The 57,070-nt window shown below is 63.0% G+C and carries 53 protein-coding genes and 1 riboswitch (1 of these 54 running past the window's edge); of the genes, 25 read left to right on the top strand and 28 right to left on the bottom strand.

Translation table 11 applies throughout. The annotated features are described in order from the left end of the window. Nucleotides 1–1,287 carry the 3' portion of a gamma-glutamyltransferase family protein gene (locus tag BLW71_RS36420; RefSeq protein ID WP_091808362.1) on the top strand. 300 nt of this gene lie to the left of the window's left edge, so 1,287 of the gene's 1,587 nt are visible here — the last part of the coding sequence; its start codon lies off the left edge, out of view; it ends in the stop codon at nucleotides 1,285–1,287. A gap of 49 nt (nucleotides 1,288–1,336) precedes the next feature. On the opposite strand, the gene BLW71_RS36415 is transcribed toward BLW71_RS36420, so the two are convergent. The 3 genes from BLW71_RS36415 to BLW71_RS36405 are packed head-to-tail and all read right to left on the bottom strand — an operon-like array spanning nucleotide 1,337 to nucleotide 3,633. Further along, a complete protein-coding gene (locus BLW71_RS36415) occupies nucleotides 1,337–1,927 on the bottom strand; it encodes a flavin reductase family protein (protein ID WP_091808358.1) in 591 nt (196 codons plus the stop codon). A gap of 9 nt (nucleotides 1,928–1,936) precedes the next feature. After that, nucleotides 1,937–2,671: a GntR family transcriptional regulator gene (locus BLW71_RS36410; RefSeq protein ID WP_091808356.1), complete on the bottom strand. Its 735-nt coding sequence runs from the start codon at nucleotides 2,669–2,671 to the stop codon at nucleotides 1,937–1,939. After that, nucleotides 2,668–3,633: a polysaccharide deacetylase family protein gene (locus BLW71_RS36405; RefSeq protein WP_091808353.1), complete on the bottom strand. Its 966-nt coding sequence runs from the start codon at nucleotides 3,631–3,633 to the stop codon at nucleotides 2,668–2,670. The genes BLW71_RS36410 and BLW71_RS36405 overlap by 4 nt, the downstream gene beginning before the upstream one ends. A 316-nt stretch (nucleotides 3,634–3,949) precedes the next feature. On the opposite strand from BLW71_RS36405, the gene BLW71_RS36400 reads away from it, so the two are divergent. The 6 genes from BLW71_RS36400 (at nucleotide 3,950) to BLW71_RS36375 (ending at nucleotide 10,367) form a co-directional block, all read left to right on the top strand. Further along, entirely contained in the window at nucleotides 3,950–5,008 is a 1,059-nt protein-coding gene (locus tag BLW71_RS36400; protein WP_091808351.1) for an ABC transporter ATP-binding protein, read from the top strand. Between the two features lie 101 nt (nucleotides 5,009–5,109). Then, nucleotides 5,110–6,405 carry an ABC transporter substrate-binding protein gene (locus tag BLW71_RS36395; protein WP_091808349.1) on the top strand — a complete coding sequence of 432 codons (1,296 nt, stop codon included), beginning with the start codon at nucleotides 5,110–5,112 and terminating at the stop codon, nucleotides 6,403–6,405. Nucleotides 6,406–6,509: 104 nt separating this feature from the next. Next, complete coding sequence (locus tag BLW71_RS36390; protein WP_091808347.1) at nucleotides 6,510–7,424, top strand: ABC transporter permease; 915 nt, start codon at nucleotides 6,510–6,512, stop codon at nucleotides 7,422–7,424. Between the two features lie 2 nt (nucleotides 7,425–7,426). Continuing rightward, nucleotides 7,427–8,332 carry an ABC transporter permease gene (locus BLW71_RS36385; RefSeq protein ID WP_091808345.1) on the top strand — a complete coding sequence of 302 codons (906 nt, stop codon included), beginning with the start codon at nucleotides 7,427–7,429 and terminating at the stop codon, nucleotides 8,330–8,332. A 146-nt stretch (nucleotides 8,333–8,478) separates the two neighbouring features. After that, nucleotides 8,479–9,744 (top strand): acyl-CoA dehydrogenase family protein, encoded by a 1,266-nt coding sequence (locus BLW71_RS36380; RefSeq protein WP_091808342.1) that lies wholly within the window; start codon nucleotides 8,479–8,481, stop codon nucleotides 9,742–9,744. Between the two features lie 104 nt (nucleotides 9,745–9,848). Then, a complete protein-coding gene (locus tag BLW71_RS36375) occupies nucleotides 9,849–10,367 on the top strand; it encodes an SLATT domain-containing protein (RefSeq protein WP_091808339.1) in 519 nt (172 codons plus the stop codon). A 3-nt stretch (nucleotides 10,368–10,370) separates the two neighbouring features. Here BLW71_RS36375 and BLW71_RS36370 read toward each other — a convergent pair whose 3' ends face one another. Further along, nucleotides 10,371–11,075, bottom strand: coding sequence for a YceH family protein (locus BLW71_RS36370; protein ID WP_091808336.1), 705 nt, complete (start codon nucleotides 11,073–11,075; stop codon nucleotides 10,371–10,373). A 205-nt stretch (nucleotides 11,076–11,280) separates the two neighbouring features. Here BLW71_RS36370 and BLW71_RS36365 point away from each other — a divergent pair, with 205 nt between their 5' ends. The 3 genes from BLW71_RS36365 (at nucleotide 11,281) to BLW71_RS36355 (ending at nucleotide 13,064) form a co-directional block, all read left to right on the top strand. Next, a complete protein-coding gene (locus BLW71_RS36365; protein WP_091808333.1) occupies nucleotides 11,281–11,853 on the top strand; it encodes a lipocalin family protein in 573 nt (190 codons plus the stop codon). 104 nt (nucleotides 11,854–11,957) lie between these two features. Then, nucleotides 11,958–12,530, top strand: coding sequence for a helix-turn-helix domain-containing protein (locus tag BLW71_RS36360; RefSeq protein WP_091808331.1), 573 nt, complete (start codon nucleotides 11,958–11,960; stop codon nucleotides 12,528–12,530). Between the two features lie 6 nt (nucleotides 12,531–12,536). Further along, nucleotides 12,537–13,064 carry a GNAT family N-acetyltransferase gene (locus tag BLW71_RS36355; protein WP_091808328.1) on the top strand — a complete coding sequence of 176 codons (528 nt, stop codon included), beginning with the start codon at nucleotides 12,537–12,539 and terminating at the stop codon, nucleotides 13,062–13,064. A 27-nt stretch (nucleotides 13,065–13,091) separates the two neighbouring features. Here the strand turns inward: BLW71_RS36355 and BLW71_RS36350 are convergent, their stop codons facing one another. Then, nucleotides 13,092–13,487 carry a PaaI family thioesterase gene (locus BLW71_RS36350; RefSeq protein WP_091809312.1) on the bottom strand — a complete coding sequence of 132 codons (396 nt, stop codon included), beginning with the start codon at nucleotides 13,485–13,487 and terminating at the stop codon, nucleotides 13,092–13,094. Nucleotides 13,488–13,528: 41 nt separating this feature from the next. Then, on the bottom strand, nucleotides 13,529–14,161 hold the full coding sequence (locus tag BLW71_RS36345; protein WP_091809310.1) for a LysE family translocator: 633 nt from the start codon (nucleotides 14,159–14,161) through the stop codon (nucleotides 13,529–13,531). 209 nt (nucleotides 14,162–14,370) lie between these two features. Then, nucleotides 14,371–14,463, top strand: a riboswitch (glycine riboswitch). A 190-nt stretch (nucleotides 14,464–14,653) separates the two neighbouring features. On the opposite strand from BLW71_RS36345, the gene BLW71_RS36340 reads away from it, so the two are divergent. Next, the gene (locus BLW71_RS36340) at nucleotides 14,654–15,865 is read left to right on the top strand and encodes a D-amino acid dehydrogenase (RefSeq protein WP_091808326.1); all 1,212 of its coding nucleotides are present in this window, start codon (nucleotides 14,654–14,656) and stop codon (nucleotides 15,863–15,865) included. 181 nt (nucleotides 15,866–16,046) lie between these two features. Beyond that, the gene (locus BLW71_RS36335) at nucleotides 16,047–16,307 is read left to right on the top strand and encodes a BON domain-containing protein (RefSeq protein ID WP_091808324.1); all 261 of its coding nucleotides are present in this window, start codon (nucleotides 16,047–16,049) and stop codon (nucleotides 16,305–16,307) included. A gap of 2 nt (nucleotides 16,308–16,309) precedes the next feature. Here the strand turns inward: BLW71_RS36335 and BLW71_RS36330 are convergent, their stop codons facing one another. After that, complete coding sequence (locus tag BLW71_RS36330; protein ID WP_091809307.1) at nucleotides 16,310–17,470, bottom strand: acetate/propionate family kinase; 1,161 nt, start codon at nucleotides 17,468–17,470, stop codon at nucleotides 16,310–16,312. A gap of 13 nt (nucleotides 17,471–17,483) precedes the next feature. Beyond that, nucleotides 17,484–19,877, bottom strand: a complete 2,394-nt coding sequence (locus tag BLW71_RS36325; protein ID WP_091808322.1) for a phosphoketolase family protein — start codon at nucleotides 19,875–19,877, stop codon at nucleotides 17,484–17,486. Nucleotides 19,878–20,292: 415 nt separating this feature from the next. Here BLW71_RS36325 and BLW71_RS42515 point away from each other — a divergent pair, with 415 nt between their 5' ends. Together BLW71_RS42515 and BLW71_RS36320 are read left to right on the top strand one after the other, a co-directional pair. Then, nucleotides 20,293–20,418 (top strand): hypothetical protein, encoded by a 126-nt coding sequence (locus tag BLW71_RS42515; RefSeq protein ID WP_286162203.1) that lies wholly within the window; start codon nucleotides 20,293–20,295, stop codon nucleotides 20,416–20,418. Between the two features lie 140 nt (nucleotides 20,419–20,558). Then, nucleotides 20,559–21,095, top strand: coding sequence for an ankyrin repeat domain-containing protein (locus tag BLW71_RS36320; RefSeq protein ID WP_177205172.1), 537 nt, complete (start codon nucleotides 20,559–20,561; stop codon nucleotides 21,093–21,095). Nucleotides 21,096–21,246: 151 nt separating this feature from the next. Here BLW71_RS36320 and BLW71_RS36315 read toward each other — a convergent pair whose 3' ends face one another. From BLW71_RS36315 to BLW71_RS36300, 4 genes are all read right to left on the bottom strand, one after another. Continuing rightward, a complete protein-coding gene (locus tag BLW71_RS36315; RefSeq protein WP_091808317.1) occupies nucleotides 21,247–21,939 on the bottom strand; it encodes an HAD family hydrolase in 693 nt (230 codons plus the stop codon). 15 nt (nucleotides 21,940–21,954) lie between these two features. Next, nucleotides 21,955–23,052: a phosphogluconate dehydrogenase (NAD(+)-dependent, decarboxylating) gene (gene gnd / locus BLW71_RS36310; RefSeq protein ID WP_286162239.1), complete on the bottom strand. Its 1,098-nt coding sequence runs from the start codon at nucleotides 23,050–23,052 to the stop codon at nucleotides 21,955–21,957. Between the two features lie 298 nt (nucleotides 23,053–23,350). Next, nucleotides 23,351–24,673: a sugar efflux transporter gene (locus BLW71_RS36305; RefSeq protein WP_091808312.1), complete on the bottom strand. Its 1,323-nt coding sequence runs from the start codon at nucleotides 24,671–24,673 to the stop codon at nucleotides 23,351–23,353. A gap of 174 nt (nucleotides 24,674–24,847) precedes the next feature. Beyond that, nucleotides 24,848–25,144, bottom strand: a complete 297-nt coding sequence (locus tag BLW71_RS36300; protein WP_091808309.1) for a DUF2628 domain-containing protein — start codon at nucleotides 25,142–25,144, stop codon at nucleotides 24,848–24,850. Nucleotides 25,145–25,385: 241 nt separating this feature from the next. Here BLW71_RS36300 and BLW71_RS36295 point away from each other — a divergent pair, with 241 nt between their 5' ends. From BLW71_RS36295 to BLW71_RS36285, 3 genes are all read left to right on the top strand, one after another. Then, on the top strand, nucleotides 25,386–25,706 hold the full coding sequence (locus BLW71_RS36295) for a thioredoxin family protein (RefSeq protein WP_091808306.1): 321 nt from the start codon (nucleotides 25,386–25,388) through the stop codon (nucleotides 25,704–25,706). 120 nt (nucleotides 25,707–25,826) lie between these two features. Then, complete coding sequence (locus tag BLW71_RS36290; protein ID WP_091808304.1) at nucleotides 25,827–26,246, top strand: secondary thiamine-phosphate synthase enzyme YjbQ; 420 nt, start codon at nucleotides 25,827–25,829, stop codon at nucleotides 26,244–26,246. Between the two features lie 97 nt (nucleotides 26,247–26,343). Continuing rightward, nucleotides 26,344–27,363 (top strand): class I fructose-bisphosphate aldolase, encoded by a 1,020-nt coding sequence (locus tag BLW71_RS36285; RefSeq protein ID WP_091808302.1) that lies wholly within the window; start codon nucleotides 26,344–26,346, stop codon nucleotides 27,361–27,363. A 64-nt stretch (nucleotides 27,364–27,427) separates the two neighbouring features. Here the strand turns inward: BLW71_RS36285 and BLW71_RS36280 are convergent, their stop codons facing one another. From BLW71_RS36280 to BLW71_RS41845, 6 genes are all read right to left on the bottom strand, one after another. After that, nucleotides 27,428–28,450, bottom strand: a complete 1,023-nt coding sequence (locus tag BLW71_RS36280; protein WP_091808300.1) for an alpha/beta hydrolase — start codon at nucleotides 28,448–28,450, stop codon at nucleotides 27,428–27,430. Between the two features lie 91 nt (nucleotides 28,451–28,541). Then, complete coding sequence (gene tssG, locus BLW71_RS36275; protein WP_091808299.1) at nucleotides 28,542–29,624, bottom strand: type VI secretion system baseplate subunit TssG; 1,083 nt, start codon at nucleotides 29,622–29,624, stop codon at nucleotides 28,542–28,544. Further along, the gene (tssF, locus tag BLW71_RS36270) at nucleotides 29,624–31,513 is read right to left on the bottom strand and encodes a type VI secretion system baseplate subunit TssF (RefSeq protein WP_091809303.1); all 1,890 of its coding nucleotides are present in this window, start codon (nucleotides 31,511–31,513) and stop codon (nucleotides 29,624–29,626) included. The genes tssG and tssF overlap by 1 nt, the downstream gene beginning before the upstream one ends. A 333-nt stretch (nucleotides 31,514–31,846) precedes the next feature. Continuing rightward, a complete protein-coding gene (locus BLW71_RS36265; RefSeq protein ID WP_091808297.1) occupies nucleotides 31,847–32,146 on the bottom strand; it encodes a hypothetical protein in 300 nt (99 codons plus the stop codon). A gap of 143 nt (nucleotides 32,147–32,289) precedes the next feature. After that, nucleotides 32,290–34,443 (bottom strand): hybrid sensor histidine kinase/response regulator family protein, encoded by a 2,154-nt coding sequence (locus BLW71_RS36260; protein WP_091809301.1) that lies wholly within the window; start codon nucleotides 34,441–34,443, stop codon nucleotides 32,290–32,292. 128 nt (nucleotides 34,444–34,571) lie between these two features. Beyond that, on the bottom strand, nucleotides 34,572–34,727 hold the full coding sequence (locus BLW71_RS41845; protein WP_177205171.1) for a hypothetical protein: 156 nt from the start codon (nucleotides 34,725–34,727) through the stop codon (nucleotides 34,572–34,574). A 26-nt stretch (nucleotides 34,728–34,753) separates the two neighbouring features. Here BLW71_RS41845 and BLW71_RS36255 point away from each other — a divergent pair, with 26 nt between their 5' ends. Next, entirely contained in the window at nucleotides 34,754–36,319 is a 1,566-nt protein-coding gene (locus BLW71_RS36255; protein WP_091808295.1) for an FAD-dependent oxidoreductase, read from the top strand. Between the two features lie 120 nt (nucleotides 36,320–36,439). Beyond that, nucleotides 36,440–36,622, top strand: coding sequence for a hypothetical protein (locus BLW71_RS36250; RefSeq protein WP_091808293.1), 183 nt, complete (start codon nucleotides 36,440–36,442; stop codon nucleotides 36,620–36,622). A gap of 146 nt (nucleotides 36,623–36,768) precedes the next feature. On the opposite strand, the gene BLW71_RS36245 is transcribed toward BLW71_RS36250, so the two are convergent. The 3 genes from BLW71_RS36245 to glgX all read right to left on the bottom strand — a co-directional run bounded on the left by BLW71_RS36245 (nucleotide 36,769) and on the right by glgX (nucleotide 41,542). Next, nucleotides 36,769–38,793, bottom strand: coding sequence for an AI-2E family transporter (locus BLW71_RS36245; protein ID WP_091808291.1), 2,025 nt, complete (start codon nucleotides 38,791–38,793; stop codon nucleotides 36,769–36,771). 205 nt (nucleotides 38,794–38,998) lie between these two features. Beyond that, the gene (locus BLW71_RS36240; protein WP_091808289.1) at nucleotides 38,999–39,178 is read right to left on the bottom strand and encodes a DUF2934 domain-containing protein; all 180 of its coding nucleotides are present in this window, start codon (nucleotides 39,176–39,178) and stop codon (nucleotides 38,999–39,001) included. Between the two features lie 147 nt (nucleotides 39,179–39,325). After that, nucleotides 39,326–41,542 (bottom strand): glycogen debranching protein GlgX, encoded by a 2,217-nt coding sequence (gene glgX, locus BLW71_RS36235; RefSeq protein ID WP_091808287.1) that lies wholly within the window; start codon nucleotides 41,540–41,542, stop codon nucleotides 39,326–39,328. A 222-nt stretch (nucleotides 41,543–41,764) separates the two neighbouring features. Between glgX and BLW71_RS36230 the strand changes: the two genes are divergently transcribed. After that, on the top strand, nucleotides 41,765–42,169 hold the full coding sequence (locus BLW71_RS36230; protein WP_091809299.1) for a PRC-barrel domain-containing protein: 405 nt from the start codon (nucleotides 41,765–41,767) through the stop codon (nucleotides 42,167–42,169). Nucleotides 42,170–42,306: 137 nt separating this feature from the next. Here BLW71_RS36230 and BLW71_RS36225 read toward each other — a convergent pair whose 3' ends face one another. From BLW71_RS36225 to BLW71_RS36195, 7 genes are all read right to left on the bottom strand, one after another. Then, entirely contained in the window at nucleotides 42,307–44,559 is a 2,253-nt protein-coding gene (locus BLW71_RS36225) for a xanthine dehydrogenase family protein molybdopterin-binding subunit (protein WP_091808285.1), read from the bottom strand. After that, complete coding sequence (locus tag BLW71_RS36220; RefSeq protein WP_091808283.1) at nucleotides 44,556–45,560, bottom strand: FAD binding domain-containing protein; 1,005 nt, start codon at nucleotides 45,558–45,560, stop codon at nucleotides 44,556–44,558. The genes BLW71_RS36225 and BLW71_RS36220 overlap by 4 nt, the downstream gene beginning before the upstream one ends. Next, entirely contained in the window at nucleotides 45,557–46,105 is a 549-nt protein-coding gene (locus BLW71_RS36215; protein WP_091808280.1) for a (2Fe-2S)-binding protein, read from the bottom strand. Before BLW71_RS36215 ends, BLW71_RS36220 begins: the two co-directional genes overlap by 4 nt. 170 nt (nucleotides 46,106–46,275) lie before the next feature. Next, the gene (locus tag BLW71_RS36210; protein WP_091808278.1) at nucleotides 46,276–47,142 is read right to left on the bottom strand and encodes an SDR family oxidoreductase; all 867 of its coding nucleotides are present in this window, start codon (nucleotides 47,140–47,142) and stop codon (nucleotides 46,276–46,278) included. Nucleotides 47,143–47,355: 213 nt separating this feature from the next. Further along, entirely contained in the window at nucleotides 47,356–47,814 is a 459-nt protein-coding gene (locus BLW71_RS36205) for a response regulator (protein WP_091808275.1), read from the bottom strand. A gap of 339 nt (nucleotides 47,815–48,153) precedes the next feature. Next, nucleotides 48,154–49,830 carry an ATP-dependent DNA ligase gene (locus BLW71_RS36200; RefSeq protein WP_091808272.1) on the bottom strand — a complete coding sequence of 559 codons (1,677 nt, stop codon included), beginning with the start codon at nucleotides 49,828–49,830 and terminating at the stop codon, nucleotides 48,154–48,156. Beyond that, nucleotides 49,827–51,017, bottom strand: coding sequence for a ligase-associated DNA damage response exonuclease (locus BLW71_RS36195; RefSeq protein WP_286162202.1), 1,191 nt, complete (start codon nucleotides 51,015–51,017; stop codon nucleotides 49,827–49,829). The genes BLW71_RS36200 and BLW71_RS36195 overlap by 4 nt, the downstream gene beginning before the upstream one ends. 165 nt (nucleotides 51,018–51,182) lie before the next feature. Between BLW71_RS36195 and BLW71_RS36190 the strand changes: the two genes are divergently transcribed. The 5 genes from BLW71_RS36190 to zapE all read left to right on the top strand — a co-directional run bounded on the left by BLW71_RS36190 (nucleotide 51,183) and on the right by zapE (nucleotide 56,868). Further along, on the top strand, nucleotides 51,183–52,085 hold the full coding sequence (locus BLW71_RS36190) for a YihY/virulence factor BrkB family protein (RefSeq protein ID WP_091808267.1): 903 nt from the start codon (nucleotides 51,183–51,185) through the stop codon (nucleotides 52,083–52,085). Nucleotides 52,086–52,112: 27 nt separating this feature from the next. Further along, complete coding sequence (locus BLW71_RS41840; RefSeq protein WP_177205170.1) at nucleotides 52,113–52,265, top strand: hypothetical protein; 153 nt, start codon at nucleotides 52,113–52,115, stop codon at nucleotides 52,263–52,265. Nucleotides 52,266–52,495: 230 nt separating this feature from the next. Beyond that, entirely contained in the window at nucleotides 52,496–53,299 is an 804-nt protein-coding gene (locus BLW71_RS36185; protein ID WP_091808265.1) for an alpha/beta fold hydrolase, read from the top strand. A gap of 4 nt (nucleotides 53,300–53,303) precedes the next feature. Further along, nucleotides 53,304–55,634, top strand: a complete 2,331-nt coding sequence (locus tag BLW71_RS36180; protein ID WP_091808263.1) for a PAS domain S-box protein — start codon at nucleotides 53,304–53,306, stop codon at nucleotides 55,632–55,634. A gap of 127 nt (nucleotides 55,635–55,761) precedes the next feature. Further along, nucleotides 55,762–56,868: a cell division protein ZapE gene (gene zapE, locus BLW71_RS36175; RefSeq protein WP_091808261.1), complete on the top strand. Its 1,107-nt coding sequence runs from the start codon at nucleotides 55,762–55,764 to the stop codon at nucleotides 56,866–56,868. Nucleotides 56,869–57,070: the final 202 nt, after the last annotated feature.

Here is a 57,070-nt window from a genome sequence, read left to right as displayed (position 1 = left end):
ACCACGGCCGCGACTGTCGATACGTGGCAGCAAGCCTTCGAGATCAGCCAAAGCGCGTGGGGCGGCCAGCAGTCGTGGTCGTCACTGTTCGAGCGCGCGCACGAACTGGCCGCCGACGGCTTTCCGGTCACGCCGTCGCAGCATTTCTGGCAGAGCATGCGCGCCGACGAATTGCATGCGTTGCCCGGCTTCGCCGCGACCTTCGCGCCGCACGGCCATATTCCCGCCATCGACGAGCGCTTCGTGCAACCGGCGCTGGCGAAAAGCATCGACCGGATTGCGCGTTTCGGCGCACGCGAATTTTACGAAGGCGAGTTGGCTGAACGGATTGCCGATGGCCTCCGGCAAGCCGGTTCGCCGCTCAGTTCGAGCGACCTTGCCCGCACGCACGCGCGCAATGAAGCACCGTTGCGTGTCGCCTACCGCGGCGGCGAACTGGTGAGCATGCAGCCGCCCACGCAAGGCGTGACGACCTTGCAGATCATGGGCACGCTGGAGCGCTTCGATCTTGGATCGATTCCGGAAGGCAGCGCTGATTACTATCACCTGCTGGTGGAAGCGGTCAAACGCGCATTCATGGATCGCGATCGGTTCGTCTGCGATCCGGAGTTCAACTTCGTGCCGGTCGACGAGATGCTCTCGCCCGCCACGCTCGACGCTCACGCACACTCCATCAACCTGCGTGAAGCGCGTGCATGGCCACACGTATTTCGCCCGGGCGATACGGTGTTCATCGGCGCAACGGATCGCGAAGGCCGCAGCGTGAGCGTGCTGCAAACGGTGTACTTCGATTGGGGCAGCGGCGTGGTGGCGGGCGATACCGGCATTCTGTGGCACAACCGCGGCGCGTCGTTCAGCACGAACCCCGCGCATCACAACGCCGTGCAGCCGGGCAAGCGGCCCTTCCATACGCTGAATCCCGGCATGTATGTAAAGGACGGCCGCCCTCAACTGCTATTCGGCACGCAAGGCGCGGACGGTCAACCGCAAACGCTGGCCGCCATTCTCACGCGACTGATCGACTACGGCATGGACCCGCTGACCGCCCTCGCCCGCCCGCGCTTTCTGCTCGGCAAAACCTTCTCCGACACTCGCGATGCGTTGAAGCTCGAAGCGGACGCCGGCGCCAACGTGTTCGCGGCGCTCGCCGCGCGGGGTCATGAAGTGAGCGCGATCGCGGCGCAGAGTCCGTTGGCGGGGCATCCGGGCGTGATTCGCATCGAGGCGGACGGGTCGGCTTCGGGTGCGCATGATCCGCGCAGCGACGGGCGAGCGCTGGCGGTGTGATGCCGCAATGATGCAACGTGATGTGGGCTATGCGATGAACGCCGCTGCGTCACCCGAGCGTGAAGCGGTCCCGCGTCGTCACATAGTCGCTCGCACCGAAACGCCCAACCGGAAAGTAGTGTTGCAAACGCACGCGCCACGTTTCCGTGTCGATCAACTCGTCGCGCGCGTGCAACCGGTGCACGCGTCCGATGAAAATCTGCCGGCTGGTTGTCTCCAGCGTCTCCCAGATCGTGCACTCGAACGCGACGGGTGCTTCCGCAATGCGCGGCGGCGCGACGTGCGAACTCGGCAGCGGCGTCAAGCCGATCGCGGTCAGCTCGCTCACGTTCGGCGGCAGCCTTTCTCCGCAGCGATGCATTTTGTCCGCGATGGCTTCGTCCGCGAGATGCACCACGAACTCGCCGGTACGCCCGATATTCACCGCCGTGTCCTTGAGTGTGCCGTCCGCCACGCGGTTGATGCTGATCATCACGATCGGCGGTTCCTCGCCGAGCATGTTGAACATCGAGAACGGCGCGGCGTTGATCGTGCCGTCGGCACCGAGCGTGGTGACGAGCGCGATCGGACGCGGCACGATCAGACTCGCCATCAGCTTGTAACGCTGATATTCGGTGATCGCTTCGAAATCGATTTCCATATCGGCTGCCTAGTTAGGAGTGACGGATGCGGTAATGCCGAGCAACTGGCCGAGGCTCTTTTCGCCGCGCATCCGCGAGGTTTCGATCCGTTCTTCGATGTCACGCAAATGCGCTTCCATATGCGCTATCGCGCCGGCCGCATCGCGCGCCTCGATGCAATCGACAATCGCCGCATGCTCGGCGTGTTCGCACGGCGCATGCCCCGGCGGTTCATACACACCCACGATCAGCGAGCAGCGCGAGACCAGTTCTTTCAGATAGTTTTGCAGAATCGAATTGCCCGCCAGCGCGGCGATGCGCATATGAAAGCCACTGGCGAGCCTCGCCCATGAAGGCTGGTCGAAGCGGTGCATCGCTTCATGTTCGCTCGCGAGCTGCTCGCGCAACGCCTTGATGTCCGTCGCGTTCGCGCGCTGCACGGCCAGTTCGACCAGCATCCGTTCGACGGAACGCCGCGCTTCGAAGATCTCGCGGGTTTCCTCGGGCGTGGGCTCGGCGATCACCGCCCCCTTGTTCGGCCGCAATACGACGATACCGTCATAAGCGAGCTTTTCCAGCACGCGCCGCACGACCGCGCGGCCCACGCCGAACAGTTGGCACAACTCGGGCTCGGGCAGTTTCGTGCCCGGCGTCAGCCGATGATTCAGCACGCCGTCGAAAATCGACTGATAGATGCGCGCGTCGAGATCCGCATCGTCCTTGCGGGATTGTTTCGCGGTGGCCGCGCCGGCTTTTGCGTTCATGCAATCGCCGGGCGCACGACGCCGTCCCGCTCCAGTTGGTCCATATGATCCGCGATCGCACCCGGCGTGGTGATCCACACGTCGCCTCGTGTGCGTGCCGCGGCGATATGCTGAAGCGCGCGCCGCAAATGCCGCAAGCGATACGGCTGCCCCACCAGATACGGATGCAGCGCAATGCCCATCACGAGCGCCTGAGGCTGCGTGCCGCGATTGGCCTGTTCCAGCATCTCGTCGAACTGGTCGATGATCATGTCGGCGAACGCGCGGCCATCCATATGGCGGCCTACTATCATCGGCAAATCGTTCAGTTCCTGCGGATACGGAATCGACCACAGCGGCTCGCCGCGCGTGGCCATCCGTACCGGACGGTCGTCGTGACACCAGTTCAGCGTGTAGCGGTAGCCGGTCTCGGCGAGCAGATCGGGCGTCAGATGCGACTCTGAAATCCACGGCGAAAGCCAGCCGTGCGGTGTCGTGCCCGACACTTCGACGATCCGTTCGCGGCAATGAAGAAGCAGCTCGCGTTCGCCGTTCTCGTCCAGATCGCTCTGCCGGTGCGCGTTCGTGTGGCCGTGGCCGATCAGTTCGTCGCCGCGCGCCACACAGGCTTCGATCAGCTCAGGACAGTGATCGTAAAGCGCGGTGTTGATCAGCGTACCGGCCGGCAGATCGAGCTGATCGAACAGTTCGATGCAGCGCCACGCGCCGACGCGATTGCCGTATTCACGCCAGCTATGGTTGAGCACATCCGGTTGCGGCGAGATCGGGCCGAGCGCCGCGCCGAGCCCCTCGCCAAACGCAAAGTGTTCGATGTTGAAGCCCAGATAGACCGCGAGCCCGGTGTCGCCAGGCCAGCGGAACGCGTCGCTGTCGGTGATCGGCCGGTACGCAAAGCGGCCGTGCGTGGCGAGCAACTGACGCGCGCGGTTCTCTGCTGCAGGCATGTTCCGTGTGTCGTTCATGTGAAGAAGCCGTGGGTGATGAAACGCGACCGGTTGCGTCACGCATGAACCGGATTGGCCGATTCATGCCCCGAGACGGACCGAAGACGCACCGTGATCGCGCAAGAAAATTCACTTGGATCGCTAACGATCGACACTGCGGATCGTTTGCAATATGTGAGCCAACTCGTAGACGTTAAGCGTACAGCTGTGTCGGCAATCAGCGAACCACTCGATGCAACGGATGGCACATGTCTTGCATTTGGCTGGTTTCGTTCAGGCGCCGCTTCAGCTTTCGTGCGCCCCTGCTCTTCGCCGTTCACGAGGACACCTTTTCATGATTCAGCCTGTTTCAACGGTGCTCGAAACCAAAGCCGCCGATATCGAACTGGTGCACGTGTCGAAGCAATACGGCGACTCGCTTGCCGTCGACGCAATCGATCTGCGCATTGCAGGCGGCCAGTACTGCTGCCTGCTCGGACCGTCGGGCTGCGGCAAGACCTCGACCTTGCGCATGATCGCCGGGCATGAATCCGTCACCGAAGGTGACGTTCTGATCGCCGGCCGCAACGTCACGCGCGCGGAGCCGGCTGCTCGCGGCACGGCCATGGTGTTCCAGAACTATGCGCTGTTCCCGCACCTGAGCGCGCTCGATAACGTCGCGTTCAGCCTGAAGATGCGCGGCATCGCCAAAGATGTGCGGCGCAAGCGCGCCGCCGAGCTGCTGGAACTGGTCGCCATGTCGGCGTATGCCGAACGCAAACCGGCCCAACTCTCCGGCGGCCAGCAGCAGCGTGTCGCGCTCGCCCGTGCGTTGCTCAACCAGCCAGGCTGCCTGTTGCTCGACGAACCGCTCTCCGCACTCGACCCGTTCCTGCGTGTGCAGATGCGCGCCGAACTCAAGCGCTGGCAGAAAGAACTCGGCATTACGTTCGTGCACGTCACGCATTCGCAGGAAGAAGCCATGGCGCTCGCCGATCTGGTCGTGGTGATGAGTCACGGCCGTATCGAGCAAAGCGGCACGCCGCATGAAGTCTTCAACCATCCGCGCACCGAATTCGTGGCGCGCTTTCTCGGCGGCCACAACGTCTTCAAAACCAATGGCCGGTTGTTTACCGTGCGTGCCGATCACCTGCGCGTCGTGCCGCATGGCATCACGCCGGTGCAGAACGCGAGCGGCGACAACGGCATGACGCGCATTGGCGGCGTGCCGTGCACGGTGCGCGAAGCCGAGTATCAGGGCACGCATCTGCGCATGACGCTCGACCCGCTCGACGGTTCGCCCGAGTTGATCTCGCTCGTGAGCGACGGTGATTACGATCCGGCGCGGCTCGGTCCCGATGCCCGCGTGGTGGTCTGGTGGAACGAACAGGACGCGCATCCGCTCGCGGCCTGAGTAGTGAAGTTTTCGCATTGAAGCGGCATGACATCGCCGCGCATAAGCGTTCCAGCAAGCTAAAACCGAACGTCAATCGAACGTCAACTGAGGAGAAAGCAATGAGTGAAACGAACGAGAGCCCGGCACCGGCCGCAACGGATGGGAAGGAAAAAGGCCTGTCGCGCCGCACGTTCATCAAGGGCGCGGTGGCGGCAGCCGGTATTGCCGGTTTTCCGTACGTGCACGCGCAGGAAAAAATCACGTTGCGTTACCTCGGCACGGCGGTCAATCAGAGCGCCGACATCGCGAAGAAATTCAAGGAAGACACCGGCATCGAGATTCAATACGTGCCGGTGACCACCGACGACGTCGCCAAGCGCATCATCACGCAGCCCAACTCGTTCGACATTGTCGACACCGAATATTTCGCGCTGAAGAAGCTGATTCCGGCCGGCACGCTGGCCGGCATGGACGCGAAGCGTATCAAGCTTGCCGACAAGATCACGCCAGTGCTCACGCGCGGTGAAGTCAACGGCAAGAAGATCGGCGATCAGGGCACCGCGCCGAAGAAGGTGATGTTCCTCACCGGCCCGCGCTCCACCGAATTCTCCGCCACGCCGACCGAGTGGATGACGCTGATTCCCACCACGTACAACGCCGATACGCTCGGCATTCGCCCCGACCTGATCAAGCGGCCTATCGACAGTTGGGCCGAACTACTCAATCCGCAGTTCAAGGGCAAGGCGGCGCTGCTGAACATTCCCGCGATCGGCATCATGGATTCGGCCATGGCGATCGAGGCGATGGGTCACGTGAAATACGGCGACAAAGGCAACATGACCAAGGCCGAAATCGATCAGACCATCAAGATCCTGATCGAAGCGAAACGCGCCGGCCAGTTCCGCGCGTTCTGGAAGGACTTCAACGAAAGCGTGAACCTGATGGCCTCGGGCGAAGTCGTGATCCAGTCCATGTGGTCGCCGGCCGTGACGAAAGTCCGCACCATGGGTATCGCCTGCAAATTCCAGCCGCTCAAGGAAGGCTATCGTTCGTGGGCCTCGGGCTTCGGCTTCCCGCGTTCGCTGCAAGGCAAGAAGCTCGATGCGGCGTACGAATTCGTCAACTGGTTCCAGGACGGCTGGGCGGGCGCCTATCTGATGCGTCAGGGCTATTACTCGGGCGTGCTCGAAACCGCGAAGACGCACATGCAGCCTTACGAGTGGGACTACTGGATCGAAGGCAAGGCGGCCGCGCAGGACATCAAGGCGCCGGACGGCCAATTGCTCGAAAAAGCCGGCACCGTGCGTGACGGCGGCTCGTACAACCAGCGCATGGGCGCGATTGCGTGCTGGAACGCGGTGATGGACGAGAACATTTATATGGTCCAGAAGTGGAACGAGTTCATCGCGGCTTGACCGACCACCGTGGTCGAAGCCGCGATCGGGCATGAGAGCCGGCGCCCGCCGCGCCGGTTCTCATCCGCTATCCGCACGCACAGTCACTCCTTAGAAATACGCCCATGGCAACGATCGACCTTCCCTCGCACGCGCAGGACGCGCCCGTCAAACATCGCCGCGCGCCGGCATGGTTGCAGGCGACGCCGCTCTCGCTGACCTTCCTGCTGTTTTTTATCGTGCCGCTGGTCATCACGCTGATCGTCAGCTTCTGGGACTTCAACGAATACCAGATCATTCCCGCGTTCACGCTGAAGAACTACGCGGCGATCTTCAACGGTTGTTCGTCGATGACGGACCTGTGCGTCACCTTCAAGACGTACTGGTCGACGCTCAAGTTCTGCGCGATCGTGTGGGCGGTGACCTTGCTGCTGGGTTTTTCCATCGCCTACTTTCTCGCCTTTCATGTGCGCACCACGAGCATGCAGACCGTGCTGTTCCTCGTCTGCACGATTCCGTTCTGGACCTCGAACGTGATCCGCATGATTTCATGGATGCCGCTGCTCGGCCGCAACGGTCTCGTCAATCAGGCGCTGCTCGGCGCGCATCTGATCGATCAGCCGCTGGAATGGCTGCTGTATTCGAACTTTTCGGTAGTGCTCACGTTCGTTCACCTCTACACGTTCTTCATGATCGTGCCGATCTTCAACGCGATGATGCGGATCGACCGGTCGCTGCTCGAAGCCGCGCGCGACGCCGGCGCGAGCGGCTGGCAAGTGGTGCGCGACGTGGTGCTGCCGCTGTCGAAAACCGGCATTGTGATCGGCTCGATCTTCGTGATTACGATCGTGATGGGCGATTTTCTGACCGTCGGCGTGATGGGCGGCCAGCAGATCGCCTCGGTAGGCAAGATCATTCAGGTGCAGACCGGCTACCTGCAATTTCCCGCCGCGGCGGCCAATGCAATCATCTTGCTCGCCGTGGTGCTGATGATCGTGTGGGGTTTGACGCGGGTCGTCGACATCCGCAAGGAGCTGTGAAGATGCAGGTCAATGCCCTCAAACATCGCGAGCGCCGCCCGGCGAGTTTCTATTGGCTGGCGCTCCTGTTCGGCCTGTTCGTGCTGTTCCTGTACGGACCGGTGATCACCATTTTCATCCTGTCGTTTCAGGGTCCGGAAGGCGGCCTCACGTTTCCCATGCGCGGCGTGTCGCTGCACTGGTTCTCCGTGCTGCGCGACGGCGTGGGCGATGTGGATATCTGGTCCGCGTTCGGGCGCTCCGTGCGGTTAGCCGTAGCTGTCACGGTGCTGACGGTGCTGTTCTCCGTCGCGGCGGGCCTCGCCTTTCGTCGAAAATTTCGCGGCGATACGGCAGTGTTCTATGTTTCCGTGGCGAGCCTGATCATGCCGTCCATTATCGTTTCGCTCGGCATCGGTCTAACGTTCCGCCTGCTCGATAACGGCGTGAAGTACCTGGCAACGGCCTGGGGCTATCAGTCTTTCGTCGATACCTACACCACCTCGATGGGCCTCTTCACATCCGCGCTCAGCGCGCATCTCACGTGGACGCTGCCGTTCGGTTTGCTGGTCATGTTCGCGGTGTTCAACCGCTTCAATCCGGCTTACGAAGAAGCATCCCGCGATCTCGGCGCGACGCCGTGGCAGAGTTTCCGGCACGTGGTGCTGCCGATCATCGGCCCCTCGGTGGTGGGCGTGGCCATGTTCGGCTTCACGCTCTCATGGGACGAGATTGCCCGCACCTCGCAGGCGATCGGCGATCAGAACACCTTGCCGCTCGAGCTTCAGGGTCTCACCACGTCGGTGACCACACCAGTGATCTACGCGCTGGGCACCATGACGACGGTGTTGTCGCTAACGGTGATGGGCGTGTGCCTGCTCGCCGTGCGATTGCTGGCGCGCAGGCGCGCGGTGGCGGGATTGCAATAGGCGCGTTCTCCGCCGATTCCAGGCGCTGACCGGCAAGCATTTCACTCCCGCTGCTAAGAATCGGCCAAATACTTCGTTGCTCGCACCCGCCCCGTCCCTTACCGTTCTCTGATTGCGCCTCACGCGCGCCTCGTTTCGGAGAACCCATGTCCGCAGTCGAATCGCCAACCCACGCTGACCACAGCATCGCCGATGCCGCACAACTCTTCGGCGACGATCCGCTGACGCGCCGCTTCGCTCCCGTCTTCGCCCGTATCGCGGAAGGCGCGGTCGAGCGCGAGCAACAGCGCGAACTCGCTTACGCGCCGGTGGAATGGCTGCGTGAAGCGGGCTACACGCGGCTGCGCGTGCCCAAAAAATACGGCGGCGAAGGCATCTCGCTCACGCAATTCTTCGCGCTGGTCACGCGTCTCGGCGAGGCGGACTCGAATCTGCCGCAAATCCTGCGCGTGCATGGCGGCTTTATCGAAGCGCTGCTGGAAAACGGCGACGAATCGCTGCGTGAGCGTTGGCTTACGCGGGTGGCGCAAGGTCAGATTGTCGGCGGCGCGGTGTCCGAGCGCACGGGCGTCACCAACAACAGCGTGCGTCTGACGCAGACCAATGGCGCATGGCATCTCGACGGCGAGAAGTACTACACCACCGGCACGCTGTACGCCGACTGGGTCGACGTCACCGCGCACGACGGTTCGAGCGACCTGCGCGTGCTCGTCGAATCCGACGCGCCGGGCCTCGAACGTATCGACGATTGGGACGGCTTCGGGCAGCGCCTCACCGGCAGCGGCACGGCGCGCTTCACGCAGGTGCCGGTCTCGCCCGATAACCTCTACCGCCGCTATAACGCCGCCGAACCGCGTCGCAACAGCCTGCTCACGGCTTACTATCAGGCGCTGCATGTCGCGAACCTCGCGGGCATCAGCCGCGCGGCGCTGCGCGATGCGGTCGCGTTCACGCAGACCAAAACCCGAACCTTCGGCGTGCCGGGCGCGTCGAGTCCGCGCGACAATCCGCTCGTGCAGCGCGTGGTCGGCCGGCTTGCGAGCCTCGCTTATTCGACGCAAAGCATCAGCACGTCGCTCGCGCGCGCCATCGATGAAGTCTCCGTCGCGCGCGAGGAAGGCCGTGCCGACGAACAGACTTACATTCACCTCGACATCCAGACTTTCCAGGCGCAGCAGATCGTCATCGAGCAGACCTTGCAAGCGGCGACGCTGCTGTTCGAAGTGGGCGGCGCATCGGCCACCAGCGAGACGCGCCGCTTCGATCGCTACTGGCGCAACGCGCGCGTGCTGGCGTCGCACAATCCGGCGATCATTCGCGAGGCCGCGATTGGTGACTTCTACCTGAATGGCAACGCGCATAACGAGCGCTTCGGAGTGGCGCGGCAGACGGAGATAGCGGCAGCGGCATAAACACGGCCAGCCGGCCGCCGGGTGCGGCTCGCCGCCTTCCTGTGGCACAGTGTCGTCAGGCGCATGCGCTAAGCTTGCGCAACCGAACTGCCCTGACGAGCGACATGAAGAACCTGCCTGCCTACGAGCCTCCGGTCGACGAAAACCAGCTTCTGCTGAAGTGGATTCGACGTGCGCGCGAATCCCAGATGAGCCACTACGACATGGCGGATCTGCTATCGGCGCGTGACCGCCAGGTCGGCTGGCTTGCCACCGCGTTGACCGCTTTCGTGGGAACGGCTGTGTTTGCGTCCCTGCACGCGTCCGCCGTCTCGCCGGAACTGAAGATTTTTATCGGCTTCGTGAGCGTGGCGGCCGCGGTCGCCTCCGCGCTGCAAACCTTCCTGCGCTACGCCGAACGCGCCGAGAAGCATCGCGCCGCCGGCGCGCGCTATGGCGCGGTGCGTCGCAGGCTCGAAGCGGTCTTTGCGGGCGACGCCGATGCGCGTGACGGCCACTATCTCACCGCGATCCGCGACGAACTCGACCGGCTCGCCGAAGACTCGCCCAACGTGCCGCCGCGCGTCTTTTATCGCACCCAACGCACGCTCTCCGCGGATACGCCGCGCAGCCGCGACGCGTGAGCCTCATTCGCCGGCCGTAAGATCCCCGGCATCAATACCCAGCTCCGCCGCCATACGGCGCACCACGGCCTGCAACCGGCTCACTTCGTCGGCAAGGCGCTTCTGTTCGGCCTTGACCGCCTCGAACGCGGACAGCGGCACGGCGTCGTCTTCGGCGCCTGGCTGCGCCAGCTCGCTCGCACTCACTTCGCCGCACAGTAAATGTGTCCAGCGGTTCTCGCGCTCGCCCGGCGTGCGCGCGAGTTTCACGACCCGTGGCGGGTCGTTGGCCGCGAGTTCGTCGAGAAACGCCTCGACCGACGAGATATCGGCAAAGCCATGCAGACGCGCGCTATTGAGCCGCAATTCGGCGGCGGTTTGCGGGCCGCGCAGCAGCAAGGTGGTGAGCAGCGCCGCCGACTGGCTCGGCAAACCCAGCACGCGATTCATGTTGTGTTCGAAGCGCGGCACGCGGCTGCTGCTGCCCTCCATCACGAGGCTCAACCGTTTCAAGCCGTCGACGGCGGTCAGCACCTCGGCTTCGGTGGCGTTCATGACCGGCGCGCGGCCGGTCTTCTGATTGCAGCCCAAGGTCAGCGCGTTGAGCGAAAGCGGATAGCTGTCCGGCACCGTGTGCTGCTTTTCGACGAGCACGCCGAGTACGCGTCCTTCAAGCAGGGTCAACGCGCGGATCGAAGGGCGGGAAGAAGTGTCGGGAGTGGAATTCATGGATGATGTCGCGGCATGAGCCGCCGGGTCTCGTGGATGTTGCCTTACCGTTGCACAGCCGGGCGGCGCTTTCTGGTTGGTGGGCACTATGATAAACGGCCACGGCCGCGAAGGTGTACCCATCTCCGCCACGGCCGGGCGCGCACGCGGCCGTCTGGCACGTGGCGTGCTGTCACAGAACATCCTTTGCTAATGGAGTCGATCAATGCCCCTACGCCGTCAACCGGTCCTGCGCCTGAGCGCCATTTCACTCGTGGTCGGCGCAGTCTGCCTGCTTGGCGCGTGCGCGCTCAGCCCGGCCGGCAAGAGCGGCAACGCGCACGTGCCCGAGCCCGCGAAGCCCGTGGACCTGAGCCGCTATCTCGGCCGATGGTATGAACTGGCGCGCTATGAAAACCGCTTTGAGCGCGATTGCGAAGCCGTCACCGCTGAGTACGCCACGCGCGACGACGGCCTGATCGACGTGGTCAACAGTTGCCACCAAGGCGCGGTGAACGGTCCGCTGGACGTCGCGAAGGGGCGCGCGAAGGTGGTCGCCGACTCGGGCAATGCCAAGCTGAAAGTGTCGTTCTTCGGCCCGTTCTTCTTCGGCGACTACTGGGTGCTGGATCACGCGGACGACTATAGCTGGTCGATCGTCGGCGAGCCGAGCGGACGTTATCTGTGGATCCTGACGCGTGAGGCCACGCCGGCTACGAGCGTGAAAGACGCGCTGATCGAGCGGGTTCGCGCGCTGGGTTACGACACGTCGATGCTGCGTATGACGAGGCACGAGTAAGTCGCGCTCCTGGCCGGCTATCGGACGGTTGGTCCGCGTCAGCCGGACAGATCCGATTTTTGTCCTCATTGACCGATTTCCATATTCGAGATATTTTCCCGAATATGGAAACCCCACTCTCCGACGACAACGCCATCGACCGCCGTATCGCCCAGCGGCTGCGGGCGCTGCGCGCCGAGCGCAACTGGTCGCTCGACGATCTTGCGAAACTGAGCGGCGTGAGCCGCGCAACCCTCTCGCGCCTCGAAAACGCCGCCGTCAGCCCCACGGCGAGCGTGCTCGGCAAACTCTGCGTGGCTTACGGCCTGCCCATGTCGCGCCTCATGCACATGGTCGAGGAAGATTTCGCGCCGCTCGTGCCGCGCGACGCCCAGCCGCTCTGGACCGACGCCAGCATCGGCTTCCGGCGGCGTTCCGTGTCGCCACCCGCGCAGGCGTTGAGCGGCGAGGCGCTGGAATGCGAACTCGACGCCGGCGTGCGCATTACCTACGACGCGTCGCCGCGGCCCGGCCTCGAACATCATCTGATCCTGCTGGAAGGGCAGTTGCAGATCACCGTGGACGGCCAGCGCCACGACCTGCAACCCGGCGACTGCCTGCGCTACCAACTGTTCGGCCCCAGCGCTTTCGTGACGCCCGCGCACAGCGCGGCCCGCTATCTTCTGTTCATCGTGTGAGCCAGCATGAGCGCGACCACCCTCACCCCTTTCTCCGCCGACGACCTCGTGCGTCATCTCCCTGAACTCGGCGCGCTGCTGGGCGCCTGCGTGCATGACGGGGCCAGCGTCGGCTTCGTGATGCCGTGTGGCGCCGACGAGTGCGAGGCGTTCTGGCGCATCAAAGTGCTGCCTTCGTTGCGTGCCGGCGGCCTCGTGCTGCTGGTCGCGCGTCAGGGCGAAGCGATTGCGGGCACCGTGCAACTGGATTACGACACGATGCCGAATCAGCGGCATCGCGCCGAGGTGCGCAAACTGCTGGTCCATCCGGCGTTCCGCCGTCAGGGCATTGCGCGGGCGCTGATGACGGAACTCGAACGCCATGCGCATGGATTGCAGCGCAGCCTGCTCACGCTCGACACCCGCACCGGCGACCACGCCGAGCCGCTCTATACCGCACTGGGTTATCGGACAGCAGGTGTGATCCCGGGATACGCGCGTGGCACGCACACCCATGAGTTCGACTCGACCACCATCATGTACAAGGCGCTATGAGCGAAGCGCGGGCCCGGCCTGTGCGCCTCACGCGGTCTTCGAATATTTGAACGTGCCCTGCGCGCTGGCGATCAGCAGCTTGCCGTCCACCCACGCCTCGCTGCGCGAGAAAAAAATCGAGCGGCCCGCACGCTCCAGAAAACCCTTGGCGGTGACCAGTTCACCGAGTCCCTTGTCGAGATAGTTGGTGGTCAGCGACAGCGTGAACGCATGCCGCGCCGGGTCGCCGCTCGGCGCGAAGATTCCCGCATAACCCGCCGACGCATCGAGCAGCGTCGCGATCGCGCCGCCTTGCAGCACGCCCTGGCGATTGAGCTTGCTGGCATCGATCGGCATGACCAGTTCCGCGTAACCGTCGCGCCATTGCGTCAGGCGAACGCCGAGCGATTCGAGAAACGGGTTGTCGATGGGAAAGTCGGACATGAGCATGCCTTTGTGTTCGAGATGAAAAATGCAAGGCGCGCTCAACGGCGCGAATCGAGCGCAATGCGGACCGCAAGTCCGGCGAGCACGGTGCCCATCAACCAGCGCTGCAGCAGCAGCCACACCGGCCGCCCGGCGAGAAACACGGCAATCGAGCCCGCCATGCTCGCGATCAGCGCATTGACCGTTACGCTGATGACGATCTGCACGCAGCCGAGCGCGATCGACTGCGCGAGCACGCTGCCGTGCCCCGGCGAAATGAACTGCGGCAGCAGCGACAGGTACATCACCGCGATCTTCGGATTCGCGAGGTTGGTGACGAGTCCCATGGTGAAGAGCTTGCTGCGGCTGTCGTGCGGCAGGTCGCGCACCTGGAACGGCGAACGGCCGCCCGGTTTGACCGCTTGCCAGGCCAGATACAACAGATAGAGCGCGCCGCCGAAACGCAATGCGTCGTACGCGTAGGGCACCGTCAGCAGCAGCGCGGTAATGCCGAACGCCGCGCAGAACATATAGAACACGTAGCCGAGCGCCACGCCGCCAAGAGAAACGAGGCCCGCGCGACGCCCCTGACAGAGCGATCGCGAGATCAGGTAGATCATGTTCGGCCCAGGCGTGAGCACCATGCCGAGCGAGACCAGACCGAAGGCGAGCAGCGTTGTGAGGGCGGGCACGGCATTCTCCTTGGCGAATGAAAGTCGGACAGTGCCGCCAAATATAGCCGATGCCGCCGATTTCAGCGTCGCGGCCGGCTTGAGAAATTCGCATTGGCGTATGAGCCGCATTCATGTTCAATTGCGGCGCTTCTGGCCACTTCTTGTGCGGTGACTCGCACGAAACACTTGCGGCGAATTATTTTGAACGGTATCGTCGAGCCGTTCTGCAATGCAGCGCGGGAGAGATCGTCAGAAATTCGGACGACGCCGACGGAGCAACCGCCCCGGAAACTCTCAGGCAAAAGGACCGCGCAGCAGGAACATCTGGAGAGCGGCGCACCGGCATACCGCGTGCGCCCACCGAAGGGGATTCTCCGCGCACGGCTCATCACTCATGACGGGCCGGCCGCCGCGGGGAAGAAACTCTCAGGTACATGGACAGATGGGGCATCGACGCCGGTTTCGACATGAAATCGACACCGGTGATGCTCAACTACTCTGGACCATGACATGTCACGAATCGCCATTATCGGCGCCGGCATTACCGGCGTCACGACCGCTCACGCCCTCGCCCAGCGCGGCCACCACGTCACCGTTTTCGAACGCCACCGCTATGCGGCGATGGAGACCTCGTTCGCCAACGGCGGGCAGTTGTCCGCCAGCAATGCCGAAGTCTGGAACAGCGCGGCCACCGTCATGAAAGGCCTGCGCTGGATGCTCACGCGCGACGCCCCGCTGTTGCTCAATCCCACACCCACCTGGCACAAGTACTCGTGGATGGGCGAATTCCTGCGGCAGATTCCGCACTATCGGGCGAACACCGTCGAAACCGTGCGGCTCGCGATCGCCGCGCGCGAGCATCTGTTTTCGATTGCCGAAACCGAAGGCATCGACTTCGATCTCGAACGGCGCGGCATTCTGCATATCTACAAGACGCGCAAGGAATTCGACGCCGCCAGCAAGGTCAACGCATTGCTGCGCGAAGGCGGCCTCGAGCGCAGCCCGGTGACGGCGAGCGAGCTGCATGGCATCGAACCCACGTTGCACGGCGATTTTTACGGTGGATTCTTCACGCCGTCCGATTCGACCGGCGATATTCACAAGTTCACGCGCGGCCTTGCTCAGGCGTGCGTGCGGCACGGCGTCGAATTTCATTACGATGCCGAGATCACCTCGATCGAGCAGCCTGCCGAGGGCCGTTTTACACTGGCGGTCAATCTCGAAGGCGAATCGCAGCGCTTTGCGTTCGAACGGATCGTCGTCTGCGCCGGGGTGAAGAGCCGCGATTTTGCAGCCATGCTCGGCGACCACGTGAATATCTATCCGGTGAAGGGCTATTCGATCACTGTTTGTCTCGATGACGAAATCAGCCAGCAGCGCGCCCCCTGGGTGAGCCTGCTCGACGACAGCGCGAAGATCGTGACGAGCCGCCTGGGCGTGGATCGCTTTCGCGTGGCCGGCACGGCGGAGATCAACGGCTTCAACCGGGATATCCGTTCGGACCGGATTGCACCGCTAGTGGACTGGACGCGGCGGTATTTCCCTGAGGTATCGACCTCGCGCGTGATTCCGTGGGCGGGCTTGCGGCCGATGCTGCCGAGCATGCTGCCCAAGGTGGGCCGTGGAAAACGGCGTGGCGTGTTCTACAACACCGGGCACGGACATTTGGGCTGGACCTTGTCGGCCGCAACCGCGCAGGCACTCGCGGGCGCGATTCAGTAGGCGTGATGCGGCGGTTTCGCTAACGGCGGTGGCTCGCCATCACAGCCGTCGCCAGATTTGAACTCCCCGTGCTGCTGGAGTTTGGGCGGCGGCTGTGGCGCGAGACCGCAGCCGTCAGCCAATGGCAGATGCTCCATTTCTGCTAGTGTTCTTCCATCCGTGTTACTTCGGTGGAGAACCCATGCCGCACGCCCGCACCGCAAAAACCAAGGCACACAACACACGCCTGAGCGACGCACAGATCGCCATGGAAGCGACGCGGCGTCTCGCCTGGGACGCCGCGGTTCCCGACCATGCCGTGAAGGTCCAAGTCTCGCGCGGCCGTATCACGCTGCATGGCGAGTTGCAGCGCGACCAGCAACGCACCGCTGCACTCGAAGACGTGACGCGCCTGTTCGGCGTAACGGGCGTTCTGGATCACACCGTCATCAAGCCCGAATGAAGTCAGCCCTTGATTGCCTGACGTAACAGCGCGCGGCAATGCCGCGCGATCTGCTTTTCCTCCTCGGTGTGAATCGCCTGCACCTTGCCCGCCGGATCGCCTTCGGTTAGTCCCATGAAAGCCAGTCCGTCGCAGACGCGCGTGCGAATCGCCTCGCTGTGCTCGCCAATGCCGCCGGTAAACACCAGCAAATCGATTCCGCCCAGCAACGCCGCATAGCCGCCGATCGTCTTGCGCACCGCAGTGGCAAAGGCATCGATCGCGAGCGACGCATTCGCATCGCCCGCCGCAGCGCGTTTTTCCAACGCCTGCATATCGCTCTCGCCATCCGCGTAGCCGGCAAGACCGCTTTCGCGATTGAGCAGCGTCTCCAATGCGCCGGCATCGAGCTTCTCCACGCGCATCAGATACAGCAGCACACCCGGGTCGAGATCGCCGCTGCGTGTGCCCATCGGCACGCCGCCGGTCGGTGTCAGTCCCATCGACGTATCGATCGACTGGCCGTCGCGCAACGCGCACACGCTCGAACCGTTGCCGAGATGCGCGAACACCGCGCGCGCCGGCAAGTCGGCGCCGAGCCGCGTCACCAGTGACTCATAAGACAGCCCATGAAAACCGTAGCGCATCACGCCGGCCTCCACATAACGGTGCGGCAACGCGAGTTGTGCCGCGCGCGGCGGCAGTGTGGCGTGAAACGCCGTATCGAAACAGGCGAAATGCGGTGCATCGTCGAAAATTTTCTCGGCCTCGTCGATCAACGCAAGTGCCGGGGGAATGTGCAGCGGCGCAAAGTGCACGGCGTCCTGCAATTGACGCCGCACGTCGGCGCTAATCCGCTGATGCATGCGCAAATGCGGTCCGCCATGCACCACCCGATGCCCGACCGCCGAAGGCCGCGCATGATGCTGTTGCGCAAGCACCTGCGCGAGCTTTTGCAGCGCGTCGGTCTGCGATTCCAGTTCGTGCTCCTGCTGCAGCAGTACACGGCCGTCGGGCGCCTTGATCCGCAAACTGCCGTCGCTGCGTCCAATGCCTTCCGCGCTGCCTTCCAGCAGGAGCGATTCGTCGCCACCGGCGTACCGGAACAAGCCGAACTTCAGCGAGGACGAACCGCTGTTCAACACCAGAATCGTTTGATCGTCAACACCGTCTGGAGTGCGCATGGTCATGCCTCGCTCAGCCTTTCCACGTCCAGTTGCGGATCTCTTCCCGGTCGATGCCCTCGGCATGCGCATACGCCAGATGTTCGATGATCTGGCCACGCAACCATTCCTTCGCATGGTCGCCGACACCGCGCAGTTTCGGCACGCGATCGATCACGTCGATCGCGAGCGAAAAGCGGTCGACCTGGTTGATGATCGCCAGTTCGAGCGGCGTGTTGATGTTGCCCTTCTCGTGATAGCCATGCACATGCAGGTTGTGGTGGTTCGTGCGGTTATAAGTCAGCTTGTGAACCAGCGACGCATACGAGTGGAAATTGAAAATCACCGGTTTGGTGGCGGTAAACAACGAATCGAAATCGCGGTCGGACAAACCGTGCGGATGCGCGTGCTCCGGCATCAACCGGAACAGATCGACCACGTTGACAAAGCGGATCTTCAGGTCGGTGAACTGCTCCTTCAGAATCTGCACGGCGGCGAGCGCCTCCATGGTCGCGATGTCGCCCGCGCAGGCCATCACCACGTCGGGCTCGACGCCCTGATCCGTCGACGCCCAGTCCCAGATGCCGATACCCTTGGTGCAATGCGTGACCGCCGCGTCCATGTCGAGATACTGCAAATGCGGCTGCTTGTCGGCGACGATCACGTTGACGTAATCGCGCGAACGCAAGCAATGATCGGCGACGCTTAACAGGCAGTTCGCGTCAGGCGGCAGATAGATACGCACCACGTCCGGGCTCTTGTTCGTAACGACATCGAGAAAACCGGGGTCCTGGTGCGTAAAGCCGTTGTGATCCTGCCGCCACACGAGCGAGGTGATCAGCAGGTTGATCGACGGCACCGGCTGGCGCCAGCCGAGATCGCGTTTCGCCTTCTCCAGCCACTTGGCGTGCTGGTTGAACATGGAATCGATCACGTGCACGAACGCTTCGTAGGTGGCGAACAGGCCGTGCCGGCCGGTCAGCACATAGCCTTCGAACCAGCCTTCGAGCGTGTGTTCGCTGAGCATTTCCATCACGCGGCCGTCCACCGAGAGTTCGCCGCCGTCCGCGTCGCTCGGGACGGTCTGCGCGAGCCAGGTTTTCGCGGACGCTTCATAGATCGCGGTCAGCTTGTTGCTCGCGGTTTCGTCGGGGCCGAACACACGAAAGTTTGTCATGTTCCGGCGCATCACTTCGCACAGGAACTTGCCGAGCACCTCGGTCGGCGATAGATACGAGCCACCCGGTTTCTTCACCGCGGCCGCGAAATCGCGAAACGCCGGCATGTCGAGCGTCTTGCATAACAGGCCGCCGTTCGCATGCGGATTCGCGCTGATGCGGCGCGCGCCCTTCGGGGCGAGCTCGCGCAACTCCGGCACGAGGCGCCCTGCTTCGTCGAACAGCGACTCGGGCTCGTAACTGCGCAACCAGCTTTCCACCAGCTTCAGACTCTTGCCATTGGTCACCGGATCGAGCACGGGCACCTGATGCGCGCGCCATGAGCCTTCCACCTTGTGGCCGTCGACTTCCTTCGGGCCGGTCCAGCCTTTGGGCGAACGCAGCACGATCATCGGCCAGCGTGGCCGCGACGCGTCGTTGCTCTCGCGCGCATGCTGCTGGATCGCGCGGATTTCTCCGATGCACTGTTCGAGCGTCGCCGCCATCTGTTGATGCATGACGGCGGGATCGTCGCCTTCGACGAAATACGGCTTGTGGCCGTAGCCGGTCAGCAAGGCTTCCAGTTCTTCGCGGGGAATGCGCGCGAGAATGGTCGGATTGGCGATCTTGTAGCCGTTCAGATGCAGCACCGGCAACACCGCGCCGTCACGGATCGGATTGAGGAATTTGTTCGAGTGCCACGAGGTGGCGAGCGGTCCGGTTTCGGCTTCGCCGTCGCCGATCATGACGGTGACGATCAGATCGGGGTTGTCGAACGCGGCGCCATAGCCGTGCGAGAGGCTATAGCCGAGTTCGCCGCCTTCGTGGATCGAGCCGGGCGTCTCGGGCGTGCAATGCGAGCCGATGCCGCCAGGAAACGAGAACTGCCGGAAAAAGCGCTGCATGCCGGCTTCGTCTTCGCTGCGGTCCGGATAGATTTCCGAGTAATGCCCTTCCAGATAGCAATGCGCGAGCGTGGCCGGCGCACCGTGACCGGGACCCGCCACGTAGATGACATTCAGATCGAGCTTCCTGATCAGCCGGTTAAGATGCACCAACAGGAAACTCTGCCCCGGGTCCGAACCCCAATGGCCCAGCAAACGGTTCTTGATGTGTTCGGGCTTCAGCGGTTCGCGCAGCAGCGGATTGTCGCGCAGATAGATCATGCCGGCCGAGAGGTAGTTGCAGGCGCGCCAGTAGCGATCCATGTTGCGCAACGTATCGGCGTCTAGAACTTGCGGCGGTGTAGGACGGGAAGTTGCTTCAGCCACGGCGTCACTCCTTGAAAAGGACGGTCAGGCGGGTTAGCGGGTGCGGCGGCGGTGATGGTCGTGATGCGGCGGGCGCGCAGAAATCAGCGCACCCGGCCATCCTGTCACGCAGATGACATAACGAAAGCGTAGAGGCCAAACCTCATTGCAGCGGGAATCCATGCCGCTTTTCAGGCGGCGAGCCCGTTCACGTCACGCAGTGTGACAGGAAGCGCGCGGCATGGTTCGATGCAATCGCCTCCGGTTTGAGCCAACTACATGTCCGCAATATCGCAGGCACTCAGCATCACGCCGCTTACGCCAGACGTAAGCGCATATTAAGGGAATGCGTTTATCCTCGTGATCTTGTACGCACGGCGGCGGAGCGCATCTGCGCATCCCGCTTTGCCGACCCTCCTTACCTGACCACTCGATCATGCCGACACCCAGCCGCTGGAAAGCACCGTTGATCCTCGTTATCACATTCGTGCTGCTGTTCGCGGGTGTCGCTGTTCTGATCGGTGTGTTCGGCTTGCTGGTCAAGCTGTTCGGGCACGGCTGAGCGCTGCGGCGCTGACGCGGGCGTGGCCGGCCCAAGATGTGTATCCTGAGAGAATCTTGCCGGCGCCATCTCATGCATACTCGTGCGTATTCATGCGTTCGCGAGACTTGCGGCGCCCGGCTTACTGCAAGGAGATGCCATTGACGGACCACGCTGATACTTCCCCGCCCGCCGGCCAGCCGATCGACCCGGAATTGCTCGAACTGGCGCAGCAGGTCTTCGACCTCGCGCGGCGCGGCGATGCCGCGATGCTCGCGGCGGTGATCGAAAAAGGCGTACCGCCGAATTTGCGTAACGACAAGGGCGACAGCCTCGTCATGCTGGCCAGTTACCACGGTCACGTCGAAGCCGTGCGCACGCTGCTCGAACGCGGCGCCGATCCGAACCTGCGCAACGACAACGGGCAGACGCCGATAGCAGGCGCGGCTTTCAAGGGCTTCGACACGGTGATCGAAACCTTGCTCGCGCATGGTGCGGATGTGGAAGGCGCGTCGCCGGACGGACGCACCGCGTTGATGATCGCCGCGATGTTCAATCGCACGGCGATCATGGAATTGCTGATTGCGCACGGCGCTGATCCGAAAGCGCGCGATGCGAATGGCGTAACGGCCATGGACGCAGCCGGCCGTATGGGCGCCGGCGATGCGCAAGCGCGTTTGAAGGAGCTTGGTTCCTGAGACGCAGCGCGTTTGAAGGAACTTGGCTCTTGAACCGCGGTGAGGCTTGAAGAAACTCGGTTCTTGCGCTGGAGCGGCGTTGGCTTGCGGCGCTTGTTACATCTCTGTGAGCGGGAATGATCCACGCAGACTCGCAAGCGCCGCGAAAGACCTAGCCTTTCTCCGCCAACAGCCACTCCACGTCGATATCCACCAGCTCTCCGATTCGCTCGACGGTCACATCCGCCGGCGGATTGCTGGCGATCTCTTTCGGGTCGAACGCATAGTGCCCCTGGCGGGGAAACACCGTCGTCAGTTTCGCGCCCCACGCCCTTTTCATGGCTGCCAGAATCCGCAGCTTGTCGTCGACCATCACATAGTGGCGGGCGGGATAACACTCCATCACCTGATCGAGCATCAACTCTTTGTGGATGTAGATCAGCACCCGCCCTTCGACCTCATCCCATAGCCCGGAGCGTTCGATCTTGCGCGGCTGGAACACTACATCACCGTCGGAGAGGATAACCGTGGGACCGTGTGCGCTCAGGTGCCGCAGCACATTCAGCGCGCCCGGATACAGACGGCTCGCAAACGGATAGTCGATCAGGAACGAGGACATGAGCAGGAGCCGCGTGTCGCGCGGCCGCTCAAGGCGATAGCGCTGCAGCGCGCCCAGGTAGTCGGCGTAACCGAGTTCCGTGCGCAGCGTCTCGAAGATTTCCCAGTATCGCGCGGCGTTCTGCGCGCCGAACTCCCGCATCATGTGCGCGCGCAGATCGGCCAGCACAAGATCGTTGTCCAGCAGAGTGTTATCGCAATCGAACAGAAACACGACGTCGTGCGGCGTAGCAGTAGTGGCTTGCATCGCGGCTCCCTGGAATCAGCCTTTCGGCCCATCGGACGGCGTGGCCGCTTTCTCGACGTGGCCGCCGAAATCATGCCGCATTGCCGAGAGCACCCGGTTTGCAAAATCCGCTTCGCCGCGCGAACTGAAGCGCGCGAACAGCGCGGCGCTCAGCACCGGCGTGGGCACGCCTTCGTCGATGGCGGCAGCCACCGTCCAGCGCCCCTCGCCCGAATCGGATACGCGCCCTGCGTAGTTCTGCAGATCGGCGTCGCTGACCAGCGAGCCGGCGATCAGATCGAGCAGCCATGAACCGATCACGCTGCCGCGCCGCCAGACCTCGGTGACGTCGGCGAGATTCAGATCGTACTGGTACAACTCGGGACGGCGCAGCGGCGAGGTCTCGGCGTCGGCCTCGCGCGCGTGCTTGCCGGCGTCCGCGTGGCGCAGAATGTTCAGCCCCTCGGCGTAGGCGGCCATCAAGCCGTACTCGATGCCGTTGTGAACCATCTTGACAAAGTGCCCCGCGCCGTGCGGCCCGCAGTGCAGAAAGCCCTGCTCCGCGGTGCTCGCGCCGCTGACTCGGCCGGGCGTGGCCGGCGCGGCGCCCGCGCCCGGCGCGAGGGTCGAGAAAATCGGTTCGAGCCGCTTCACGACCTCCGGTTCGCCGCCGATCATCAGACAGTAGCCGCGCTCGCGGCCCGCCACGCCGCCACTCGTGCCGACGTCCACATAGTGAAGCTGGCGTTTGGCCAACTCAGCGCTACGGCGAATGTCGTCGTGATAGTAGGAATTACCGCCGTCGATCACGATGTCGCCGGGCTCCAGCAAAGGCACGAGTTTCTCCAGCGTCATATCGACCACCGCGGCCGGCACCATCAGCCATACGGCGCGGGGCTTCTCGAGTTGCGCGATCAGATCTTCCAGCGACGCCGCGCCCGCCACGCCGTCCTGTTTCAGCTTCTCCACCGCCGCCGGCTGCACGTCGTAAGCGATGCATTGCTGACCGCCCTTCGTCAGACGCCGCACCATGTCGGCGCCCATGCGTCCCAAACCAATCATGCCTAGCTGCATATCTCGCTCCGGAAAGTGCCTCGTTGCGCTGCTCGATTTGCTTCGTTGTACTGCGGCAATGTTTGTGATTTCGCTGCGTGTTCCAGTGGCGGCGCGAACGATCGCGCGCGACTACGCTTACTTTAGTTGTGTTTTCCTGCGTGCGCCAAACGCGCGGCGGCCGCGCGTTTGTCTCGTGCTGCGAAGCTGCGCCACCGTATGTATCGAAAGACGATACGCTTCTTTGCAGAGGCTTTGCGCGGCGTAAAGTTCCTGACATGAGTGGCTGCGCCGCATCCCGCTCGTGCAGGCTTCGATTCGGCTAACGGACCTCTTACACTTCGGCCTCGCAGGCGGGGACTCGAACGGGCTCGAGCGTCTATTGCCGCCTTGCCTGAAGTTTGCCGTATTGCGAACGCACAAAACGCTTCACGGCCTGCCACATCACCGGATAGCGATCGCCCGGCACGGCGAAGAGCACGAGCGCGCATAACGCCAGCAAGCCGCAGAACATAAACGTGCCGCGATAGCCGAACGCCTGCACCAGCAAACCGGACAACACGCCCGAGAGAATCGAGCCGACCCGCGCCGCGTTGAAGAAGAGCGCGGTGGCGCGGCCGGGCGCGTGCGGCATCAGATCCTGCACATACGTCATGCCCAGACACGAGGTCACCGCGACGACGAACGCGTTGAGCATCTGCATGGGAATCAGCACATGGACATTGCCCGCCAGTGCCATGCCGGCGAAATACACCGCGTGCACCGCAGCACACGCGCCGAGCCAGTTCGGCTTGTGCAACGCCGACGACTTCGCGCCGAGCGCGAGCATCATCGGAATCTCCATCAGGGCGCCGAGTCCGAGCATGATCGACACGTCCAGATGCGTGCCGTTCAGACCGTGCACGATATAGAGCGGCAGCACGATCATGGTGGCGTTCGCGGCAAGGCCGAGCAACGTGAGCGCGGCAACCGCGCGGCGGATGTCGTTGGCCGAGGCGACGCCGGGCAGGTCCTCGTGCGCGTCCTCGCCGGGTGCGGTGAGCGGCGGCACGGTAATCGAAGCGGAAGGTTCGGACGCCGTGTCTTCCACCGTGTGATCGCCCAGATGACCCTGCGGCTCCCGCATGCGCCAGACAATGGCCGCGCAGGCACCGAAACTGGCGGCGGCGAACAGAAACAGCCCGTAGAAGCTGCTGGCGGCGAGCACCAGCGCGCCCACCGACGGCCCGAACACCCACGCCGCCGAGAGAATGGTCCGCAAGGTCGCGCTGGCGAACACGCGCTCCGCCGGATCGGCCACCGGCAAGGCCGCGCGGCTGAACGAAAAGACCATGGAAATAGCCGAGCCGCCCGCGCCGATAAAGACGATCCCGACCACCAGCAGCAACCGGTAGTCACGCACGACGCATAAACACAGATAACCGAGCGCCGCCGCCACCAGCGCCGCCAGCAGCAAGGGTCGGTGCCGTCCGCTCGCGTCGCTCCAGCGGCCCGCGAAGGTGCTGGCGAGCACCCCGCTCGCCGCGATCAGCGTCATGAAGACGCCGAGCCTGAACGGCGTCATGCCCGCGCGCTCGACGCCGAACAGGGAAAGATAGGGAGCGGTGAACGACATCGCCACACCGAGCATCAGAGTCGCGGCGGCGAGCGGCTTGAAGCCGGGGATGCGTAGCAGGTCGAAAAAACGTGAGGTTTTCAACACGGGGGCGGAGGATCAGGGAAAGCGAGCCTGCCACGCGCTATGCGCGCCGCAAACTTCGTGGCCGGAACGACCGGGGCATTATCGGCTTAGCTTGCGGGCGCGTAAACCCGCGTCACCGCGTCCCAAAATTGCGAAGCACATTCGCCGGTCGCAGGCCGCACGATGCGGCACCGGTTACAGCACGACGTAGCCGCGCTTTTCCAGCGTCCAGCGGTGCCACTGATTGCCATAGAAGCCGCAGGCCATGCCGAACACCACCGACAGCGCCAATCCGATCAGGTCGGCGGTTTCGCCCCACAAGCCCGAGCAGAACAGCAGAAGATTGACTGCCAGCATGACGAACGCGGCAAACCACATTTTCTTCGACAACGCCCAGATGAAACCGAGCAGACACGCGCCCCAACTGAAGCCCGTGGCGACCGCGACGGTTTCGTCCTTGCCCGGGTACCGCAGATAAATCCTTTCGCCCATATCCTTTCCTGACCACGATGATTCGCCGCCGCCTCGCGGCCTCGACGATGTTTACCACGTCATGCCGGCAACTGTGCGAGTCCGCGTGAAATTCACGCTGCCGCGTGCTTCGCCGCACGTTGGTCGGCGCGGCGTTGCCTGACGATCGCGGGCATAGCTGCTACTCTTACCAGATTCACACGCAGGGCGCGCCATCACAGCGCAACCCCGCCAGCACAGGTTAAACCGCTTCGGAGCACGCATGGCCACGCAGACCGCCTATTCTTCCAAAGCCCCCTCGCGGGCCGAGCTCGATGCCCTGCCAGGCACCACCATCGTCGAATTCGGCACGGACTGGTGCGGCTATTGCCAGGGTGCGCAAGCATCGATTGCCCAAGCGCTCGAACCGCATGCGGACGTCCGGCACCTGAAGATCGAAGACGGCCCGGGCCGGCCGCTGGGCCGCTCGTTCAAGGTCAAGCTGTGGCCCACGCTGATCCTCATGCGCGATGGCGCCGAAGTCTCGCGCGTGGTGCGACCGGCGAACGCGACGCAGATCGCCGACGCGTTCACGTCGCTCTAAACGTCTTTCTAACGTCGAGTTACGTCGAACCGCTCGTTCAGCACGCGCCGCCACTGATGCGCCGCCGCATTACCCCACGCCACGCAGGAACGAATACGCAAGACCCGACCCACAGCTATCATGCGCCAAGCCATCCATCACCTGAGCGTCAAAGCCCGTAGCCGCGGGCTCGTCGAGTTCACCGACGAAGCTCGCCGCTTCGTCGCCGGGCAAGCCATCGAGACCGGCCTGCTGACGCTCTTTTGCCGTCATACGTCCGCTTCGTTACTAATTCAGGAAAATGCCGACCCTTCGGTGCAGCGCGATCTGGAGCGCTACTTCGCGAGCCTCGCGCCCGAAGACGCCGAGCGTTACGAACACGACGCCGAAGGCCCCGACGACATGCCGGCGCATTTGCGTACGGCGCTCACGCAAGTGCAATTGTCGGTGCCGGTCGAACATGGGCAGATGGTGCTCGGCACCTGGCAAGGCTTGTATCTGTTCGAACATCGCCGTCATACGCAGCATCGGGACATCGTGCTGCATCTGCTCGGTGAATGACGGCGCGTGTCGCGGCCGTGTATGTTTCAAGGTGCATTGTTGACAGAGATTCGTTGCAACATTTCATCCGCAAACCGGATTAAAGGGAGCACACCTCATGGACACCCGTAGCGAATTGCAAGCCACCATCAAGGCGATGGTTCAACCCGGCAAAGGCCTTCTCGCCGCCGACGAAAGCGGCCCGACCATCGCCAAACGCTTCAAGACGATCGGCCTCGAATCGAGCGAGGAAAATCGCCGCGCCTATCGCAACCTGCTGCTCACCACGCCCGGACTCGGCGAATTCGTGAGCGGCGTGATTCTCTACGAAGAAACGCTGGGCCAGAAAGCGGACGACGGCACGCCGTTCCCGCAACTCGCCGCGAAAAACGGCATCGTGCCCGGCATCAAGGTGGATCTCGGCAAGATTCCGCTCGCGCTCGCCCCGGGCGACGAAATCACCGAAGGGCTCGACGGACTCGCCCGCCGTTTCGCCGACTACAAACGGCAAGGCGCGCGTTTCGCCAAGTGGCGCGCGGTCTACAACATCACGGCGAGCCTGCCGAGCCGGCTGGCCATCGAGGCGAATGCGGATTCGCTGGCACGCTACGCGGCGATCTCGCAGGAAGCGGGCATCGTGCCGATCGTCGAGCCCGAAGTGCTGATGGACGGCGAGCACACCATCGAGCGCAGCGCCGAGGTCACGGAAGCCGTGCTGCACGAGGTATTCCATGCGTTGCACCGGCATCGCGTGGTCCTCGAACATATTCTGCTCAAGCCGAGCATGGTGATCGCCGGCTCGGAACACGCGCAACAGTCGTCGAGCGCCGATATTGCCGCTCATACCGTGCGGGTGCTCAAGCGCACCGTGCCGTCGGCGGTGCCGGGTATCGTATTCCTGTCCGGCGGCCAGTCGCCGGAAGAAGCGACCGCGAATCTCGACGCCATGAATCGTCTCGGCGCGCTGCCGTGGAATTTGAGCTTTTCCTATGGCCGCGCGTTGCAGGAACCGCCGCTGCAAGCCTGGCGGGGCGAGGCGAGCCACGTCGAGCAGGCACAGCAGGCGCTGCTCAAACGCGCGCGCCTGAACAGCGCTGCCGCGCTGGGCAAGTACGAGGCCGCGCAGGAAAAGAGCTAGCCTGAACGCCGCACGGTCCGTTGCGTGCCGAGATCGGTCGAGAACAGCGGACCGCGCCAACGCGTCAAAGCGGCGCCCCGCCGAATGCCTGGCGCTGCGCGAGCGACACGAAGGCCTGCGCGTCGCGCGCCGCCTGCACCACGGCCGCCATGCCGAAAAACTCGTGAGTCGCGCCACGGTAATTGCGATGCTCGACGGGCACGCCCGCGCCGTGCAGCTTCTGCACGAGTTTCTCACCGTCCGAGCGCAGCGGATCGATGCCCGCCGTGACAACGACAGCCGGCGGCAAGCGTGACAGATCGGCGCTCACCACGTCGATCAACGGACTGGTGAGATCGCTCTCGCTATTGATCACGTTATGCAGGAACCAGAGCATCATTGGCTTGTTCAAGGGCCGGGCGTTGCGATTCTCTTCATAAGAGATCGACACGATATTGTTGCTCGCCACCGGATAGATCAGCGACTGGTGCATCGGCATGCGCGTGCCCGTGTCGCGTGCGCGAATCGAAACGTTGATCGCGAGATTGGCGCCGGCGCTCTCACCCATTACCGCAATCTTGCCGGGGTCCCCGCCGAGGCTCGCCGCATTGCCCACGAGCCAGCGCCACGCGGCAAACGCGTCTTCGTGGGCGGCCGGCAGCCTGTGCTCGGGCGCCTGACGGTAGTGCGCGGAAACCACGATCGCCCGGCTTTGCGCGGCCATGGAACGCGGCGTAGCGTCGTAGGTATCGAGATCGGCGATCACCCAGCCGCCGCCATGAAAATACAGAATCAGCGGGAATGGCCCCTCGCCTTGCGGGGTGTACACGCGCGCGGGATTGCTGCCCGCCGCGCCGGGAATCATGATGTCCTCGGTGCGCACGGCCTCCAGTTCCAGCGCGGGGCGCGCGCTGAACGCAGGGTCGCTCAGCAGCTTTGTCACGGCGTCGGCGGGCGTGGGTTGCTGGCGCGCTTCGGCTACGGTGCAATCCTCGATTGGCTTGGGGTTCAAACTCCTGAGCGCGTCGAGCACGGCTTTCATGTCGGGATCGGCATGACCCGTGGGATCCATGCCGACCATGCCTTTAATGGTGTCACCGAGTGTCATGGCGATGCTCCTGATGGAAGATTTCACGGATCCATCGAAGCTGTGAACACCGCGCTCGACCCCCGTGCATGCCGTGAGTTTCGAGCAAGCGCTATTCCTGTCGCAGATTGGCGCATGGCGGCGCGAAACGGCTAAAGAATTGCGCCGCATAGCGCTCCGGTTTGAAGCGTACGCAGGCGAGGCGGTCGTCGTATGGTGCATGGCCGAGCCAGCCCGACCAGCCGAGTTGCTGCGGGCCGCCTAAAATGGCCGGCGGCGCGCTCTGCGGTTCGAGACGCAGCTCGAGCTCCCACTCGAACTCAAAGCCGACAAACGTCCTGACCCATTCGACGAGCTTCGGCAAATCAGCGCCTCGCGGCGTGAAGCGCAGGTACGCGGCGATATCGAGCGGACCGACGACAATGCGAAAGGTGTGCTGACAGTCGGGCACCTGTTCGCCCAGCAACGCGCCCACCGTCATGGTCGAAGCGGCGCCCGGCTTGCCCAGATAGCTGTGATCTTCTGCATCGACATCGATCCAGCTGAACACGGATTCCTCGATCGCGACCGGAACGCCGAAGTAGCGCTCTAGCGTCATGCGCAGCCCGTCGGAATTGCGCGCCTCCCGCACGAGGTGCGCCGAAGCCGCGAGCCGTGCATGCGCGGGCAACGGGCCGTGACCGATCTCGCGGATGTCCTGGCCCGTCAGGGCCGCCACATAGAACGAAAAGCACTCATTGTCAGCGCGATCGAGTCCCGCGGTAGCTTGCGCGGATGCCCAGGCCCGATAAAGCAGCGTCAGATAGCGGTGATGGAAGATATCGAGAAAATTGACGAGCGTGGCGTCGTTGCGGCTCTGTTCGCGGTCACGCGCGATTTCGGTCACGTGAATCGGCAACGGTCCGTTCGGCCCGAGCATACCGAGACCGAACAGGCGCACCTTCAACCGTCCGTCGGCTTCGCCTACGCTCGCGATCTCGCGCGGCGCGAAACACAGGCTGGGTTGCTGCCCGAGACGAAACGGCTCAGCCTGCGGGCGTGACGCCGTTCCGACCGGATCGATCCGCTTGTCGGCGCCGATGCGACGCAGCAGCGCGAGAAATCCGAAGCGCCACGGTTCGGCCTGCAAATGCCCGATCAGCGCCGGCGAGAGCAACGTGCGATGCGTGATGGCCCCGAAAGAAACGCGCTCCATCAGAGCACTCCGCGCGTGTCCATACGCACCGGCCAGCGCGCGACGCGACCGCGTTGCATCGAATGCAGTTCAGTCTGCGTGAACGAATTGATGGACGCGCGGCGCGCGAGATAGAGTTCGAGAATCAGCCCGAACAGATACGGGCTGGTCCCCGAAAATCCCGTTTCGTCGACCGTCAGTTCGCACGCCACGCCGCGACCGAATGCCAGCATGCCGTTGCCAGTCAGCTTGCGTGTGACGGCACGCGTTTTTACGCCGACGAGACTCTCCACCTGGCGGCGCTGGTCCGTCGCCTCATCCGTCACGAATAGCCGCAACAGATCGCGCAAACCCTGGGCGCCGGCGCGGTGATCGAGATCGTCGAGCGGCAAATAATTGAAGTTGAGCTGGCGAATCAATCGCCATGCCATTTCGCGCTCGGCATAAGGCGCATTGGGCGCCGTGGGCCCGCGAATTAGGCCAATGCTCTCTACCGGCCCGCTGTCATCCAGTTCCAGATCATTCACGCCGTCACGTGGGACGAGGCTCGCCAAATCCCGGTTGGTGGCGAGCGCGGCCACCGAGAGGTAGCGAATCTCTTCGCGATACGGCGCCTCGTGCTGATCCACGAGCGACACGTACACCTCCGTGCCGATGTACTGCGTGCGGCTACCATAGCGACGCGCCGAATCGGAAATCAAACGGCGTTCGCGGCGCGTTGAAAAGTAGCGCCCGTAATTATCTTCGTCGTTATTGAGTGACTGATATAGCGGGCGGAACTCGAACTCGGCGGATTCCGTCGTTGCCTGCGCTGTGAGGGATTGGATGGAGAACACTTCGTAGTCCAATGGAGCAGCGCGAGCCGGAATCACCCTGAACTCGGTTTGCGCGCTATTCAACGCGATATTGTCCATGCGCATTGGAAACAGATTGATCACCGGTGTGCAGAAGAGCGCGAAACGTGACGCATCGACCAGATTCAAGAGCCGCTCGGGCGCTCGGTCGAGTAGCACGACAATCTCGACCTCGTCGCCCTTTGTTCTGCGAAAACCCGCCTCGAGTCCTGTCAGCGTGAAAAAGTAGAAGCGGGCCGGACACGCGAAATACTCCTGCAACAGGTTGTGGCCGTGAAATTTCGACCAGGAAAGCGGCAACAGCCCCTGATCGGGACCAAGGCCTTCATGCACCACGGCGTCGCCCGAGACCACTGAAAGCAGCCCACCCGCCACGCCGAATTCGCGAGGCGCGCCCGTAATCGACGCTACGCTCGCCGTGTGCAGCAATTCGAAGAGATGCGATGCAATCTGCTCGTCGCCCGTCAGATAAACGGGCAGCCTGTCCAGGTGCCGCAGACAGGCAATGTCCATTCCGTTGAGCGTGCGCAATCGCAGTCGCAGCGCTCCGCGCACCTCGGTATTGGCCGGCAGATAACGTTCGAGCGCGGGCATGTCCGGCGGAACGCCGGTCAAGCGCGCCTCGACGATTTCGAGCGGATAGAGCATCACGTCCTGACTACTCTGGAAGCGGCAAACCGTGTTTTCTCCGTGAGGGATACGCGATCTGAATGTCGAACCGCGTGGCACCCGAAAGCCTTCGGCCTCGCTATCATCCTTGCGCCCCGGAAAGAAACGCGCAACGGCCATGGAAGGCGTGGGCGCGACGTAGTTGGGATACAGCACATCAAGCAGATGCCCGGTGAAACGCGGAAACTCCGCGTCGAGCTTGATCCGCATGCGCGCTGCCATCAAGCAGAACGACTCGATCAGACGTTCGACGTACGGGTCGGCCATATCGCCCGCTTTCATGCCGAGGCGTTGGGCGATCCGGGGATGAGCCTGCGCGAACGCGGGAGCAAGCTCGCGCATGTCAATCAGCTCCTGATTGTAGTAATCCAGCAGTCGAGGATCCATCGGCGATTTGGCGTTATTCTTGTGGCGGACTCGCTGACAAGGCACGTGCGTCGCGCGAAACGTCTGTCCGCATGCGAATCCCGATGTACGTCCAATCAGCGACTGCCGCATTTTTACCCGGCACTGGAAAGCGTTCAATCAGCGTCGCGGGGAAATAATCGTCAACTACTCAGGGGGGGCGTGTCGGCGGGGCACATCCACATAACTGAAATCGTTATGGAAGGTTAACTTTCATGAGGATTACCGAGTGAACTGTGAGCGGATTGTCCTCTACGTACCGAGGAAGAAGCGTAAAGCCTGACTCAGCGTTGATCGCCGCGTCAGGCCTTTTCGTCACTGCCCCTTCGTATCGCTGCTGGCATCCGCACCCGGCATATTGGTGGAGTCGGTTGCAGGCTTGCTCGCCTTCGACGACTTCGTGTGATGCTTTTTGGTCGACTTGGAATGCGCCATCGCACCCGATGCCTGCATGTCGCCGCCTTCACGGGTCGCGCCGGCCGTGGTGCCGGCATTCGGATCGTTGCCAGCCGGGCCACCACCGCCGCCACCCGCGCCCTGCGCCATGGCGAGCGAAGAAGCGGCGAGCAAGGTCGAGATGAGCAACACGCTGCGGGTTTTGTTTCCGATGTTCATGACATTCTCCGGTTCGAAAAAGAAGCGGGTTGCGCCGGCTGATCCAGCCCGACACGCATACCTCGTCCTCTTTTCAGCAAGGGCTGTGCCGCGAGTCATGAAATGCTTCCAACACGCAACGCCACACGTTACGGCCTGCGAGCTTACGGTTCGCAAACTACGAGCGCGTGCAATTCGTCGATATTGAATGGCTTGGCGAGAATCGCCACGCCTAGCCGCCGCGCGCGTTCGAGTTCGTCGGCGTAGCCGGTCATCAAGGCGATCTTCTGCGACGGCCACGCGCTGCGCACTTTCTCCGCGAGGTCGATGCCGTTGAGCTTGCCCGGCATCTGGATATCGGAGAGCACGAGCTCGAAGCGCGCGCCGCCCGTGAGCAGGTCGAGCGCCTGATCGGCGGTCGGTTCATGGCGTACCTCGCAGCCGAAGGTTTCCAGCACCGCCGCCACACCCGCCGCGACGTCCTCGTTGTCCTCCACCAGAAGCACCACGCCGCTCGGCGCGGGCACCGCCGCCTGCGCCGTTTCGATTTGCGTCGCCGTCGCCTTCTGACGTTCGCGATATCGCGGCAGATATAACCTGACCGTCGTGCCGCTGCCCGGCACGCTTTCGATCTTTGCCGTGCCGCCGGCCTGTTCGCACATGGAAAGCACCTGCGCGAGCCCGAGACCGGTGCCCGAGCCGCGCAGCTTGGTGGTAAAGAGCGGTTCGAACGCGCGCCGCGCGACGGCTTCGGGCATGCCTTCGCCGTCGTCGGAACAGGCAATCAGAACGTACTCGCCGTCAGGCAGCAAGGTATCGCTGCCGACCAGCCGGTTGTTCTGACAACGAATCACGAAGCGTCCACCGCGCGGCATCGCGTCGCGCGCGTTGACGGCCAGGTTCATGATCGCGTATTCCAGGTCGGTCGGATCGGCCAGCACCTGCCAGACGCTGTCGACCATGTTCAGCGCCAGTTCCACATTGTCGCCGAGCGCCGCGTCGATCAGCGGCGCGGCGGCGGGCAACCATGTGGCGAGATCGAGCGGCTCCTGTTTGAGCGGCTGCTTGCGCGCCACACTCAGAAGGCGGCGTGTGAGCGATTCGGCCGTGGCGGTGGCGCGCTCCACCGCGAGCACTTCTTTCTCCACGTGGTTGAAGCGTTTGAGCCGTGCGAGCTCCGTGTTGGCGGAGACCACCATCAGCAGATTGTTGAAATCGTGCGCGACATTCGCCACGAGATTGCCGAGCGCGCCCATGCGTTGCAGTTGCCGGCTCGACGCTTCGGCTGAAAGACGCATCGCCACTTCGCCCTGCCAGCGTTCCCACGCGCGGCGCTCGCCTTCCAGTTGACGCAGCGAGTAAAGCACCAGCAACCAGATGGCGACACAGGGCACGGCCGTCAGCGCCGCGATCAGAATGAAATGCCGCCGCCATGCCGCACCGATCGACGAGGTCGCGTAAGCGCTCATCACATAGAGCGGATAGTCGCCCACGCGGCGGAATGCCAACAGGCGCTCGACGCCGTCCACCGTCGAATTCAGACGGACGTGGCCGAACAGCTGTCTGTCACGCAACGCCTGCGTGAATTTGCTTTGCGGAGTGGGCTTCGCGCCCGCCGGCCAGGGCGGATAGCGCACCAGTAGATTGCCGTCCTGCCGATACAGGCCCATCGCCAGCGACGAATCGCCATTCGTCAGTTCACGATAGAAGCGCGAAAAGTACTCGTTGCGCAGCGCGACCGACACTACGCCGAGGAAGCGGCCATCGGCGTCCGAGCGCCCCGTCGCGGTGGTGAACACGTTGGTTTGCGACAGTGGCCCGAACATCGGCAGCGAAAAATACTGCTGCGGACGCATCGCCTTGGCGGACAGGAAGTCTTCACGCTGTCCGATCGAGATGGCGGGGGCCGGAAATACGCGGCTCGAGACGAGCAGATCGCCTTTCGCGCCGAGCAGGTAAATGGACGACACCTGCGGAAAGTCACCGCCGATTTCACGCAGACGATCATGCAGCATGGCTTCGCGTGCGCGAATCTGCGTTTCGTCCTCGTTGCCGAGCAACTCGACAATGCGTGAGGACATCTGCTGATTGAGATCGAGCACCTTCACCGCCTGTTCCTCGGCAACGCGCGCGAGCCGCTCGATCATGTCGTCGGAATCAGCGATCCGGCGCTGGTAGTCGAAGTAGCCGTAGCCCGCGAGGCAGATCAGAGGAAACACAATCGAGACCGCGAGCACGATCAGAAGCATGCGCCGCGTCGCCGCGAAATTGCGCGAGGGCATCGGGACATCGACTGCGACACGTTCCGCACGCTGCACGGTCAAGCTCTCCGTGAAAGGACAAGATAGTTGAAGGAAAGTACGCCACGCGATGTGCCGCGCGCGGTCGTGCACTCGTTCGTACGCTCGGTCGTGCGCTATTTCCCTTCCCCGGAATTTACCGCACTTCAGGCGTTCTCCATAGCGCGGCAGCCGTGGAACAGGCGCTTGAACAGATGCAAACAGTTGGGCACGTGGATTGCTGCACCACGGGAATTCAGCAGGATGAAAGGCGCGCTGCGATAAGCGCATCGTTGCGCATTGCGCGCCACCTGCGCCGTCACGTTTTATCGTCCGTGAGGAGCCCGCCATGCCCACGATTGCCCGACGCGTCGCCCAGCTATCGCAATTGCGATCGGACCGCGCCGAACGCTTCGTCGTGGATGGCGAAGCGATCCTGCTGGTGCGCGACGGCGATACCGTGCACGCCTATTCCGCCGATTGCCCGCACGCCGGCGCACCGCTGGAAGAAGGCGCGCTGTGCCACGGCCGGATTATCTGCCCGTGGCACAAGGCAACGTTCGACGTCGCCACGGGCAACGTGCTTGAACCGCCCGCTCTGGTCGCGCTCGACCGCTATCCCGTGGTCGTCGCCGGCGACGATGTAATGGTGACGCCGGAAAAATTACCGCAACCCGTGCGCAACGCAAGTGACCTAAAACCGCACTACGTTGTAATCGGCGCGGGCGCGGCAGGTGCCGCGGCTTGCGCAGCCCTGCGCGAATGCGGCTTTAGAGGCCATCTGACGCTGATCGGAGCAGAGCCGCATGCGCCCTACGACCGCACGGCGTTGAGCAAATTCGTGCCGTCCGGTGAAATGCCGGCCGCCGACGTGCCGCCGCTTCTACCGCAAGACTGGTTCGAGCGGCATGACGTGGAGCGGATCGTTGGCAACGTCGCACGGCTCGATGTGCCCGGCCGCACGATTCATTTCGAAACCGGCGGCGAGCTGACTTACGACACCGCCTTGCTCGCCACCGGCAGCGTACCGAAGTTACCCGCGATTCCGGGCGTCGAACTCGGCGGCGTGCACGTGCTGCGCAGTCTCGACGACGCCGCCGCACTCGTCGATGCAATCGGCGACGATGCCGGGCAAACTCAGGTGGCGATTCTCGGCAGCAGTTTCATCGGACTCGAAACGGCTTCCGCGCTGCGCAAACGCGGTGCGCCGGTCACCGTTATCTCGCCGGAGAAAGTGCCGTTCGCGAAGCAGTTCGGCGAGCGCGCCGGCGTCATGTTCCGCGAGCTTCACGAGAGACATGGCGTGGTGTTCCATCTTGAGGCGAAGGTCGCCTCGCTCGAAGGCGAGGAAGACGACGTCCGCGAGGTCATGCTCGAGAATGGCGACGCTATCGCGGCCGATCTCGTCTTGTTGGGCACGGGCGTTGCGCCGGCCACCGGTTTTGTCGAAGGACTGCCGCTGCAGAAAGACGGCGGCGTGATCGTCAACGCCGGCATGCAAGCCGCGCCCGGCCTCTATGCGGCGGGGGATATCGCGGCGTTTCCGTTGCATGAGGACGAGGAACCGTTGCGCATCGAACACTGGCGCGTGGCACAGCAACATGCGCGCATTGCCGCGCAAAACGTGTGCGGAGCACGCCATCGCTACGCCGGCGTGCCGTATTTCTGGACCTATCACTTCGGCAAACGCTTCGAATATCTCGGCCATGCGAACGAGTGGGACGAGATCGTGATTGACGGCGACCTGGATCAGCAGCAATTCGTCGCGCTGTACGTGAAGGACGACAAGGTGATCGCGGCGCTGGCCTGCGAACGCGAAGCGCAGACCGCTCGCCTGATCGATGCCATGGTGCGAGGCGTGTCGCGCGCGGCTGCGCTGGCGATGATCAGCGACGCATCGTGCGTCGCGCAATGAACATTCAAACACTAACGACCCGCGCAGAACGATAGCGCGACGTAAGGCAACACCCGGATCGGCCCGCGTGGCTGGCCACGCCGACTCGATGATGACTTAATGACCTGAAGGAGAAACGCCATGACAGAACAGAAGGAAAAGCACCCGCACTCGGACAAGAGCGAAAAGCAGATCGACCGCGAGGTCGAAGACAGCTTCCCCGCGAGCGACCCGCCCTCCACGGGCGGCACCACGAAGATCGTCCCGGACAAGGAGGCTACTTCGAAAGAAAAGTCGGCAGCGAAGAAACCCGCTAGCCATTAAACGTTGTTGGCCGGATACGAATTGCCCGGACGCACTGCGGACGGGCGATTTTTTCTCGCCCTACGCAACTGCAATCCTTCTGGACGATGGGGGACAGTTATCGCAAGGGAATGACGCGTTGGCCAATCGGCCCCGTACTCCCCGTACTAACCGTTGACCACCACAGGCAATGTTTCTTCGACATGGGACCGGTCCATCTCGACGCGCTTGCAAGCCGCCAGAACTTCCTGCAGTGAAGTGGCGTAACACTCCGCTCCCATCGCGGTTTGCAGATCCGCGCTCCATTTCTCCGTATCCTGCGGCGCCCACAGTCCGACCACAATCGACACGTTCGGCAGACGCGCACGAATGCGCCTGACCAGATAGCGCAAATGTGACGGAATACCGTCGATCTGCAGATAGAGAATGCAGACAATGCCGACATCGTCCGCATCGAGACTATCGATCGATGCTCGCGACGCGGCCTCGTGCGGCAGCGCCCGTGACGTGAACCCGTGCTTGGCCAGCAACTGCAACAGGATCGTCGTCGCCAACGGGTCGAGCGGGCCGCGTCCGGGAATGCACAGCACACGATTGCTGGCGGCTAGCGGCGGCTGGTTCGGCGTGCCGGCGACTACATGCGCGGAAGAAGCGATACGCTTGCTTGCAGCTTCAGCTTGTGCAGCGTCCGAATCCGAAGGCGCGATCGGCCCCGCCGCGCTCCAGTTTTCTTCCGCGACCGGCGTTGTCGCCGGCTCGCGATCCTCATAGCCGTCGAGGCCATCCACGAGATCGTTCGTGGTCGCCTCGATTCGCGCGAGCTGCGCGGCCGTCACGCTGCCGCGCACCACGTCGTTCGCCGCGAGTTGCAAGCCTTTGATCGCGACCTCGTCGTAGTACGCCGACAATGAACGTTCGCGCAACAAGGCCTCGGCCTGCTCGATCGCTTCGTCGGGATCACCCGCGAGCGCTCGCTGGTAGAAGTTTTCGATGGGCGTCAGCGCCGGCTGGTCGCCGAGCAGCACGTCGAGAAACTCCAGCCTGCGCACATGCCGGCCGAGCACGAGCAGACAAAGCGTCAACGGTGTCGATAGAATCAGCCCTATCGGCCCCCAGATCCAGCTCCAGAAAATCGCGGCGACCACGACTGAAAAAGGCGAGAGCCCCGTGCTGCGGCCGTACAGCAGCGGCTCGACGATCTGTCCCACCAGCAATTCCACGGTGACGAACAGGGCCAGCGACCAGATCGCCATCGCCCAACCCGGACTGACGGCGGCGGCGAGCGCGGTGGCGAGCGTCGCTGAAATCCAGATGCCGACATAGGGCACGAGCCGCAGCAAGGCCGCTAGAATGCCCCACAGAATCGGACTCGGTACGCCGATCAGAAACAGCCCCGTGCCGATGACGACGCCAACTCCCGCATTCAGCCCGAGTTGCGAAACGAAATAACGGCTTAGCCGCCGCGCGGCTTCGTCCATTACCGTGGTGGTGCGGTGCAGATCGCGCGAGCCGAACAGGCGAATCGCACGGTCGCGCAGGTCATCGCGTTGCAGGAGGATCACCACCATCACGACGAACACGATAAACGCCGTTTCGAGCGGGCTGATGGCCGGCGACAGCACGCGCCGCGCGAGTTCGAACGGTGTCGGCACCGGTTCGCGCACCTCGACCGGGACCGCGGCGGGAACATTGGCAGTCGATTGGGCAGCGCCGGACGAAGCGGCATTGCGCTGCGGCGCCGGTTGCGGCGGTTCGATCGTCGCCCGCTGCAGGGCCTGACCGGCCGCGCTGGCGAAACGGTTCAGTTTGCCGATGGTCAGATTGTGCGCGGTTTCCATCTTGTGCTCGACGGTCGCCTGATAGCGCGGCATGCCGGCTGCAAGATCGGTGAGTTGGGTGGCAATCACCGCGCCGAGCAAACCGATCAGCGACACCGAAATCACCACTGCGGCGAATACGGAGGCCACATGGCCGAGCCGCAATCGCGTCAGCGCGTCTGCCAACGGGGCGACGAGGAAGCTGAGCAGGATCGCGAGCGTGATTGGAATCAGCACCGCGCTCGCAAAGTACAGGCACGCGACCACCGTCACGCCCACGGCAAGCGCAATCAGGCTGTCAAGGCCGAAGGCAGCGGGTGGCGCCTGAATGCGGGCGGCAGGCCTCACGCCACGCGGGTCGGGAATGTCCTTCATTGGCGAATGCTCTGTTCGGCTCCGTTACGTTCCCGTTCTCGTCAGGCGTGGCAGCTCATCCAGGTTGCGCACGCCGACGGCATCGCGGCAGCGGGCCGCGCGGGCGTCGACGATGCAACTCGTAGCTGCACTTCACTTTGCGGCCAACCGTCTGGCCACCTTTTCTTCAATGCCGCGCTCGCTCGATATCTGCCTGACAGCGCATCTAATTCGCAGGCTTCTCACCCACGGGACCACTTTCCGTCGGCGGCGCCTCTTTTTCTATTTCAGCGCGTGCCTGCTCCCAATACTCGTCAGGCGTGCCCTTCTGATCACCTGACTGTTCCCACAGGTAGTAAGCGCGCGTGCGAATCTGTTCCTCTTGAGAGGTTTGTTCCTGTTCCATTTGATCACCCTCAGTTAGAGCTGACGAAGGCCGGTATCGGCTGACTTGCGCGCCCGCCGCTGAAGGCAGCGGGCGCGCAGTCATCGGGAAACGAGCAAGCGCTATACCCGCCGGCGCCAGCCCGTTGGAGGCCTTCGTAACGGTTCGTCAATCCTGTGCAGGGGGTTCGGTTTCGTCGGTGGTGAGTTGCTCTTCCAGGCGATCGAATACACGCTGTGTGGCGCGGCTCGGCGCTTCGAGCGCAAGCAGCAGCAGCGAGCGGCCGGTCACCTGATACGCGTCGCCGGCGGCGAAATGAGGCAATTCCGCGCGCACCGGCATGTTGGTGTCGAGCAGGCAAGTCCACCGATCGCCCTCGGGAATGTCCGGCAGCGTGAAATTGACGACATCGTGATGCGCGTTCAGCACCAGTAGCAAAGTCGCGTCCGACGCCGGCCGGCGAATCCCGCTCGCCTGCGCGCGGCCGTCGATTACAAGGCCAAAACAGCGCATGGACGGATCGTCCCACTGCTCCTGCGAAAGATCGGTGCCGTCGGGCGAAAGCCAGCGCGCGTCCGTGACCTCCAGCGCCTCGTTGTATTCACCGGTGAGAAAGCGACCGCGCCGCAAAACCGGCAGACGGTGCCGCAGCGTGGTCAGATTCTTGACGAACTCCGTCAGCGCGCGGCCGTCGTCGTCGATCGCTTCCCAATCAACCCAGCTGATCTCGTTGTCCTGACAGTAGGCGTTATTGTTGCCCTGCTGCGTGCGGCCGAATTCATCGCCAGCAAGAATCATCGGCGTGCCTTGCGAGAGCAGCAGCGTAGCCAGCAGATTGCGTTTCTGGCGCTCGCGTTGCTGACGAATCTCCGGGTCGTCGGTCGGACCTTCCACGCCCATGTTCCAGGACTTGTTATCCGAGTGGCCGTCCTTGTTGTCCTCGCCGTTGGCCTCATTGTGTTTGTCGTTGTATGAGACGAGATCGTTGAGCGTGAAGCCGTCGTGCGCGGCAATGAAGTTTACGCTCGCCCACGGGCGGCGGCCGCGATGGTTGAACTTGTCGCCGGAACCGGTGAGACGCGTGGCGAGATCGGGGACCTTCCCCTCGTCGCCTTTCCAGTATTCACGCACGGTGTCACGAAAGCGGTCGTTCCACTCGGCCCAGCCGGGCGGAAAGCCGCCGACCTGATAGCCGCCAGGGCCGCAATCCCACGGCTCGGCCACGAGCCGCACGCTCGACAGCACCGGGTCCTGCCGGCAACTGTCGAGGAAACCGCCGCCTTCGTCGAAACCATGCAGTTCACGGCCGAGAATCGTGGCGAGGTCGAAACGGAAACCGTCCACCTTCATTTCCGTCACCCAGTAGCGCAGGCTGTCGGTCACCATTTGCAGCACGCGCGGATGCGACAGGTTCAGCGTGTTGCCGGTGCCGGTGTCGTTGATGTAATAGCGCGGCTCATCAGGCATCAACCGATAGTACGACGCGTTGTCGATTCCCTTGAAAGAGATCGTCGGCCCACGCTCGTTGCCTTCGGCCGTGTGGTTGTACACCACGTCGAGAATGACTTCGAGATTGTTGTTGTGAAAGCGGTCCACCATTTCCTTGAACTCGCCCACCGAATCGATCGACGACGCGAAGAAACGCGGATCGGCCGCGAAGAAGCCGATGGTGTTGTAGCCCCAGTAGTTGGTCAGGCCCTTGTCGAGCAGATAACTGTCGTTGACAAAAGTCTGCACCGGCATCAATTCGACCGATGTCACGCCGAGACTCCGGATGTAGTCCAGCACGACCTGTTGCCCGAGTCCGGCGAATGTGCCGCGCAGATTTTCGGGTACTTCGGGATGCCGTTTGGTAAATCCGCGCACATGGGCTTCGTAAAAAATCACGCGTTCCCACGGCAACGCATTGCGCTCGGGATGACTCCACGAGAAATTGGCGTCGACCACCTTGCACTTCGGCACGAAGGGCGCGCTGTCGCGCTCATCGAAAGAGAGATCGCCTTCTTCGGAATCCAGCGTATAGCCGAAGATTTCCGGCGCCCACTTCAACTCGCCAATGTGTGCTTTCGCATACGGATCAAGCAGAAGTTTGTTCGGATTGAAACGATGTCCCTTCTCGGGTTCATAAGGACCATGCACGCGATAGCCGTAGACGGCGCCCGGTTTGAGATTCGGCACGAAGACATGCCAGACCTCGTCGGTGTATTCCGGCAATTCGATGCGTTCGATTTCGTTTTCGCCGGTTTCATCGAACAGGCAAAGTTCAACCTTGGTGGCGTGCGCCGAGAACAGCGCAAAGTTGACGCCGCTTCCGTTCCATGTCGCGCCGAGCGGAAAAGGCGTGCCTTCCGCGATACGCGTCGAGTAGTTGGCTTGGGATGACATAGGGGTTCCTGTGGAAGCAAGAGGCGCTGACGCGCATGTTTTAAGCAGTGAACAGCAAGCCCGCTGAGATAGCAAATTACGGACCTGACACGATCGCAACGGCAACGAGCCTGTGCGGCACAAATTTTGCAGCTATCAGGGCAGGCTCGCACAATCGAAGCCGACATGGCGCTCACCGCAGTGCACCACAAAGCGCCAGACCATATCAGGGAGAAGTTCGTCATGAAGAAAACACTACTCAAACCGCTCGCCGCCACAGCATTGCTGCTCGCCACATTCGCGTCATATGGCAACGCTTACGCTCAAGGCGCGCCGCAAGCGATCACGGAAAAGCGCACGGATGTGGTCCAGCTCGCCAGCGGCTATCGTGCCTCCAAGCTAAGCGGCGCCGATGTCTATAACAAGAACAAAGACACGATCGGCACCCTGGACGACCTGATCGTGTCGCCGAGCGGAGATCGCGGCACATACGCAATCCTGTCGGTAGGCGGCTTTCTGGGCATGGGCAAACATCTCGTCGCCGTTCCGTTCAACGATTTGCAGATCAACAACCGTCGTGTAGTGCTGCCGGAAGCCACGAAAAAGTCGCTTGAAACGCTGCCTGAATTCAAGTACGCGCCGGATTGAGTCTTCAGGCATTTGCTGCAACGTCGAGGCTATTGACGAGTCGGCGCGCCCGGCGGGGGACGGTGAAAATGCCGCCCTCCACCGGGCCCACGCGAGGGCGCGAGCCGTCTGGCGAAGACTTCTGCGCCTCGCGCGCGTCAGCCTCCTAACAGCTTATCCAGCGTAATCGGCAGCGCCCTCACCCGCTTGCCGGTTGCGTGCCAGACTGCATTGCTCACCGCAGCGGCCACACCCACGACGCCGATTTCTCCCACGCCTTTCGCCCCCAACGGATTGACGATATCGTCGTGTTCTTCAACGAACAACACATCAATGTCGTGGATGTCGGCATTGACCGGCACATGGTATTCGGAGAAGTTGTGATTCATTTGCCGCCCGAGTGTATGGTCGAACTGACCATGCTCGTGCAGCGCCATGCTGATGCCCCACACCACGCCACCGGCAATCTGGCTGGCCGCCGTCTTCGGATTCATGATTCGCCCCGCGGCGATCGCGCTGACCACGCGCGACACTCGCACCGTGCCGAGCGTTTCGTCCACGCGCACTTCGGCGAATACGGCGGAATGCGTGCCCATCGAATACGCCTGTTGCTTTTCATGCGGTTGCACGTTGGCCTGCTCGTCGAGTTCGTCGATGCCCGCGCGACTGAAGAGCGCGTCGATAGTGATCGCATCGTCTGCACCGGTGCCGCAAACGAGACGCTCACCCACGCGGCGGATGTCTTCGCGTGCAACGCTCGAGAAACGTGCGCCGCCATGTTGCCGCGCGAGTTCGACGAGGCGGTTGTGCAGGCGCTTGCAGGCGACATCCACCGCGCTGCCCACTGACGACACCGTCCACGAGCCGCCTTCAATCGGCGCCTTCGGCAAGCGTGTGTCGCCGAGTTCGAATTGGACGTCGTGAATCGAAACGCCGAGCGCATCCGCGGCGATCTGGCACATCACCGTGTAGGTGCCGGTGCCGATATCCGCGGTCGAACTCGAGACTTTCACCTGGCCGTCGCGCGTCATCACCGCGCGCGCGGACGCCTCGTTCTGCATGGCGTCCCACACCCCAGCCGCCATGCCCCAGCCGATCAGTTCATGACCTTCGCGCCGGGCTCGCGGCGCAAGCGGCCGTTTGTCCCAGCCGAAGCGCGCCGCGCCTTCGCGAAAGCACTCGCGCAATGCTTTACTGGAAAAAGGCAAGTTCTTGTTGGCGTCACGCTCGGCGTAATTGAGCAAACGCAGATCGAGTGGATCCATCTGCAAGGCTTCGGCCAGTTCGTCCATGGCCATTTCCAACGGGAAAAGCCCTTGTGCCGCGCCTGGCGCGCGCGTGTCCGCTGGCGTCGGCACATCGATTCGCGCGACCTTGTAGCCCATCGTGACGTTGTCGCACTGATACAGTTGCCCCGCCCAATTGACGACTACGTCGCAGTAGTCTTCGTATTGCGAGGTCTCCGACACCGCTTCGTGAATCACCGACTGCAATCTGCCGTCGGCGCCCGCACCGAGTGCGACACGCTGGATGGATTGCGGGCGGTGGGCAAACGTGAACATCTGCTGACGTGTCAACGTGAGCCGGACAGGCCGCTTCAGTTCGCGCGCTGCCATGACCGCGAGCGCAAGATGATAGTGCGGCCTCAGCCCCGAGCCGAACGCACCGCCGACGAACGGCGCGATCACCTGCACCTCGTCGTCTTTCAGACCAAACACGTTGGTGAGATATGACTTGGTATTGCCGACGCCTTGAGTCTTTTCATACACGGTCAGGCGCCCTTGCGCGTCCGGCACCACGGTGCACCCATGCATTTCCATCGGATTGTGATATTCCGCGGGCGTGCTGTAGAAAGTATCCACGCGCGCGACAGCGCTCGCCAGCGCCGTGTCCGCGTCGCCGCGAGCCGGCGGCGGTGGTTCGAAGCCGCCTTTTTCAGTCGAGGGCGGCACCGCGCTCATCACTGCTTCGCTCAAGTCGGTTTGATGCGGCGTGGCTTCATAACGGACTTTCACGAGCGACGCCGCATAGCGCGCCAGTTCCAGCGACTCGGCAATGACCAGGGCGACAGGTTGTCCGCTGTACCAGACGCGATCGTCCCATAGCGGCCTGAACGGACTGCCGCCTGGCGCGACCATATCCTTGTACGCTTTGTCTTCGAGCGGCAATGCTGGGCGATTCTGATGAGTCAGCACCAGCAGCACGCCCGGCAACGCCAACGCGGCGGATAAATCGATCGACACGATACGGCCTGTCGCAATAGTGCTCGACACGACGAAACCATAAGTGAGACCTTCAGCCGTGAAATCAGCGGCATAGTGCGCCGCGCCGGTAACTTTCAGCTTCCCGTCCACGCGGTTGTGCGGCACGCCGGTCGCCCGTGTGACCGGCAATGATTCGACGCGGTTCATGGTGCGGTCTCCTCAATCGAACGTTGCGTCGCCAATTCGAACGCGCGCGCGATGACGCGTGCCGCCAGTTCGATCTTGAAGGCGTTATCCCGATAGCCGTGGGCGCCGCGTAATAGCATGGTGGCGAAATCGCGCACGGTGGCGGCATCGAGGCGCTTGCCGCGCAAGCCCCCTTCCGCAACGGTATCGCGCCACGGTTTGTGCGCCACGCCGCCGAGCGCGCAGTGCGCGTTCACGATCGTGTCGCCGTCGAGTTCCACACCCACTGCAGCGGACACCAACGCGAACGCATACGAGGCCCGGTCGCGCACTTTCACGTAAGCGTAATGGGTGGCGAAGCCCTGCTTCGGCAACTCGATCGCCGTGATCAATTCATCGTCGCGCAGATTCGAATCGATGTTCGGCGTGTCGCCGGGAAGGCGATGAAAGTCTGCAAATGGCAACGTACGCGTACCGTCCTTACCGGCGAGATGCACGCTGGCATCGAGCGCTGCAAGCGCCACACACATGTCCGACGGATGCACGGCGATGCACTGATCGCTTGCGCCGAGAATGGCATGAATACGGTTCACGCCTTCCAGCGCCGGGCAGCCCGTTCCCGGTTCGCGTTTGTTGCAGGGTGTGCCGGCGTCGTAGAAATAATGGCAGCGCGTGCGTTGCAGCAGATTGCCGCCGACTGTCGCCACATTGCGGATCTGCGCGGACGCACCGGCCAGAATGGCTTTGGCCAGCAGCGGATAGCGCGCGGCCACCGCGCGGTCGTACGCAACCGCGCTGTTGGTTACCAATGCTCCAATCTTGAGTCCGCCTGATTCCGTCGTCTCGATCTGCCTGAGCGGCAAACGGTTGATATCGACCAGCACCGCAGGATGCGTCACGTCTTCGCGCAGCAAGTCGACCAGGTTCGTGCCGCCCGCAATGAACGCCGCCGTCGCATCGGCGCGATGCTGATCGATTGCCTGAGGCACCGCGCTCGCGCGGGTATAAGAAAAGCGGTTCATGAGTGCGCTCCCTCGCCGGTGCGCTGCTTGTTCGGCAAGTCAGCGGCGTCGAGAATCGCCGCGACGATATTCGTGTAAGCGCCGCAGCGGCACAGGTTGCCGCTCATCAATTCGCGCACGTCGTCGGCACACTTCACGTGGCCCTCGTCGAGCATGGCGACGGCCGAGCAGATCTGCCCCGGCGTGCAGTAGCCGCATTGAAACGCATCGTGGTCGATGAACGCCTGCTGCATGACATGCAGCGTGTCGCCATCGGCGAGGCCTTCGATCGTCGTGATCGATGCGCCGTCGCGCACGGCCGCGAGCGCAAGACAGGTATTGATCCGCTGGCCGTCGACGATTGCCGTGCAGGCGCCGCATTGCCCATGATCGCAGCCTTTTTTTGTGCCGCTCAGATGACAGTGTTCGCGCAGCAGATCGAGCAGCGTGGTCCACGCTTCCACTTCGAAATGCCGGGTTTTGCCGTTGATTTCGAACGTGACGGGCACGCGCTCGACTTCACTCGGCGCGAGATCGAGCGCCGAGTCCGCGATTGGGGTATCCATGGGTTTCTCCTTCTCCTGACGATAGGTCGCTAAGCGATACAGCGGGGTTGCGCAAGCGACGTGCCACCGCGGCACGTCGGTCCGCGCTCGCGCCGCGTCTGCGTCGTGCTGGCGAACGAAGCTATCGTCGAACAAAGGAAACGCAGCGCTGCCGGATTAATTCAATCGACCTAAATGATCGGCGATCCGCCGGTGACCGCGATAGTTGCGCCGGAGATATAGCTGGCTTCATCGGAGGCGAGCATCACGTAGGCCGCCGCAAGTTCGGCGGGCTGACCGGGCCGCTTCATCGGCACCTGTTCGCCGAACTTCTCGACCTTCTCCGGCGGCATGGTCGAAGGAATCAGCGGCGTCCAGATCGGTCCGGGCGCCACGCAGTTGGCACGGATGCCCTTCTCCGCCAGCAATTGCGCAAGGCCACCCGTGAAGTTCTGAATCGCGCCCTTGGTCGTCGCATACGCGATCAAACCCGGATTAGGATGATCCGCGTTGATCGACGTAGTATTGATGATCGCGGCACCGGGTTTCATATGTTTGACCGCGGCCCGCGTGATCCTGAACATCGCACCTATGTTGGTATCGAAGGTCTTGTCCCACTCTTCGTCGCTGATCGCATCGAGCGACGGATAGCTCATCTGGTAGGCGGCGTTATTGACAAGAATGTCCAGCCGGCCAAAAGCCTCAATAGCCCGATCGACGATCGTATTGCAATGCGCGGGCTTCGTGATGTCACCTGGCAGCAAGACGGCTTTGCGGCCCGCCTCCTCGACCCAACGCGCGGTCTCGCGCGCGTCGTCGTCCTCGTTCAGATACGAAATGAGCACGTCGGCGCCTTCGCGCGCGAATGCGATGGCAACGGCGCGGCCGATCCCGCTGTCGCCGCCGGTGACTATCGCCGCTTTGCCCGCGAGACGTCCCGTGCCTCGATAGGACCGCTCGCCGTGGTCGGGTTGCGGTTGCATCGGCGCGGTGAGCCCTGGCGTGTGGGTCTGTTGCTGGTTGGGGAAAGGTGGTGCAGGACGTTGCGTGTCGCTCATGACGGATCTCCGGTTGCGATGAGATTGCGCAATGTGTGAATACACACCGCATGGCAACACAATCAGCAACCCGTGGACCCGTGTTCTATCGTGGGTTCTACAACTTCGTCATGCCGGAAGGAGAATTTGATCTGCATCCCCTGCTCCTGATTCAATCTTTCGGCAATAGCATGATCGATGGCATGGGATTTTTTTTCAAAGCGCACGCAGCCTTTACGGTCGTCCGGCCTCGTGCAGTGCAGCGGCTGATTCCAGTACGCGCAACAAACGCTCGGGCGTCAGCGGCTTGGCGCAATGTGCGTCGAAACCGGCCGCTTTGGCGCGGGCCCGGTCGTCACGCGAGGCAAACGCGGTACACGCCACCAGCAGCATATGGGAAGTCGAAGCGTGTGCGCGCAGGCGGCGAGCCAGCTCAAGTCCGTCGAGCCCCGGCATCTTGATGTCGAGCACCACCGCGAATGGCTGCCATTCGCGCGCCATCTCGCAGACCGCAAGCGGGTCCTCGAGCGCGCGGCACTCGAAGCCGTCGGCGGTGAGCAACATCTGCAATGCCTCCGCCGCTTCACGGTAATCGTCCACCACGAGCACACGCCGGTGCGAGGCCATCGCGTACTGGATCGGCCTCCACACGACAACGTCGTCGTTTTCATCCATACGGTCGTCGAACGTCACCCTCTTCTCCCTGGCATTCTTCCATGCGCTACTCGCAGGCACTTCGGAACACGCGCGCAAGATTCGCTCCCGACGTACGGACAAAATCCATCGTGCGCCGGACGAAGGTTTCGGTGTGCGTTGCACGGCGCTCAACGGGCCGCCGCATACGCTTTACCTCACCACCATAGCTCACGCCATAAATCACCGCTCATGGATTTAATACCAGGAGACAGTGCGAATTTCGCGGTAAATGCCCTCTGTGCGTCGATCAGACGCACAACGGCTGTGCGGGCCGCGCTTGCCGCGTGCACGAGGCGGCTGCCACTTGCACGCTTTAGGGATTTCTACTCAGCGGGTTTATCCCGAGGGATCGTCGATGAAGCCTTTAAGCATGGCGAGCGTATCGGCGTCGTCGATATGTTTGTCGGTGCGCCAGCGCAGCATGCGCGGAAACCGCACGGCCACACCGGATTTATGACGCGGGCTCGCCTGAATGCCCTCGAAGCCGATTTCGAATACCAGCGTGGGCGTCACGCTGCGCACAGGACCGAATTTCTCGATCGTGGTCTTGCGCACAATCGCATCCACCTGGCGCATTTCTTCGTCAGTCAGTCCGGAATACGCCTTGGCGAACGGTACGAGCGTGCGTACACCGTCCGCTTCGTCCCATATCGCGAATGTGAAATCGGTGTAGAGACTGGCCCGGCGGCCATGTCCACGCTGTGCGTAAACCAGCACGGCATCTACTGCATAAGGATCGATTTTCCATTTCCACCATGTGCCGGACGCCTTGGTCCGGCCCACTCCGTACATCGACTCGCGCTCCTTCACCATCAGACCTTCCACGCCACGCGCACGGCTCTCATCGCGCAACGCCGCGAGCGCATGCCAGTCAGGCGCGCGCACGAGCGGCGACACGCGCAGCAGATCACGCGCGAGCGTGCCTTCCATGGCGGTTGCGAGCGCATCCAGTTGGACGCGCCGCGCGGCAAGCGGCGTCATGCGCAAATCCCTGCCGTGCGCTTCGAGCAGATCGTAAGCAAGAAGCGTGGCGGGCGAATCGGCGAGGATTTTTTTAGTCAGCGTTTTGCGGGCAATACGGGGTTGCAAGCGCGCGAATGGCAATGGCGCGCTTGCGCCCGGTTCCCACGCGAGGATCTCCCCATCAATCACGAAGCCGTCTGGCAAGGCCTCACCTAGCGCCGCGACTTCGGGGAACCGGTCCGTGATCAGATCTTCGCCGCGTGACCACAGCCAGACGCGTCCGCCGCGTTTGACGAGCTGCGCGCGAATGCCGTCCCATTTCCATTCGACCTGCCATTGCGAGGGATCGCCAAGCGTGGCCGGATCAGCCTGCAACGGATGGGCCAGGAAGAACGGATACGGCAGCCCGAGATCGCTGTCATGCTGGGACTCGCCGGCTTGTGCATCGTCACCCGTTGCTTCGGGTGCGATCAAACGCAGATAGCGCGCGGCGTCGGGCTTCTGTTGCGAGTCGGTCCAACCGACCATACGTTGCGCAATCCGCTTATGATCAACGCCCGCCACTTCCGCAAGCGCCCTCACCACCAGTTGCCGCGCCACGCCGACGCGAAACCCGCCGCCAATCAGTTTCGTCAGCAGAAAGCGGCCACCCCAATCGAGTTCGTCCCAATAGCTGAGCAAACGCGTGCGCAACTCTTCCGGCGCCGCCCCTCGCAACGTCAGAATGCGCTGCTCGATCCATTGCGTGAGACCCAGTTCGAAGGTGCGCTGCGCGGGCGGCAGAATATGCGCGATGGTCTCCGCCAGATCGCCCACGGCGTGATACGACTCCTCGAATAACCATGCCGGCAGACCGGCACGCTCGCGGGCGATCTCGCTCAGAAGACGCGTGGGCACCGATTGGCGCGGCTTACCGCCAGCGAGGAAATACGATGCCCACGCCGCATCTTCCGGCTCGGCCACGGCAAAGTAACTGGTGAGCGCCTCGAGTTTGTCGTGCGTCGAGGTGGTCGCGTCGAGCGCGGTATAGAGGGCCGCGAAGCGTTTCATGCGCTACTCGCCGGGTTGACGGGATCAGCGAGCGTGGCGGCGTTATCGGCGGACTCGTCCTGCTCGCCCGTCTGATCGAGTGGAAGTTTTATGTTGCCCGTAGCGGCTGTTTCATCCGCACCCGCGGCGTCCGCTTCGACCGTATCGTCGCCGTATTGCGTTTCAAACGCGCCCGCTTCGAGGCCCTGTTCCCGCAACCAGCGCACCATCGGCTCGACGGACCCGTGGGTCACGATTACGCGTGCGGCGCCAGTCGCCTGAATAGCCGTTTGCAAGCTGGGCCAATCCGCGTGGTCCGACAGTACGAAACCGCGGTCGACACCACGCCTGCGGCGCGCTCCTCGCAACCGCATCCATCCCGAAGCGAACGCGTCGCTGTAGTCGCCGAAGCGCTTGAGCCACGCGCTGCCCTGCGCGGACGGCGGCGCAACGATCAACGTTTGCCGGAACACGGCCTTGTCCTTGACCGGTATCTCACTGACTGGACGCACCGGCGGCAAGCTGACCCCGGCTTGCCGATACGCGCGATTGAGCGGCTCGACCGCGCCGTGACAGAAGATCGGACCAATGCCCGCGTCGACGCTCGCCAGCACGCGCTGCGCCTTGCCGAACGAATAGCAGAACAGGACCGACGCGCGTCCTTCGGCAGCGTTGTGACGCCACCACGAATCGATGCCATCGAATACGGTTTGCGGCGCGTCCCATCGATAGATCGGCAGGCCGAAGGTCGACTCGGTAATGAAGGTGTCGCACCGTACCGGTTCAAAAGCGTCGCAAGTCGGGTCGGGGTCGAGCTTGTAGTCGCCCGATGCGACCCAAACGCGCCCTCGATGCTCGATCCGCAATTGCGCCGAGCCCAGCACATGCCCGGCGGGATGCAGCGAGACGGTTGTGCCGTTGAGATCGAGACGCTCGCCATATGCCAGGGTTTGCAGCGAAATGCCGGGCAAACGCGACAGCAGCACGTTCGCGCCCGCTCGCGACGCAAGATAGTGGCGATGCCCGAAGCGCGCGTGATCGGAATGCGCATGCGTGATCACGGCGCGTTCGACAGGGCGCCACGGGTCGATATAAAAATCGCCGGGTGGACAGTACAGTCCCTCGGGCCGCGCAACCACCAGGTCCGCGCTGTCCGCGTGGTCAGAGGCTAGGTTCAAGTGGGGTCCTGAAGCAGGTTGATGCAACATCGCCACAGCCGCCAAGCAAACTGCATTCCCGGCGCACTTTGCCGGGCCGCCGCATCCGAACGACAGCGTTATCCAGTATGGCCGCATACTTGCTTAAGTGACAAGGCAAGCGCGTCGACAAAGTCTGCATGCCCGCAGAGTTCGCAACGCGCGCTGAGAGGTCCCATGCAAACCATCATCGACGATCACGTGTTGTATGTAGCGAAACATCCCGGTACTTTCCTGCTGCAAACCTTGAAGGCCTTTCGTGCGAACCAGGGTTTGCTGCTCGCCGGCGCGGTCGCATATTACGCGCTGCTGTCGATCGTTCCGCTAATGATCCTGATCGTGATCGCCTTGTCCCGCGTCGTGCCGCAACATGTTTTACTGGCGGCGCTCGCGCATCTGTTGCAATGGCTGGTGCCGGGTCAATCGAATGCGCTCGTGCGCGAACTGGCCAATTTTCTCGCGCATCGCGCGGTGATCGGCTGGGTGCTGCTGCTCACCATGATCTTCTTCAGCTCGCTCGCCTTCACCGTTCTGGAGAACGCCATGTCGCTGATTTTCGTTCACCGCGTGGTGGTGCGGCGACGGCACTTCCTGCTCTCGGCCATGCTGCCGTATTGCTACATCCTGTTTCTCGGCGTGGGCTTGCTGATCGTCACCTTCGTGTCGAGCGGTCTCGAGGCGATCGGCGCCGAAGGCATCGATTTGTTCGGGCTGCACGTTTCATTGCAAGGACTCTCTCGCGTCGTGCTGTATCTGCTCGGCCTCGCGGGCGAGATTTTCGTGCTGACTTCGATCTATATGGTGATGCCGGTCGGACGCCCTTCGCTCAAACATGCGCTGTTCGGCGGCATAGTTGCCGCCGCGCTGTGGGAGATCACCCGGCATGTGCTGGTCTGGTATTTCGCCACGCTCTCGCAAGTCAGCGTGGTGTATGGATCGCTGACCATGGCGATCGTGATCCTGTTCAGCCTGGAGTGGCTCGCAACACTACTGCTATTCGGCGCACAGGTGATTTCGCAATACGAACGATTCGGAACCGAGTCACCTGAGGCGCCGCAGCCGAAGATCGAGACCGGTTGACGGAAACGCGAATAGAAAACCTGCGGCGTGCGTCTGCCCGCCACTTTCCGCCGTGCCAATGCCAATGCCAATGCCAATGCCAATGCCAATGCCAATGCCAATGCCAATGCCAATGCCAATGCCAATGCCAATGCCAATGCCAATGCCAATGCCAATGCCGATTGCATCATACGGGATTGACCGCGCGCGGATCACATGCGCGCCGGAACCAAACGATGGTCGCAGCGTCAGACGCAAGACCTCTCGCTCCGAGTCCCACATGCCGCCCACGCCTGACAACACCGATACACGGCTTCGCGGCAAGACTCGGGCAAGACTCGGGCAAGACTCGGGTAACATTCTGCTGAATACCGGCTGAGGCGCGCCTGGCGTGATCGCCGCTTTCATCCGGCAGGCTTCGGGAACAGACCATGAGCATCACCCAGCGCAACAACATACAGATTTCCGGCCGCGGCACACGGACCATGGTGATGGCGCACGGCTTCGGGTGCGATCAGAGCATGTGGCGCTATCTCGCGCCGTCGTTTCATGACGAATACCGGATCGTGCTGTTCGACCACGTCGGCAGTGGCTCGTCCGACCTCGCCGCGTACGACATCGACAAGTACGACTCGCTGCACGGATACGCGAGCGACCTGATCGAGATCATTCGCGAAGTCGCCGAGGCTCCGGTGGTGTTCGTCGGCCACTCCGTGAGCGCGATGATCGGCCTCATCGCGAGCCTGCAGGCGCCGCAACTCTTCCGCGCGCATATCATGGTCAGCCCGTCGCCCTGCTATGTGAACGACGGCGACTACGTGGGCGGCTTCTCTCGCGAAGATATCGAGGACCTGCTGCGCACGCTGGAGAGCAACTACCTCGGCTGGTCGAGTACCGTGGCGCCGGCCATCATGGGCGCGCCGGAGCAGCCGGAACTCGGCGTCGAACTGACCAACAGCTTCTGCCGCGCGGATCCCGAGATTGCGCGGCAATTCGCGCGCGTGACCTTTCTCTCCGACCATCGCGACATCCTGCCGCGCGCCGTCACGCCCACGCTGATTCTGCAATGTAGCGACGACATCATCGCGCCGCGCGAGGTCGGCGAATACATGCACCGCATGCTGCCCGGCAGTTCGCTGCAGCTGATCGAAAACATCGGCCATTGTCCGCACCTGAGTTCGCCTCAGGCGAGCGCGGCTGCCATGCGCGCCTTTCTCGGGCCGATGAGCCTGTAACGCGATGCAAAGCACGGACTACCCGCTGCCCTCCGGCGATGCGCTGTTTGAGCACGCCGCCTGCGGCCTGCTCGTCACCGACCACAATGGCCGCATCCTGCGCGTCAACGCGACCTTCTGCGGCTGGCTCGGCTACGAGGCCCACGAGCTTGCCGACGCGCGACAGATTCAGGATCTGTTGAGCACGGGCGGCAAGGTGTTCTATCAGACGCATTGGGCGCCGCTCCTGCAAATGCAGGGTTCGGTGGCCGAGGTCAAGCTGAACATGATGCATCGCGACGGCCACATGCTGCCCATGCTGCTCAACGCGGTGCGCCGCCGTCATGGCGAGCTGACCTACCTCGAAGTGGCCGTGCTGATCGTCGCCGATCGCCATAAGTACGAGCAGGAGTTGCTGCTCGCACGGCGCAACGCCGAGGCCTCCGTGGCCGCGCATCAGCTCGCGCAAAAAGAGTTGCAGGAAAGCCGCGACGTGCTGAGTCTCGCCATGCGCGGCGCGCGCATGGGCGCGTGGTCGCACGAGCCGAAGTCCGGCAGGTTCTGGTGGAGCCGCGAACTGGAAGCGCTCGCGGGCTACGCCGAAGGACGTTTTGCCAACACGCCCGGCGGCTTTTTCGAACTGATTCATCCAGGCGATCTGCTCGCGCTGAACGAGGCGGTGGACCATGCGGTGGAAGCCGGCGACGATTACGTCGCCGAATTCCGCTTCCTGCATGCGAGCGGCGACTGGTGCTGGATGGAAGGGCGCGGGCGCGCCGCCTACGACCGGCACGGCGAGCCGCTGATGATCTACGGCCTCGGCATCGACATTACCGAACGCAAGGAAGCGCAGACCGTGCTGCTGCGCCAGGCCGCGATCTTCGAGCACCTGAGCGACGCGATCGTGATCACCGATCTGCGCGGCAATATCACCGACTTCAACGTGGGCGGCGAGCGCATGCTGGGTTATCGCATGCGCGAGATTCTCGGCAAGCCGGTCGCGCTCTTCCTGCCGCCGGAAGATGCCTTGAACATTCGCCGGGAAACGCTTGCGGCGCTGGCCGCCGAAGGCACGTGGCGCGGCGAGTTGCCCTTCGTGCGGCGCGACGGTTCGCGCGGCGTCTGCGAAACCGTGGTCAAGCCGCTCGCGAACGCGCGTGGCGACATCTACGGCGCGGTCAGCATCAATCGCGACATTACCGAGCGCCGGCGCGCGGAACATCAGCTCACGCGGCTGAATCTCGAACTCTCCAAGGCCGATCGCCGCAAGGATGAATTCCTCGCCACGCTCGCGCATGAACTGCGCAATCCGCTTGCGCCCATGCGCAACGTCCTCGAGATTTTGCGTTTGAAGGAGTTCGCCGATCCGCAACTGAACTGGTCGCGCGACGTGTTCGACCGGCAACTGCAACACATGACGCATCTGGTCGACGACCTGCTGGAAGTCTCGCGCATCACCCAGGGCAAGCTCGAGTTGCGCAAGCAACGGCTCGAACTGGCGCGCGCGATGCAATCGGCCATGGAAGCGGCGCGGCCGACCGTGCAGGCCTCATCCCATCATTTGAGCGTGACGCTGCCCCGCGAGCCGCTTTATCTGATCGCCGATCCCACGCGCCTCTCGCAGATGATCCTGAATCTGCTGAACAACGCGGCCAAGTACACGCCGCCTGGCGGCAGCATCTCGCTCGCGGCGGAGCGTGAAGGCGACGAAGCGGTGATCGTCGTGCGCGATTCCGGTATCGGCATCCCAAGCGAGCATCTGGACAGCGTGTTCGAAATGTTCTCGCAACTCGCTCCGGCTTTGGACCGCTCGCAAGGCGGGCTCGGCATTGGTCTCGCACTGGTGCGCGGCCTCGCGGAACTGCACGGCGGCACGGTCGCGGCCTTCAGCGACGGCCCCGGCACCGGCAGCGAGTTCGTGATCCGGCTGCCGCTGACGAAAGCCGCCGCGCTGGCGGCCGACAGCGCGCCGCCCGAGGCGCCGCATACGGCCGGCCTGCGCGTGCTGGTCGTCGACGACAACGCGGACGCCGCAGAAAGCCTCGCGATGGTGCTCGAACTCGAAGGCCACGAAGTGCGCACCGCCGGCGACGGCATTGCCGGTCTCGAACTGATCGACGCCTTTGCCCCGCAGGCGGTGATTCTGGATATCGGCTTGCCGCGGCTGAACGGCTATGAAGTGGCGCGGCGGATTCGCCGCGATCACGAGGACGCCGGCATTCTGCTGATCGCCGTCACGGGTTGGGGCCAGCAGCAGGACAAGCAAACCGCCGTGGAGGCCGGCTTCGACCATCACTTCACCAAACCGGTCGATCCACGGGAATTGCAACGGGTACTGAGCCGGCAGCGGGTATGAGCGGTACGCGCGGCTTGTTAAACTGACGCGATTTCAGCCACCCGCCCCTTTATGCTCGCGCACCTCGCTCCGCCATTCGCCGCTGTACGCTTTTGCAGCCACTCGCTGCACACCGGCACGCTTGCCCATGTTTGACGAAGCTCAGGTCACGCGCACGCTGGCCGCACGCGGCATCGTGCCCGATGCGAGCCAGCGTCAAGCGATCGCAGCGCTCGCCACCCTGCTCGGCGCTAACGGCCGGGCCGCGAGATCATCTGGCGCCGCACAGCACCATCAAGGCGTGTATTGCTACGGATTGCCGGGGCGCGGCAAGAGTCTGGTGGTCGATACCGTGTTTGAACTGGCGAACGGCCGAAAGCGGCGTCTGCATTTCCACGAATTTCTGCGTGAGATGAACCGGCGGCTTGTGAACGAGCCACGCGGCGACGACCGGCTCGGCTCGGTCTCGCGACAATGGCTCGATGGTAGCGAGCTGCTGTGTTTCGACGAATTCCACGTGCACGATATCGCCGACGCGTTTCTGATGGGCCGCTTTCTCGACACCGCAATCGGCCTCGGCACCCGCATCGTACTCACCTCGAACTACGCGCCGGACGCCCTGCTCGCCGACCCGGAGTTTCACGAGCGTTTTCTGCCGACCATCGAGCAGATCAAACGCTGCTTCACCGTGATTCATTTCGACGGCGCGCGCGACTATCGTTTCGGCGGAGAAGAAGCGGACGTTCCGCGTTTCTTTGCGCCGCTCGATTCCGCCACCCACGAAGCGCTGCGCCGGATTTTCGTGCACTACGAAGGCAGCGCGGCGCCGAGTCCGGTCACGTTGAGCGCGGCTGGCAGGCCGCTCGCCGCGCGCGCAGCGGGCGCGGCTTTGCTATGGGCAGACTTCGAGAATCTGTGCGTGGCGAGCCGTTCGCATCTCGACTACCTGGAGCTTGCCGAGCAATGGCACGGTCTGATTCTCGACAATCTGCGCACCGAATCGCTGACTCACACCCACACGCTGCAACGGCTGGTCTGGCTGGTCGATATCTTCTACGACCGCAAGCGCGCCCTGTTCATCGCATCCGATGAGCCGATGGTGGCGGCGCTCAGCGGCCTGGAAGGGGCACATGATCTGTCACGCACGTTGAGCCGTCTTGCCGAAATGCAATCGCGCGCTTATCGCAGCACGCTCGAGAACGCCGGCGAGGTGTCGGCGGACATGCCCGAAGACGCAGTAGACGATTCCGTGTAATGCGCCCGTCAGGTGGTTTGAACCGCGCGTAACCAAGCACGGGTTTCTGCAAATATTGCAACGCAATAGCAATTCCTGCGCATTGCCGCCCTCGCTCTATCCGGGCGAATACACCGCTGATTCATAGGACGAAACGGCGACTGGGCGCCCTTGCGCCACCATACGGGAATAGGTCCTGCTAGCGCCGTTGCGGGCCCATTCT

The organism is Burkholderia sp. WP9 (assembly GCF_900104795.1).
GTDB lineage: Bacteria > Pseudomonadota > Gammaproteobacteria > Burkholderiales > Burkholderiaceae > Paraburkholderia.
The sequence above is the reverse complement of the archived record's forward strand: the minus strand, read 5'-3'. Positions and strand labels throughout refer to the sequence as shown.

Coding starts and splice junctions, on each gene's coding strand:
- BLW71_RS36410 (WP_091808356.1), bottom strand. CDS start 2,671: ATGAACGCAAAAGCCGGCGCGGCCACCGCGAAACAATCCCGCAAGGAC.
- BLW71_RS36230 (WP_091809299.1), top strand. CDS start 41,765: ATGAAGAAAACACTACTCAAACCGCTCGCCGCCACAGCATTGCTGCTC.
- BLW71_RS36195 (WP_286162202.1), bottom strand. CDS start 51,017: ATGTTGCATCAACCTGCTTCAGGACCCCACTTGAACCTAGCCTCTGAC.
- BLW71_RS36340 (WP_091808326.1), top strand. CDS start 14,654: ATGTCACGAATCGCCATTATCGGCGCCGGCATTACCGGCGTCACGACC.
- BLW71_RS36385 (WP_091808345.1), top strand. CDS start 7,427: ATGCAGGTCAATGCCCTCAAACATCGCGAGCGCCGCCCGGCGAGTTTC.
- BLW71_RS36380 (WP_091808342.1), top strand. CDS start 8,479: ATGTCCGCAGTCGAATCGCCAACCCACGCTGACCACAGCATCGCCGAT.
- tssF (WP_091809303.1), bottom strand. CDS start 31,513: ATGGATCCTCGACTGCTGGATTACTACAATCAGGAGCTGATTGACATG.
- BLW71_RS36395 (WP_091808349.1), top strand. CDS start 5,110: ATGAGTGAAACGAACGAGAGCCCGGCACCGGCCGCAACGGATGGGAAG.
- BLW71_RS36365 (WP_091808333.1), top strand. CDS start 11,281: ATGCCCCTACGCCGTCAACCGGTCCTGCGCCTGAGCGCCATTTCACTC.
- BLW71_RS36400 (WP_091808351.1), top strand. CDS start 3,950: ATGATTCAGCCTGTTTCAACGGTGCTCGAAACCAAAGCCGCCGATATC.
- BLW71_RS36220 (WP_091808283.1), bottom strand. CDS start 45,560: ATGAACCGCTTTTCTTATACCCGCGCGAGCGCGGTGCCTCAGGCAATC.
- tssG (WP_091808299.1), bottom strand. CDS start 29,624: ATGGAGCGCGTTTCTTTCGGGGCCATCACGCATCGCACGTTGCTCTCG.
- BLW71_RS36255 (WP_091808295.1), top strand. CDS start 34,754: ATGCCCACGATTGCCCGACGCGTCGCCCAGCTATCGCAATTGCGATCG.
- BLW71_RS42515 (WP_286162203.1), top strand. CDS start 20,293: ATGCCGACACCCAGCCGCTGGAAAGCACCGTTGATCCTCGTTATCACA.
- BLW71_RS36240 (WP_091808289.1), bottom strand. CDS start 39,178: ATGGAACAGGAACAAACCTCTCAAGAGGAACAGATTCGCACGCGCGCT.
- BLW71_RS36225 (WP_091808285.1), bottom strand. CDS start 44,559: ATGAACCGCGTCGAATCATTGCCGGTCACACGGGCGACCGGCGTGCCG.
- BLW71_RS36295 (WP_091808306.1), top strand. CDS start 25,386: ATGGCCACGCAGACCGCCTATTCTTCCAAAGCCCCCTCGCGGGCCGAG.
- BLW71_RS36390 (WP_091808347.1), top strand. CDS start 6,510: ATGGCAACGATCGACCTTCCCTCGCACGCGCAGGACGCGCCCGTCAAA.
- BLW71_RS36415 (WP_091808358.1), bottom strand. CDS start 1,927: ATGGAAATCGATTTCGAAGCGATCACCGAATATCAGCGTTACAAGCTG.
- BLW71_RS36210 (WP_091808278.1), bottom strand. CDS start 47,142: ATGAGCGACACGCAACGTCCTGCACCACCTTTCCCCAACCAGCAACAG.
- BLW71_RS36185 (WP_091808265.1), top strand. CDS start 52,496: ATGAGCATCACCCAGCGCAACAACATACAGATTTCCGGCCGCGGCACA.
- BLW71_RS36330 (WP_091809307.1), bottom strand. CDS start 17,470: ATGCGCACTCCAGACGGTGTTGACGATCAAACGATTCTGGTGTTGAAC.
- zapE (WP_091808261.1), top strand. CDS start 55,762: ATGTTTGACGAAGCTCAGGTCACGCGCACGCTGGCCGCACGCGGCATC.
- BLW71_RS36370 (WP_091808336.1), bottom strand. CDS start 11,075: ATGAATTCCACTCCCGACACTTCTTCCCGCCCTTCGATCCGCGCGTTG.
- BLW71_RS36405 (WP_091808353.1), bottom strand. CDS start 3,633: ATGAACGACACACGGAACATGCCTGCAGCAGAGAACCGCGCGCGTCAG.
- BLW71_RS36355 (WP_091808328.1), top strand. CDS start 12,537: ATGAGCGCGACCACCCTCACCCCTTTCTCCGCCGACGACCTCGTGCGT.
- BLW71_RS36250 (WP_091808293.1), top strand. CDS start 36,440: ATGACAGAACAGAAGGAAAAGCACCCGCACTCGGACAAGAGCGAAAAG.
- BLW71_RS36215 (WP_091808280.1), bottom strand. CDS start 46,105: ATGGATACCCCAATCGCGGACTCGGCGCTCGATCTCGCGCCGAGTGAA.
- BLW71_RS36285 (WP_091808302.1), top strand. CDS start 26,344: ATGGACACCCGTAGCGAATTGCAAGCCACCATCAAGGCGATGGTTCAA.
- BLW71_RS36200 (WP_091808272.1), bottom strand. CDS start 49,830: ATGAAACGCTTCGCGGCCCTCTATACCGCGCTCGACGCGACCACCTCG.
- BLW71_RS36280 (WP_091808300.1), bottom strand. CDS start 28,450: ATGACACTCGGTGACACCATTAAAGGCATGGTCGGCATGGATCCCACG.
- BLW71_RS36245 (WP_091808291.1), bottom strand. CDS start 38,793: ATGAAGGACATTCCCGACCCGCGTGGCGTGAGGCCTGCCGCCCGCATT.
- BLW71_RS36375 (WP_091808339.1), top strand. CDS start 9,849: ATGAAGAACCTGCCTGCCTACGAGCCTCCGGTCGACGAAAACCAGCTT.
- BLW71_RS36190 (WP_091808267.1), top strand. CDS start 51,183: ATGCAAACCATCATCGACGATCACGTGTTGTATGTAGCGAAACATCCC.
- BLW71_RS36180 (WP_091808263.1), top strand. CDS start 53,304: ATGCAAAGCACGGACTACCCGCTGCCCTCCGGCGATGCGCTGTTTGAG.
- BLW71_RS36300 (WP_091808309.1), bottom strand. CDS start 25,144: ATGGGCGAAAGGATTTATCTGCGGTACCCGGGCAAGGACGAAACCGTC.
- BLW71_RS36290 (WP_091808304.1), top strand. CDS start 25,827: ATGCGCCAAGCCATCCATCACCTGAGCGTCAAAGCCCGTAGCCGCGGG.
- BLW71_RS36315 (WP_091808317.1), bottom strand. CDS start 21,939: ATGCAAGCCACTACTGCTACGCCGCACGACGTCGTGTTTCTGTTCGAT.
- BLW71_RS36335 (WP_091808324.1), top strand. CDS start 16,047: ATGCCGCACGCCCGCACCGCAAAAACCAAGGCACACAACACACGCCTG.
- glgX (WP_091808287.1), bottom strand. CDS start 41,542: ATGTCATCCCAAGCCAACTACTCGACGCGTATCGCGGAAGGCACGCCT.
- BLW71_RS36265 (WP_091808297.1), bottom strand. CDS start 32,146: ATGAACATCGGAAACAAAACCCGCAGCGTGTTGCTCATCTCGACCTTG.
- BLW71_RS36360 (WP_091808331.1), top strand. CDS start 11,958: ATGGAAACCCCACTCTCCGACGACAACGCCATCGACCGCCGTATCGCC.
- BLW71_RS36350 (WP_091809312.1), bottom strand. CDS start 13,487: ATGTCCGACTTTCCCATCGACAACCCGTTTCTCGAATCGCTCGGCGTT.